The 57,671-nt window shown below is 61.6% G+C and carries 47 protein-coding genes and 4 pseudogenes (1 of these 51 running past the window's edge); 21 read left to right on the plus strand and 30 right to left on the minus strand.

Going from position 1 to position 57,671, the window contains the following annotated elements:
- Positions 1 to 122 precede the first annotated feature (122 nt).
- The 5 genes and pseudogenes from GNZ13_RS21005 to GNZ13_RS21025 all read right to left on the minus strand — a co-directional run bounded on the left by GNZ13_RS21005 (position 123) and on the right by GNZ13_RS21025 (position 6,915).
- Complete coding sequence (locus tag GNZ13_RS21005) at positions 123 to 539, minus strand: hypothetical protein (protein WP_172167748.1); 417 nt, start codon at positions 537 to 539, stop codon at positions 123 to 125.
- 298 nt (positions 540 to 837) lie between these two features.
- On the minus strand, positions 838 to 2,139 hold the full coding sequence (locus GNZ13_RS21010) for a cytochrome c (protein ID WP_172167750.1): 1,302 nt from the start codon (positions 2,137 to 2,139) through the stop codon (positions 838 to 840).
- Positions 2,140 to 2,150: 11 nt separating this feature from the next.
- Positions 2,151 to 2,954 carry a (2Fe-2S)-binding protein gene (locus GNZ13_RS21015; RefSeq protein WP_172167752.1) on the minus strand — a complete coding sequence of 268 codons (804 nt, stop codon included), beginning with the start codon at positions 2,952 to 2,954 and terminating at the stop codon, positions 2,151 to 2,153.
- Positions 2,951 to 5,778: pseudogene (locus GNZ13_RS21020) on the minus strand (xanthine dehydrogenase family protein molybdopterin-binding subunit). The gene GNZ13_RS21015 and the pseudogene GNZ13_RS21020 overlap by 4 nt, the downstream one beginning before the upstream one ends.
- 381 nt (positions 5,779 to 6,159) lie before the next feature.
- Positions 6,160 to 6,915 carry a DeoR/GlpR family DNA-binding transcription regulator gene (locus GNZ13_RS21025; RefSeq protein ID WP_172167754.1) on the minus strand — a complete coding sequence of 252 codons (756 nt, stop codon included), beginning with the start codon at positions 6,913 to 6,915 and terminating at the stop codon, positions 6,160 to 6,162.
- Positions 6,916 to 7,039: 124 nt separating this feature from the next.
- Here GNZ13_RS21025 and GNZ13_RS21030 point away from each other — a divergent pair, with 124 nt between their 5' ends.
- Together GNZ13_RS21030 and GNZ13_RS21035 are read left to right on the plus strand one after the other, a co-directional pair.
- The gene (locus tag GNZ13_RS21030; protein ID WP_172167756.1) at positions 7,040 to 7,627 is read left to right on the plus strand and encodes an NUDIX domain-containing protein; all 588 of its coding nucleotides are present in this window, start codon (positions 7,040 to 7,042) and stop codon (positions 7,625 to 7,627) included.
- A 215-nt stretch (positions 7,628 to 7,842) separates the two neighbouring features.
- Positions 7,843 to 8,172: a hypothetical protein gene (locus GNZ13_RS21035; RefSeq protein WP_172167758.1), complete on the plus strand. Its 330-nt coding sequence runs from the start codon at positions 7,843 to 7,845 to the stop codon at positions 8,170 to 8,172.
- A gap of 84 nt (positions 8,173 to 8,256) precedes the next feature.
- Here GNZ13_RS21035 and GNZ13_RS21040 read toward each other — a convergent pair whose 3' ends face one another.
- Complete coding sequence (locus GNZ13_RS21040) at positions 8,257 to 9,429, minus strand: porin (protein WP_172167760.1); 1,173 nt, start codon at positions 9,427 to 9,429, stop codon at positions 8,257 to 8,259.
- A 555-nt stretch (positions 9,430 to 9,984) separates the two neighbouring features.
- On the opposite strand from GNZ13_RS21040, the gene GNZ13_RS21045 reads away from it, so the two are divergent.
- The gene (locus GNZ13_RS21045; RefSeq protein WP_172167762.1) at positions 9,985 to 11,094 is read left to right on the plus strand and encodes an OpgC domain-containing protein; all 1,110 of its coding nucleotides are present in this window, start codon (positions 9,985 to 9,987) and stop codon (positions 11,092 to 11,094) included.
- A gap of 39 nt (positions 11,095 to 11,133) precedes the next feature.
- A pseudogene (locus tag GNZ13_RS21050) lies at positions 11,134 to 11,994 on the plus strand (alpha/beta hydrolase).
- 55 nt (positions 11,995 to 12,049) lie between these two features.
- Here the strand turns inward: GNZ13_RS21050 and GNZ13_RS21055 are convergent.
- Entirely contained in the window at positions 12,050 to 13,132 is a 1,083-nt protein-coding gene (locus GNZ13_RS21055; protein WP_172167763.1) for an AI-2E family transporter, read from the minus strand.
- A 345-nt stretch (positions 13,133 to 13,477) separates the two neighbouring features.
- Between GNZ13_RS21055 and GNZ13_RS21060 the strand changes: the two genes are divergently transcribed.
- Complete coding sequence (locus GNZ13_RS21060; RefSeq protein ID WP_028197253.1) at positions 13,478 to 13,762, plus strand: DUF3331 domain-containing protein; 285 nt, start codon at positions 13,478 to 13,480, stop codon at positions 13,760 to 13,762.
- Positions 13,763 to 13,930: 168 nt separating this feature from the next.
- On the plus strand, positions 13,931 to 16,492 hold the full coding sequence (locus GNZ13_RS21065) for an adenosylcobalamin-dependent ribonucleoside-diphosphate reductase (RefSeq protein ID WP_172167765.1): 2,562 nt from the start codon (positions 13,931 to 13,933) through the stop codon (positions 16,490 to 16,492).
- A gap of 106 nt (positions 16,493 to 16,598) precedes the next feature.
- On the opposite strand, the gene GNZ13_RS21070 is transcribed toward GNZ13_RS21065, so the two are convergent.
- A complete protein-coding gene (locus GNZ13_RS21070; protein WP_172167767.1) occupies positions 16,599 to 17,453 on the minus strand; it encodes an alpha/beta fold hydrolase in 855 nt (284 codons plus the stop codon).
- Between the two features lie 89 nt (positions 17,454 to 17,542).
- Here GNZ13_RS21070 and GNZ13_RS21075 point away from each other — a divergent pair, with 89 nt between their 5' ends.
- The gene (locus GNZ13_RS21075) at positions 17,543 to 18,394 is read left to right on the plus strand and encodes a LysR substrate-binding domain-containing protein (protein WP_172167769.1); all 852 of its coding nucleotides are present in this window, start codon (positions 17,543 to 17,545) and stop codon (positions 18,392 to 18,394) included.
- A gap of 42 nt (positions 18,395 to 18,436) precedes the next feature.
- Here GNZ13_RS21075 and GNZ13_RS21080 read toward each other — a convergent pair whose 3' ends face one another.
- The 6 genes and pseudogenes from GNZ13_RS21080 to GNZ13_RS21105 form a co-directional block, all read right to left on the minus strand.
- The gene (locus tag GNZ13_RS21080; RefSeq protein ID WP_172167771.1) at positions 18,437 to 18,700 is read right to left on the minus strand and encodes a hypothetical protein; all 264 of its coding nucleotides are present in this window, start codon (positions 18,698 to 18,700) and stop codon (positions 18,437 to 18,439) included.
- Between the two features lie 180 nt (positions 18,701 to 18,880).
- On the minus strand, positions 18,881 to 20,215 hold the full coding sequence (locus tag GNZ13_RS21085) for an MFS transporter (RefSeq protein ID WP_172167773.1): 1,335 nt from the start codon (positions 20,213 to 20,215) through the stop codon (positions 18,881 to 18,883).
- 338 nt (positions 20,216 to 20,553) lie between these two features.
- Complete coding sequence (locus GNZ13_RS21090; protein ID WP_172167775.1) at positions 20,554 to 21,504, minus strand: dimethyl sulfoxide reductase anchor subunit family protein; 951 nt, start codon at positions 21,502 to 21,504, stop codon at positions 20,554 to 20,556.
- A gap of 11 nt (positions 21,505 to 21,515) precedes the next feature.
- Entirely contained in the window at positions 21,516 to 22,262 is a 747-nt protein-coding gene (locus GNZ13_RS21095) for a 4Fe-4S dicluster domain-containing protein (protein WP_172167776.1), read from the minus strand.
- 69 nt (positions 22,263 to 22,331) lie between these two features.
- Positions 22,332 to 25,253, minus strand: coding sequence for a molybdopterin-dependent oxidoreductase (locus GNZ13_RS21100; RefSeq protein ID WP_172167777.1), 2,922 nt, complete (start codon positions 25,251 to 25,253; stop codon positions 22,332 to 22,334).
- A gap of 148 nt (positions 25,254 to 25,401) precedes the next feature.
- Positions 25,402 to 25,611: pseudogene (locus GNZ13_RS21105) on the minus strand (NAD(P)-dependent oxidoreductase); the annotation flags it as partial.
- Between the two features lie 208 nt (positions 25,612 to 25,819).
- On the opposite strand from GNZ13_RS21105, the gene GNZ13_RS21110 reads away from it, so the two are divergent.
- The gene (locus tag GNZ13_RS21110; protein WP_172167778.1) at positions 25,820 to 27,352 is read left to right on the plus strand and encodes a sensor domain-containing diguanylate cyclase; all 1,533 of its coding nucleotides are present in this window, start codon (positions 25,820 to 25,822) and stop codon (positions 27,350 to 27,352) included.
- Positions 27,353 to 27,437: 85 nt separating this feature from the next.
- Here the strand turns inward: GNZ13_RS21110 and GNZ13_RS21115 are convergent, their stop codons facing one another.
- Both GNZ13_RS21115 and GNZ13_RS21120 read right to left on the minus strand, forming a co-directional pair.
- Positions 27,438 to 27,740 (minus strand): putative quinol monooxygenase, encoded by a 303-nt coding sequence (locus tag GNZ13_RS21115; RefSeq protein ID WP_172167779.1) that lies wholly within the window; start codon positions 27,738 to 27,740, stop codon positions 27,438 to 27,440.
- A 204-nt stretch (positions 27,741 to 27,944) separates the two neighbouring features.
- Complete coding sequence (locus GNZ13_RS21120; protein ID WP_172167780.1) at positions 27,945 to 28,268, minus strand: VOC family protein; 324 nt, start codon at positions 28,266 to 28,268, stop codon at positions 27,945 to 27,947.
- Between the two features lie 208 nt (positions 28,269 to 28,476).
- On the opposite strand from GNZ13_RS21120, the gene GNZ13_RS21125 reads away from it, so the two are divergent.
- Complete coding sequence (locus GNZ13_RS21125) at positions 28,477 to 28,818, plus strand: zinc ribbon domain-containing protein YjdM (protein WP_074287721.1); 342 nt, start codon at positions 28,477 to 28,479, stop codon at positions 28,816 to 28,818.
- Positions 28,819 to 28,868: 50 nt separating this feature from the next.
- Here GNZ13_RS21125 and GNZ13_RS21130 read toward each other — a convergent pair whose 3' ends face one another.
- Together GNZ13_RS21130 and GNZ13_RS21135 are read right to left on the minus strand one after the other, a co-directional pair.
- Positions 28,869 to 30,269: a heavy metal sensor histidine kinase gene (locus GNZ13_RS21130; protein WP_172167781.1), complete on the minus strand. Its 1,401-nt coding sequence runs from the start codon at positions 30,267 to 30,269 to the stop codon at positions 28,869 to 28,871.
- A complete protein-coding gene (locus tag GNZ13_RS21135) occupies positions 30,266 to 30,937 on the minus strand; it encodes a heavy metal response regulator transcription factor (protein ID WP_172167782.1) in 672 nt (223 codons plus the stop codon). Before GNZ13_RS21135 ends, GNZ13_RS21130 begins: the two co-directional genes overlap by 4 nt.
- A 184-nt stretch (positions 30,938 to 31,121) precedes the next feature.
- On the opposite strand from GNZ13_RS21135, the gene GNZ13_RS21140 reads away from it, so the two are divergent.
- From GNZ13_RS21140 to GNZ13_RS21150, 3 genes are all read left to right on the plus strand, one after another.
- Positions 31,122 to 31,754 carry a hypothetical protein gene (locus tag GNZ13_RS21140; RefSeq protein WP_172167783.1) on the plus strand — a complete coding sequence of 211 codons (633 nt, stop codon included), beginning with the start codon at positions 31,122 to 31,124 and terminating at the stop codon, positions 31,752 to 31,754.
- 99 nt (positions 31,755 to 31,853) lie between these two features.
- Positions 31,854 to 32,486 (plus strand): cytochrome b/b6 domain-containing protein, encoded by a 633-nt coding sequence (locus tag GNZ13_RS21145; protein WP_172167785.1) that lies wholly within the window; start codon positions 31,854 to 31,856, stop codon positions 32,484 to 32,486.
- Positions 32,483 to 33,256, plus strand: coding sequence for a molybdopterin-dependent oxidoreductase (locus GNZ13_RS21150; RefSeq protein ID WP_172167787.1), 774 nt, complete (start codon positions 32,483 to 32,485; stop codon positions 33,254 to 33,256). The genes GNZ13_RS21145 and GNZ13_RS21150 overlap by 4 nt, the downstream gene beginning before the upstream one ends.
- A gap of 20 nt (positions 33,257 to 33,276) precedes the next feature.
- On the opposite strand, the gene GNZ13_RS21155 is transcribed toward GNZ13_RS21150, so the two are convergent.
- A complete protein-coding gene (locus GNZ13_RS21155) occupies positions 33,277 to 34,275 on the minus strand; it encodes an AraC family transcriptional regulator (RefSeq protein ID WP_236002111.1) in 999 nt (332 codons plus the stop codon).
- Positions 34,276 to 34,595: 320 nt separating this feature from the next.
- On the opposite strand from GNZ13_RS21155, the gene GNZ13_RS21160 reads away from it, so the two are divergent.
- From GNZ13_RS21160 to GNZ13_RS21165, 3 genes are all read left to right on the plus strand, one after another.
- Positions 34,596 to 35,648: an NAD(P)-dependent alcohol dehydrogenase gene (locus GNZ13_RS21160; RefSeq protein WP_172167789.1), complete on the plus strand. Its 1,053-nt coding sequence runs from the start codon at positions 34,596 to 34,598 to the stop codon at positions 35,646 to 35,648.
- A 788-nt stretch (positions 35,649 to 36,436) separates the two neighbouring features.
- Complete coding sequence (locus GNZ13_RS53520) at positions 36,437 to 36,565, plus strand: hypothetical protein (protein WP_268959173.1); 129 nt, start codon at positions 36,437 to 36,439, stop codon at positions 36,563 to 36,565.
- A gap of 3 nt (positions 36,566 to 36,568) precedes the next feature.
- Positions 36,569 to 37,525: a LysR family transcriptional regulator gene (locus tag GNZ13_RS21165; RefSeq protein ID WP_172167790.1), complete on the plus strand. Its 957-nt coding sequence runs from the start codon at positions 36,569 to 36,571 to the stop codon at positions 37,523 to 37,525.
- A 37-nt stretch (positions 37,526 to 37,562) separates the two neighbouring features.
- Here the strand turns inward: GNZ13_RS21165 and GNZ13_RS21170 are convergent.
- Positions 37,563 to 37,919: pseudogene (locus GNZ13_RS21170) on the minus strand (nucleoside hydrolase); the annotation flags it as partial.
- 62 nt (positions 37,920 to 37,981) lie between these two features.
- On the minus strand, positions 37,982 to 38,926 hold the full coding sequence (locus GNZ13_RS21175; protein WP_172167792.1) for a hypothetical protein: 945 nt from the start codon (positions 38,924 to 38,926) through the stop codon (positions 37,982 to 37,984).
- Positions 38,927 to 39,051: 125 nt separating this feature from the next.
- Between GNZ13_RS21175 and GNZ13_RS21180 the strand changes: the two genes are divergently transcribed.
- The 5 genes from GNZ13_RS21180 to GNZ13_RS21195 all read left to right on the plus strand — a co-directional run bounded on the left by GNZ13_RS21180 (position 39,052) and on the right by GNZ13_RS21195 (position 46,015).
- On the plus strand, positions 39,052 to 39,897 hold the full coding sequence (locus tag GNZ13_RS21180) for a M15 family metallopeptidase (RefSeq protein WP_172167794.1): 846 nt from the start codon (positions 39,052 to 39,054) through the stop codon (positions 39,895 to 39,897).
- A gap of 27 nt (positions 39,898 to 39,924) precedes the next feature.
- Positions 39,925 to 40,053 (plus strand): hypothetical protein, encoded by a 129-nt coding sequence (locus GNZ13_RS53525; protein WP_268959174.1) that lies wholly within the window; start codon positions 39,925 to 39,927, stop codon positions 40,051 to 40,053.
- Between the two features lie 112 nt (positions 40,054 to 40,165).
- A complete protein-coding gene (gene tssM / locus GNZ13_RS21185) occupies positions 40,166 to 44,065 on the plus strand; it encodes a type VI secretion system membrane subunit TssM (RefSeq protein WP_172167795.1) in 3,900 nt (1,299 codons plus the stop codon).
- The gene (tagF, locus tag GNZ13_RS21190; protein WP_172167797.1) at positions 44,062 to 45,054 is read left to right on the plus strand and encodes a type VI secretion system-associated protein TagF; all 993 of its coding nucleotides are present in this window, start codon (positions 44,062 to 44,064) and stop codon (positions 45,052 to 45,054) included. Before tssM ends, tagF begins: the two co-directional genes overlap by 4 nt.
- A 4-nt stretch (positions 45,055 to 45,058) precedes the next feature.
- Positions 45,059 to 46,015, plus strand: a complete 957-nt coding sequence (locus GNZ13_RS21195) for an OmpA family protein (RefSeq protein WP_172167799.1) — start codon at positions 45,059 to 45,061, stop codon at positions 46,013 to 46,015.
- A gap of 86 nt (positions 46,016 to 46,101) precedes the next feature.
- Here the strand turns inward: GNZ13_RS21195 and tssA are convergent, their stop codons facing one another.
- The 9 genes from tssA to GNZ13_RS21240 form a co-directional block, all read right to left on the minus strand.
- The gene (gene tssA / locus GNZ13_RS21200) at positions 46,102 to 47,211 is read right to left on the minus strand and encodes a type VI secretion system protein TssA (RefSeq protein WP_172167801.1); all 1,110 of its coding nucleotides are present in this window, start codon (positions 47,209 to 47,211) and stop codon (positions 46,102 to 46,104) included.
- A gap of 66 nt (positions 47,212 to 47,277) precedes the next feature.
- Positions 47,278 to 49,953 carry a type VI secretion system ATPase TssH gene (tssH, locus tag GNZ13_RS21205; protein WP_172167802.1) on the minus strand — a complete coding sequence of 892 codons (2,676 nt, stop codon included), beginning with the start codon at positions 49,951 to 49,953 and terminating at the stop codon, positions 47,278 to 47,280.
- Between the two features lie 35 nt (positions 49,954 to 49,988).
- Complete coding sequence (gene tssG / locus GNZ13_RS21210; RefSeq protein WP_172167804.1) at positions 49,989 to 51,083, minus strand: type VI secretion system baseplate subunit TssG; 1,095 nt, start codon at positions 51,081 to 51,083, stop codon at positions 49,989 to 49,991.
- Positions 51,047 to 52,885: a type VI secretion system baseplate subunit TssF gene (gene tssF / locus GNZ13_RS21215; RefSeq protein WP_172167805.1), complete on the minus strand. Its 1,839-nt coding sequence runs from the start codon at positions 52,883 to 52,885 to the stop codon at positions 51,047 to 51,049. The genes tssG and tssF overlap by 37 nt, the downstream gene beginning before the upstream one ends.
- Positions 52,886 to 53,024: 139 nt before the next feature.
- Entirely contained in the window at positions 53,025 to 53,504 is a 480-nt protein-coding gene (gene tssE / locus GNZ13_RS21220; RefSeq protein ID WP_054036473.1) for a type VI secretion system baseplate subunit TssE, read from the minus strand.
- Between the two features lie 83 nt (positions 53,505 to 53,587).
- Positions 53,588 to 54,091 (minus strand): Hcp family type VI secretion system effector, encoded by a 504-nt coding sequence (locus tag GNZ13_RS21225; RefSeq protein ID WP_074287739.1) that lies wholly within the window; start codon positions 54,089 to 54,091, stop codon positions 53,588 to 53,590.
- A gap of 72 nt (positions 54,092 to 54,163) precedes the next feature.
- Entirely contained in the window at positions 54,164 to 55,654 is a 1,491-nt protein-coding gene (gene tssC / locus GNZ13_RS21230) for a type VI secretion system contractile sheath large subunit (RefSeq protein ID WP_172167806.1), read from the minus strand.
- Positions 55,655 to 55,672: 18 nt separating this feature from the next.
- A complete protein-coding gene (gene tssB / locus GNZ13_RS21235) occupies positions 55,673 to 56,221 on the minus strand; it encodes a type VI secretion system contractile sheath small subunit (RefSeq protein WP_172167807.1) in 549 nt (182 codons plus the stop codon).
- A 35-nt stretch (positions 56,222 to 56,256) separates the two neighbouring features.
- Entirely contained in the window at positions 56,257 to 56,946 is a 690-nt protein-coding gene (locus GNZ13_RS21240) for a tetratricopeptide repeat protein (protein ID WP_172167808.1), read from the minus strand.
- A 363-nt stretch (positions 56,947 to 57,309) separates the two neighbouring features.
- Between GNZ13_RS21240 and tssJ the strand changes: the two genes are divergently transcribed.
- Positions 57,310 to 57,671: the 5' portion of a type VI secretion system lipoprotein TssJ gene (gene tssJ / locus GNZ13_RS21245; protein ID WP_172167809.1), read on the plus strand. The gene runs 265 nt beyond the window's last position; 362 of the gene's 627 nt are visible here — the first part of the coding sequence; the start codon lies at positions 57,310 to 57,312; its stop codon lies off the right edge, out of view.

Below are 57,671 nucleotides of genomic sequence, written 5' to 3' on the forward strand. Positions count from 1 at the left end.
CCAATCAGCCTTCAAATTGCTTTCATTGCGTGTCGACGACGAAGTGAGTCCGCAAACCGGCGCGAACTCAGTCGGACCTTGAAGTGTTTTGAATTACGCTTCACCTCAACTCCGACGGTCTCCTAGCTGTAGGACTGGCCCTGATACTTCACGTAGCCGACCGGATGATGCGTGAAGTGCAGTACCGGCAGAACGGGGTTGGAATTGTCCTCGGTCGGATAGGCGCTGGCATCAGAGATGTATTCGCCCTGAACCTCGATCGGCTGGCCCACCTGCAATCCGGGGATTTCCTGCGCCAGCCCCTCGCTATCACCGAAACGCACAGCGACGAATACTTCGGTGCCGGTCAGGTTCTGCGTACCGCCTTCGAATTTCAACACCTTGTCGATCTTGATGACGAAGTGCTGGTGATTGGCGTTGTTGTGGAACTCGGGGCTTAAGAACACCTTGCTGATCGTGCCTTGCACGCAAGCCAGCGGCGCGCCCAGCGACTGGGCGGAAGGATTTTGAGGAAGAATTTGCGTCGCACGATTACTCATGAAGTCTCCGGGAAGGGAATCCGATTGGTCTACGGCGAAACGTAGGGCGCGCCGCCGGGCGACAACGGCGCGATACCATTTGAGCAGGTCATTGCGTGTGAGTTCATTGCACGCCACTCACAGGAGACACGATGACCGGGCCTTCGCAAGCGCAAACCCTCAGCGTCCATATCGCGCGCGTATGACAGACGAAAAATTCGTCGCGCACGCATAAAAAAGCCGGCACCTTTGACGGCACCGGCTGTTCCTTACATAACGCCTCGCGCCTGACTTGCAATGCCCCGACGCATGGCATGTTTCATCGCAACGCTTTCACCGCATCGGCCGTCACGTCGGCAGCTTGGCCGCCATACGTGGCACGCAGATAATTCGCGAGCTGCGCGAGTTCCGTGTCGCTGAGTTGCGTGGCGAAGCCCGGCATCTCCTGCATCCGCTCGAGGCCCGGGAAATCCTGCGCGCCGATGCCGTCGAGCATCGCCACGAGCAGGTTATGTGCATCGCTTTGACGCACTGTCGAGTTGCCGTGCATCGGCACCGCGACATGTGGCTTGCCCTCGCCGCCAAGGCCGTGACAGCCGGCACACACTGCGAGATACACATTGCGCCCCGCCTCGAGTTGCGCGGCATCGGCGGAGACCGATTGCAACGGTTGCGGCGCCGGCGCCTGGTCGCCGAGCAGATAGGTCGACATCGCGCGCAGATCGTCATGCGTCATGTACTGGCTGCTCAGATGCACAACCGGATACATCTCGCCGAAAGCTGAGCCCTGCGGCGCGATGCCGGTGGCGAAGAACGTCTGCAGGTCCGCAGCCGTCCAGCCACGCGCCGCCAAACCATGCGGCGTGATATCCGGTGCGGCGATCCGGCCAAGCGCCGCACCCGTCAACGGCTTCGCACCGTCGAGCTGCCCGAACGTGCCACGCGGCGTATGGCATTCAGCGCAATGGCCGAGCGCGCTCGCCAGATAGCGTCCACGATTCCAGTCAGCAGACGCCCCGAAGGAAGTCCCACGCCCCGAAGGAAGTCCCCTTGGGGGATTGGGGGACTGCCCTTTCGATGCGTCCGGCAACGCGTCCTTCAGGAACACCCAGTTCCAGAAGCGCACGCCAAAACGCATGTTGAACGGGAACGACAGCTCGGGCTCGTGGTTCGCCACGGCTGCCGGTTTCTGCGCCATCAGATACGCGTAGATCGCATCGCTATCCGCGCGCGACAACTGGCGGTAGGACGTGTACGGCATGGCCGGATACAACTGCTTGGTCGGCGTGACGCCGTCGTGCAGCGCCTTATAGAGATCGTCCGCGCTCCAGCTGCCGATACCGTGGTCCTTGTCCGGCGTGATGTTGGTGCCGTAGAAGGTGCCGAACGGCGAAGCCAGCTTCACGCCGCCGGCGAACGGCGCGCCATCCGACGTGGTGTGGCAGGCGGCGCAGTCGGCGGCTTTGACGAGGTAACGGCCGCGCGCGAGCGGATCGGCGGCGGTGGATTGCGGGCCCAATGCGGCGGCTGCCTGCATCGCAGCAGCGGAGTCGTCGTGTTTGCCGCAAGCACTGAGCAAAGCAGCCGTGCCGAGCAACAGCAGCGCGCGACGCAAATTCATCGAGGAGCTCATCATGCGGCGTCCCCCGAGGGGACTTTCTTCGCGGCGTCCTTTACGAGGCCAGGCGTGGTCATCACGACTTCCTTCACGGCCTCGTAGTAGCGCACGTAGCCTGTGCAGCGGCAGATATGGTCGTTCAGCGCTTCGGTGATGGTTTGCTCGACCTGATCTTTGGCAATCGGCTGACGCTTCAGACGTTCGATCAGCACGGTGGCCGCATTGACGAAGCCGGGCGTGCAGTAGCCGCACTGAAAACTGAAGTGCTCAAGAAACTTCTGCTGGATCGGCGACAGTTCGACGACCTCGCCTGCTTCGTTGCGCTTGGCGTGCCCTTCGATCGTGCGGATGGTTTTGCCATGGAAGAAATTCGCGCCCGTGATGCAGGTGCGCACTTCTTCGCTGGTGCCGTCCGGATTGTCGACGATCACGACGCACGCGTGACAGATGCCCTGCCCGCAACCGAGGCGCGAGCCGGTCAGATGCAGGTACTCGTGCAGGAAATCGATCATCATCAGACCGGCGGGCACGTCGGTCGGGCCAACGATCTCGCCGTTCACCTTGACCGAGACCGGCAGCGTGCGGAAATGTGTCAACGGACGCTCGACCACAGTCGCGGCCGGCGCGCTGGCCGCAACGCTAGCGGACGCCGTCGCACCGTAAGCAGCTGAAGCCGGGGTAGCGACGGCAGCGCCCGAGGCGCCTGCAGTAGCGGATGCCGCGGCAGCAGCGGAGGCGCCAGAGACTTTGCCTGAGGCAACGGCGGCGCTCGCCGCACTGCTCGCAGCGCTAGCGGAAGTTTGAGTGGAGGCCGTCATGCGAGCACCTTCTGAATACGTTGCGGGGTGACCGGCAGGTCGGTAAAGCGATGGCCGATCGCGTGCGCGATACCGTTCACGATCGCGCCGACCACCGGAATCATCACCACTTCGGCGATGCCCTTCGGCGGGTCGGTCTCGGTCAGCGGCGGCAGCACTTCGCCGGTCTGGGTCCAGACGGCGACGTCCGTCGCGCGCGGCAAGTGGTAGCGATTGAAGTTCCACGTGCCGTTGCCCGGGCCGTCCTCGTAGAGCGGCAAATACTCGTGCAGCGCATGGCCGATGCCCATTGCGAGGCCGCCTTGCAACTGGCCCGACACGAGTTGCGGCGAAAGCTGATTGCCGCATTCCATGATCGAGTGATGCGCGAGCACGTCCACTTTGCCGCTCGCTTCATGCACCGACAGCTCGACCAGCGTGCCAACAGCGCTGTAGTACGTGACCGCCGCGTTATTGCGCTGAACCGGCGGAATGAACACGCGCTGACGATCAAGCACGCGGTAATGGTTCGGCGTGGTTTGCAGTTTCTTTTTATCGGCCGAAGCGTTATCGCCGTAGCGCAGCGCGAGGCCGTCGAGCGGCAGACGCTCGACGCTGCCGTCAATCTCGAAGTCCGCTTCGGTCCATTGCCAGCGATTGAACACGTGCACGGTCGCACCGGTTACCAGACCCAACTCGTGCGCCTTCTTCGCGAGCTGTTCGAACGGCAGCGCTTCGAGCCCGCCGCGGACAGCTTGCCGTCGACCCAACGCGCGTCCTCCATGCGCACCACGAGCGGCGCGGCTTGACCGCCGCCACCACCCTGGCTCCAGATCGCCATCGCCGCCGGCCACAAGCCGTGCGCGAAGATGACGCGTGCCGCTTCGCGCGTGCTGTGCGTAAAGTAGAACGCCGAATTGGTCGCACTCGACGGCGACGCATAACCCGGCGACCAGCGCGGATTCGCAGCCAGCTTGTCCTGGTCCGCTTGCGACATCATGTACGGATCGCCGCTCGTGACGACCGGCAGATCCGGCCAATCGGTGATCGCGACATGCACGTCGGTGGCCGGTTTGCCGAGCCACTTCGCGACCGCGATCGCCTGCGAGGTCGACATGCCGGTGCCGATTTTGGCCGCCGTGTGTTGCAGGCCGATCTTGCCGTCGGCGCTGAACTCGACCTTCGCGAACGAGGTTTCCGCGCCCGTGCCGAAGTCCTTCTGCACACACGCAAAGCCAACGCCATAACGCTTGCCCGGATGCGCAGCTTCGAACTCGGCTTTGCGCTTCGCGCGATTCACCCACAGCGGATGAATCTTCGCCTTCTGCAACACATCGTCGACGCGAATCGCGCCGGCGGGCACCGCGCCCTGGGTGTTTTTCATGCCCGAACGCAGCGCGTTTTTCAGGCGGAAGTCGATCGGATCGACATTCAGTTGTGCGGCGATTTCGTCGACCATCGTCTCGGTCGCGGCCATGCTTTGCAGCGTGCCGTAGCCACGCGCCGAACCGGCGTCGATAGCGCGCGAGGCGATCGCCACCGCAGAGAGATCGTTCTTCGGGAAGTAATAGATCGATTGCGCGGCCGTCGCGCCGACCATTGCCACCGACGGCGAAAAGTTGCAGCGGCCGCCGCCGTCCGCTTCCATCGCGGCCTTGAAAGATTGCAACATCCCCGTCTTCTTATCGACGGCGATCCGGTAGTTCATCTTGAACGCATGGCGCTTCAACGACGTCTGGAACTGTTCGTAGCGATCGTTCGCAAGACGCACCGGGCGGCCATCCGCATACATCGCGCAGACGAGGCCGTAGAACGGCACGTTGAAGTGGTCCTTCGAACCGTAGCCGACTGTGTAGCACGGGTGAATAAACAGATTCTTCACGGGGAACGCGCACTTCGCGACCATGCCGGCAGCGCTGTCCGCGACTTCAGACGGCGCCTGGGTCGGCACAACCATGTGCAGCGATTGCGTCGCCGCGTCGTACCAGCAGTTCGCGTTGTCGGGTTCGAGCGCGGCCGTGTCGATCGACTGCGTGTTGTACTCGCGCTCCAGCACGAGCCAGTCCGCCGACGGATGATCCAACTCTTGCTGGATCTGTCCGGCATGGAACATGCCCTGCTCGTCGAGCTTGCCGTGTTCGACGCCGTCCGGCCACACCGGCTGGTGCTTGCGCATCATGCTCGGGAACACCGGCGCGTCTTTCAGACTGGAGAAGATGTCGTCGTCATACGGCGTCTTGCCGCCGACACGCACGAAGCGGAACGTGCCCCACGGATCGCGTTCGAGCGGCCCGGTTTGAGCACCGTAACGGATGATCTGATCCTGGAACTTCAGTTTGTCTTTCGCGAAACGGAAGCGCGCGAAGTCGTGATAGATCAGGATCGCAACCGCCTGACCGAGATACGCGGGCGTCTTGCCCGGCGGCAGCAGCATGTCGTCGCCGTAGAAGGCCGGGAAGATCAGGCCGTCGCGCGTCAGATCGGCCGCCGTGACCACGCGGTCAGGCTTCAATTCGTCGCCGAGCAGCGACAGGTCGAAGCCTTCGTAGCTGCGGTCGGCTTGCGTCGTGCGCAGGATGAAGGCGTGCGATTGCTGCTGCGGCCAGTGCGGCATGTCGGCGGCGCGGATGTCGCGTGCGAACACTTTCGAACCGGTCACTTTGGCGATCCCGTCGATGCGGAATTTCGCCTGGCCGTTGCTGGCGTCCCACTGAACTGGCGTCAGAATTTTTTCTTCGAACAACGCAGCGAATGCGCGGCTGCCCATCGGCGCGATATACACCGACACACCCGCCAACACGCTGGCCTTCAGAAAACTACGACGCGAAAGGTCGAGTTTCCCCATGGACTTCTCCTTTAGTGAACACAGCGGCAACCCGGTAGCAGGACAAACGCGGAACACAGGCCGTGGCGGCGCGGCCGCATGCCAGCGTACACGCGGCGGACCTGCGCTGAACGGCTGTAAACCACGAGGGAGGTGTTCGAACCGCGGGCGCTTGCGTGCGCCCGGGCGTACCGGCGACGTGCAGCAGCCATCACTTCGGCTATGCCGCAGTCGATCTGATTTACCTTGAACTACCGTGAGTTGCCTTTTTCCCTGCCCTACAGAGGGCAAGGGCCGGGATTATCTCGCTGTTTAGACACACGCTGCGTCATTTTTTGTCAGCTATCTCGCAAATAACCAATCGGGTATGAATCGCTATAACAGCGGGTTTATGACGCTTAACTAAGCACGCAAGATCGTGATGCCCAATGCCTCGAACGGCGCGGTGAGCGCCTCTGGCGTGTTCCGCTCGACGACGATCGTGCTGGCCGCCGACACGTCCGCAATCTTGTACGCCGACGCCGCATTGAGTTTTTCCGCCGACGCCAGCACCACCGTTTCCGCCGCGTGCTCCGCGAGGGCGCGTTTAACGTAGGCCTCCTCCATATCGCCGGTGCTCAGACCCGCTTGCGGATGCACGCCGGTCACACCCATGAAATAGAGGTCGGCGCGAATGTGGCTGAGGGCTTCAATCGCGGCCGCGCCCACGTTGACCATCGAATGCCGGAACAGGCGCCCGCCGATCATGATGACCTCGAGATCCATGTGCTCCGCCAGTTCGACGGCGATGCTCGGGCTGTGCGTGACGATCGTCGCCCACAGGTCGCGCGGCAGGTGACGCGCCAGTTGCACGGCGGTCGTGCCGCCGTCGATGAACGCAATCTGGCCGCGCCCGATCAGGCCCGCCGCCGCCCGGCCGATCGCCGCTTTCGACACCGATTCGATGTGCTCGCGCCCGGCAAAATCCACGGCCGCCGGCGACGCCGGCAATGCGCCGCCATGCACGCGCTGAAGCTGCCCCTCGGCGGCAAGTTCGCGCAAATCGCGCCGGATGGTGTCCTCGGAGACATCGAACTCCACGCTCAAGGTCTTGGCGATCACCTGGCCGTCACGCTCGAGCGCTTCGAGGATCAACTGTTTTCTTTGCGATGTGAGCACGGCGGCCGTCCCGGAAGCGTTTTGGCTGATTGCACGAAAATTCTTGTTTTTGCACGATACTGCACGATACCATGAATTGCATGCGGTGCAGACCGCGTTTCCCCAACAAGACAGGATGCGAGCCATGAACGAAATCGCCGAGCGGGTGCGGATTGTCGACGTGAAAGTGCTATCGGACGACTGGTACGTGCTGAAGAAAACCACTTTCGACTACCAACGCGCGGACGGCAGCTGGCAACGCCAGAGCCGCGAAACCTATGATCGCGGCAACGGCGCGACGCTGCTGCTGTACGACGCGTGCCGCCGCACGATGGTGCTGACACGGCAATTCCGCCTGCCGGCGTTCGTCAACGGTCATCACGGCATGCTGATCGAGGCGCCGGCGGGCCTGCTGGAGGCGGCCTCGCCCGAAGAACGGATTCGCGCAGAAGTCGAAGAGGAAACCGGTTACCGCGTGCACGAAGTGCGCAAGGTGTTCGAAGCCTTCATGAGCCCGGGTTCGGTGACAGAAAAGCTGTACTTTTTCGTCGCCGAATATGATGCGGTGGCAAAGGTCGGCGCGGGCGGCGGGATTGCCGACGAAGGCGAAGATATCGAGGTGCTGGAATTGCCGGTGGACGAAGCGCTGGCGATGGTCGAGCGCGGCGAGATCGTCGACGGGAAGACCATCATGTTGTTGCAGTACGCAAAGTTGAATCTGTTCGGCGCCTAGGCGTCGGCTCGCAGGCATTTCGGACTAGTCCCACACGACTTTGGGAAAAGGACGATATGTTGAAGAACATCAAAAAATTATTCTTACGGGTCCTTTTGAAGCCTGCCTGTCTCACAGTTAAAGCGAGGCAGGTCTTTAAACGGGCAAGCCATTTCCGTCAGTATATTTTTTTACTTCGTCAGCTCGATAAAGCCGGCGAATGATTAGAGGTTTAAGTGGATTCTCTCAATTCAGCGAACAGATTCATGGGTGGTTTCTTTTTCGGCACCCTGGTCGCTGCAGTCGTGATGGTGTTGCTGTGCAACGCTGGTGAATTTTCGCCGTTTATAGCGAAGCTGCATGCTTTGGAACAGGTTATCCTGACCGCGCTCATTTCGATCGTTATCGTCGATGCAAAGCCATTGGCCTATAAAACTGTCTGGCGCGAACGCCGCTGCAGTTTCGTACTCGATGAAGATCTAACCGCAACCATTCGCGGTAGAACATTCGGTATTCCCGCCGGCGTGGTAATCGGGATTCTGATTCAAAATTACGTGATGAACTAATTTCCCGCCACACGGGAAAGCGACATCCATCGCACCTGGCCTTGGCGTCATCGATCAATACGCGGCCGTCTCGCCCGGCCGCCCCTAGAACTTATGCCGTATCGCCGCGCGCACCACGACCTGCTTCGACGTGGATGACGGCGACTGGGTGCCCGGCGTGAACGCGTCGTCCAGAATCGAATAGGTGGAGTCGCCCGTCACTTGCTGATATTCGCCCTGAATGTACACATCGGTGCGTTTGGACAGGTTGTAGTCCGCCATCAAGCCGAACGAATGAATCTTCGGCTTCACGCCGCCGCTCGAGGCGTCGTAGGTTTCCATCGAGTACACGTATTGCGCGCCGACAAACAGCACCGGCGAAATCTGATACTTGCCGTTCACCTCGAAGTTCTGATATTTCAACGAGTTCAACAACACGCCCGGCCGCACGAGCGGCGTTACGCCGAGATAGCCGTTGCCGGTGGGGTTCAGGTAGTTCGAATTGGTGTACACGAAGCCGGCAGTGGTCGGGCCGAAGGTATAGGTGATGCCGCCGCCGAACACGCGCATGCGGGCGGCGATAAAGCTGGCGTCGTTCGCGGTGATCGCGCCGTTTGAGCCGTTGCCGGGGTTGTCGGCCTGCAGATACGCCGCGGCCACCAGCAGTCCGCCATAGGTGTATTGGCCGCCGAAACTGTACGCGCGATTGTTGGCGAAGCCGGTGTCGTTGCTGAAGCTGTAGACGCCGCCGAACTGGAAGCCCGAGATCGACGGGCTCGTGTACTTGACGCTGTTGTCGAGACGGAATGAGTTGTCGGTGTTGTCGTTATCGTACGGGTGCGAGAACAGTAAACCGGCCCAGTTCCCGTTGGCCGTAGTCTGCGCCAGATAGTCGACCACCGAGTCGTACTGGCGGCCGAACGTCAATGTCCCGTACGGCGCCGAGCTCAAGCCGACGAATGCTTGGCGGCCGAACATCCGGCCGCCCTGGTTAAGCCGTCCGGAGCTGACGTCGAAGCCGTTTTCCAGCTGGAAGATCGCCTTCAGGCCGCCGCCCAGTTCCTCGGCGCCTTTCAAGCCCCAGCGGCTGCCTTGCGCATAGCCGCTCGCGAGTTCATAGACATGGCCGCGGCCGACATTATTGGTGTAGTTGATGCCTTCATCGAGTACGCCGTACAGCGTCACACTCGTCTGGGCAAAAGCAGGCAGGGAGAAAATAGCTAGCGAGGTGGCAGACAAAGCGGTGGAGACAGCCAGCGCGAACACTTGCTTGTTCATGATGATCTCCCTGAGCTCGAGTGATGGGACCTCGATCCGACCGCTTTCTTTTTGACGCTTCTCGAGGCGTCTATCGACCCGACAGACCCCGACGCGCTTTGAGGAAATCCTCACACGCCGTTACGTCGCCGTCCATCGGGTGTCACGCCCATATCTCAAAACGTTGCGAAATCTCCACTACGTGGGACAGCCTCTTTTTTCGCGACGCTTATTCAGGTAAACGGCGCCCCGCCGCCCGGACTTAAGCGGGCTGTCGCATTGGCCGCCCCACTCTGCGTGTCTCGTAGCGGCTTTGTCATGGAAAGAAATATAATCGAAAGCTTTTGCGGCGCTGCAGCGGAACTCCGCGCCGTCAGACGGGTCATTTTTACTGGCCTCTGCCACTGAGCCTCGCATGGTCGGTTCAAGCGGCGACGCGGATGGCCGCCCCGCGGGGCGGCCATCCGCGGGGCGGCCGTCCGCCGCAACACCCAATCCAATTTCAAAAAGCTTTGTGAGACGCCTGCCGCGCTGGACTAGCGAGCCGTCGCACGGGGCTGCTTTTGGCGCCACACAATGCAAAAGTCGCAATCCCGCTTGCTTGAGCTCGATTTTTTTCGCGGGCTGGTCCTCCTGATCATCGTCGTCGATCACATCGGCGGCAGCATTCTGTCGCGCGTCACGCTGCACGCGTATGCGCTGTGCGACGCGGCTGAGGTCTTCGTGTTCCTCGGCGGCTTCGCCACCGCAACGGCCTACGCGGCGCTCGCCGAACGGCGTAACGAGGCAACCGCGCGCAGCCGCTTCCTGCAGCGCTCGCTCGAAATCTATCGCGCCTTTCTCATCACTGCCGGCTTGATGCTGCTGGTCAGCGCGGTGCTGACCGCGTTCAGTATCGACGGCCCGAACCTCGCCACCACCGATCTCGACGATCTGATGGACGCCCCCGTGGCCGCCCTGCGCGACATCCTGCTATTGCGCCGTCAGCCGTATCTCGCTTCCGTGTTGCCGATGTACGCATTCTTCGCGCTGCTGGTGCCAATGATCCTGCCGCTCGCGCGCAGCAAGCCGTGGCTGTTGCTGGCCGGCAGCGTCGCGCTGTGGGCGGGCGCACCGGCTATCGACGCCTACCTGCCCGCCGCGCCGGACATGCACTGGGATTTCAATCCGTTTGCCTGGCAATTGCTGTTCGTGCTCGGCGTGCTGGCACGTTGCCAGCCGGTTTATCAGCGGATCAGCGCACACCGTCTCGGCTGGCTGGTTAGCTTGCTGGCGGTCGCCGTGGTCGCTACCGCGGCCTACTACAAGCTGTTTGTTGAACGCGAACCGCTCGATGGCAGCTTCAAGCAAAACCTCTCCTACCTGCGCGCAGTCAATTTTCTCGCGATTGCCTGGCTCGTCGCGAACCTGATCGAGCTCGGCTGGGCAAGGAAGCTCGCTCAATGGATGCCGTGGGTCGGCACGATCGGCCGCAAAGGGCTGCTGTGCTTTATCGCGGGCGCTGTGATTTCGCTGGTCGCCGATTCGGTGCTGTATGCCGCGACCGACGGCTATCTGAACTATCCCCTAGGGTTGGTGGCGGATGCATGTGCGGTTGGCGGACTGTTCGCCGTCGCCAAGGCGTCGGAGCCTCTCAAGCGTTTCACGGCGCGCCTCTGGAGCTTGCGCCTCAAACTGATAGCATGACGGCCGCGCGCGATCTGCGCGGCGGCCTCTTACTCTGACATGCGTCTATACCTCCATTCCGCACTCCTCGCGCTGTGCGCTACTGTCGACGCGCCGGCGAGCGCCAGCACCGTCATCAGCCGAAGCTTCCATTCTGAAGCGCTCGGCCGAGACTGGGCCTATACGATCTATCTGCCCACCGGCTATCGCCACGACGCCGCGCGCATTCCCGTGCTCTATCTCCTGCACGGCAACAATGGCGACGCCAATGACTGGCTCACGCAGGGCCACCTGCAGGCGACCGCCGACGCACTGATCGAGCGCAAGGAGATACCGCCGGTCGCGATCGTGATGCCGCAAGGCGGCACAGACTGGTATGTCGATCGCAAGGAGAAGATGGAGACAGCGTTTTTCGGCGATCTGCTGCCCGAAATCGAAACGCACTACGCGGTCGCGACGCAGCGCGGCGGGCGGATGATTGGCGGCGTTTCAATGGGCGGTTTCGGCGCACTGCGCTACGCCATGACGCAACCCGAGCTCTTTTGCGGCGCGCTCCTGTTAAGCCCCGCGATCTATCCGAATGAGCCGCCGCTCGCCTCGGCGGCTCGCCGCGTCGGCGTATTCGGCGACCGGCAGTTCGATCCGCACGTCTAGCATGCGCTCAACTATCCGGCGCAATGGGAGCGGTACATGAGCCGGCCCTATCGCCTGCCGATGTTCATTGCCGCCGGCGACGACGACCTCCCGATCCAGGCCGATGCGGCATCGCTTTATACGCATCTTCGGCTGGCGGGGAATCCGGCGGCGCTGCGCATCATCGACGGCGGCCACACCTGGGATGTCTGGAGCGCGCTGCTGCCCGCCGCGCTGAAATACACGTTGGGCTGCGTCAAACAGTCGGCGCGCGATCAGGAAAAGTAATCCGGCGTAACCGGGCGATTCAGCAGTCCTGATTGCGCCGGCAAATTGCGTGCAACTATTGCACGAGGTCGGTCCACAGCACCACCAGCACGGTCATGAGCGCGGGCCCGATGAAGAGGCCGAGCAAACCGAACGTCTCCGCCCCGCCGAGAATGCCGAATAGCACCAGCAGGAAAGGCAATCGCGTCGAGTTGCCGATCAGCACCGGCCGCACGAAATGTTCAGCGACGAACACCACGACTGAACCGAACACCGCAAGCCCGATGGCCCCGGCCACCGAGCCTTGCGAGAACAGCCACAAGGCCGCGAGGCCGAACATGATCGGTGCGCAGAACGGCAGCATCGCGGCGATCGCCGTGATGGACGCGAGCAGCGCGACGTGCGGTAAGCCGGTCACGAAATAGGCGACACCCAGCAGCACGCCCTCGCCTAGCCCGACCACCACCAGCCCCGACACCGTACCGCGCACTGCCGCGGCCATGCGCTCGAGCAACTGCGCGCCGTCGTCGCCGAAGCCGCGCCGCACGCCTTTTATCAGCGAGCCGGACAGACGCGGCCCCGCCTGAAAGATCACGAACAGCGTGACCAGCATAAAGGCGAACACCATCACGCCGCGCGCCGCGCGCGCGCCGAAGTGACGGCCAAGCGTCATGACCGTGGAGCTGTGCAGCCCCTTCATTGCCGCCGAGTCGCGCAGCGGCTGAGCGAGATTGGCTTGCCACCAGGCTGAAATCTGTTGCACGCCGAAGGGCAAGCGCTCGATGATGTCCGGCATCGGAATACCGTTTTCCTGCGCGGCCTTGAACCAGTCAGTCATCTCATGCGCTTCGCGCAACGCTTGCGCAATGCCGATACCGAACGGCAGCACCACCAGCAACGCGATCGCGAGCGTCAGCACGGCGGCGATCAGCGTCGTGCGGCCAGTGAACCAATGGCTGCCTTCCACTTTTTGCAAAAACGGCCACAGCGCGATCGCAATGACGCCGGCCCAGGCCATCGCCCCAATGAAATCGCGCACGACCCACAGCGCCAACAGCACCAGTACGGTGTACAGCAAGAGAGACGCCGCCTTCTGCTTTTTGATGCAATCGGGGGGTATCGGCGGTTCAGGCGAAGCTACGGGGGGGCGTGAAATCATGTGTGCTCTTATGGTTCTGTGAATATGTGCGCGAGCCGACCGGAAAAATGCAAACCCGCTACACTTGCATCGCACGGTCGCTCATCGATAACCACATCTTAAAGGAAGCACCGGCGTCCTTTGCTGGCGGCATTCTCGTCGCACTGCGTACAACACTGCGTTGCAAAAATCCACGCTATCGCAAATTCACTTCGCATATATCCCGCAAAGCCCCGCCGTTTCGGGTAAGCGCGGATGTCAAGTTTCATTGTTGCTATTTGGAGAACAGTGTTTCAACCGCGACACAATGGCTATCCGGCGCGCACGGGACTACATTCGGCACACCACAATACGGAGCCGACGATGATGACCTTAGAGTCCATCCCCCTTGACGGTACCAATGGCGTACGCATCGAAATTCTCGAGCGCTCCGACACCACGCTAGTGATCCGCTGGGTCGAACCGGGGCGCTGTCATTATGGCGAGCAGCGTTGGCGGCGGCGCTCGGCGCATACGTCGGGAACGTGCGCGGTAACGCGGCGCAAGATTCGCCGCGGCGATGCGGTGTTTAAACCGGCTGAACGGCCGGCACCTTCGAATGCTTCTGCGATGATTTGTGCTGAGGTGTTGGGCGAGCTTGTTGAAGCCTGAAGTTTGAAGCGAGGCAAAAAACCCTCTCCGATTGCGGCCCTTCGCCACGTGCGCTAAGGTGGTCCCCATTGCGTCAAGTCACCCCGTTCGCCCCACACGCGGCGGTATAGTGATCCGCAATTCCACCCACCGCGCCGCGCCTCTTGCGACGCTGCTAGAGGCGACACCATGGCAGAAGACACCCCGGAAACCCGCGCCGCAGCGATTCCCCCTAGCCAATTAGTTGCACCGCAACAATTCTCTCTGGACGTTCTGCTCGAGAAATACGCGAAAGGCGACGAGCAATCGGCCGACGACGTGTTCAAACGCGTCGCCCGCGGCGTCGCTCAGGCGGAACCGGAGGCCCTGCGCGAGTCGGTGGAAGCGCTCTTTGTCGACAATCTGCGGCACGGCGCGCTCGGCGCCGGGCGCATCATGAGCGCGGCAGGCACGGGCATCGCCGCCACGCTCATCAATTGCTTTGTGCAGCCGGTCGGCGACGCGATTCAGGGGGTCGACGAACAAGGCCTGCCCGGCATCTATGTGGCGTTGCTGCAAGCCGCCGAAACGATGCGGCGCGGCGGTGGTGTCGGCTACAACTTCTCCGCGATCCGGCCCAAGGGTGCCCGCGTTCATACCACCAGTTCGTCGGCGTCCGGACCGTGCAGTTATATGGACGTGTTCGACGCCTCGTGCCGGACCGTGGAAAGCGCCGGCTCGCGGCGCGGCGCGCAAATGGCCGTGCTCGACTGTAACCACCCCGATCTGATCGAGTTCATCGAGGCGAAACATTCGAAAGGCCGCTGGAACAACTTCAACGTGTCGGTGGGCGTCACCGACGAATTCATGCGCGCCGTCGAAGAAGATCAGCCCTGGCCGCTCGTGCACCGCGCCGAGCCGTCGCCGGCGCTCCGCGCGGCCGGCGACGTGCGGCAACGCGAAGACGGTTTGTGGGTCTACAGCGAAAGGCCCGCACGCGAGATCTGGGACCGCATCATGCGCTCCACGTACGACGTCGCTGAGCCCGGTATCGTGTTCATCTCACGCATGAACGAAGACAACAATCTACGCGCCGTCGAAACGATCCGCGCCACCAATCCGTGCGGCGAACAACCGTTGCCGGCCTACGGCTGCTGCAACCTCGGACCGTTGAACCTCACGCGTTTCGTGGTCGATCCGTTCGCGCAAATGAAAGGCCGCAAGCCTTCGTTCGACTGGGACGGACTCGCCAAATGCACCCGTATCCAGGTGCGTTTCCTCGACGACGTGCTCGACGTCACGCTATGGCCGCTGCAGCAGCAATATGACGAGTCGCGCGCCAAGCGGCGCATCGGCGTGGGCTTCACCGGCCTCGGCGATACGCTGGTGATGCTCGGCCTGCGCTACAACTCGCAGGAAGGCCGCGACTTCGCGGTGCGCATTGCCCGGCTGATGCGTGACGAAGCCTATCGGGCGTCGGTGGAACTGGCGCGCGAGCGCGGCGCATTTGAGTTGTTCGACGCCGCACGTTATCTGGAAGCAGGCACCTTCGCCTCGCGCCTGCCGGACGACATCAAAGATGCGATACGCCAGGACGGCATCCGCAACAGTCATTTACTGTCGATCGCGCCGACGGGCACCGTCAGCCTCGCGTTCGCCGACAACGCGTCGAACGGCATCGAACCGGCCTTCTCGTGGACCTACACGCGCATGAAGGTGATGGCCGACGGCGGCCGCGAATCGTTCGATGTCGAAGACTACGCGTATCGTCTTTATCGCGAACTCGGCGGCGATGTGAACAGCCTGCCGGACTACTTCGTCAGCGCACTCGAAATGTCGGCACGCGACCACCTCGACATGATGGCCGCCGTGCAGCCCTACGTGGACACGTCGATCTCGAAGACGGTGAACGTGCCGGCGGACTATCCATTCGAAGCGTTCGAAAGCCTTTACTTCGACGCATGGAAAAACGGTCTCAAGGGCCTCGCCACATACCGCCCGAATGAAACGCTCGGCGCGGTGCTGAGCGTAAGCCCGCCGCCAGTGGATGACACGCTGGCCGAGACCGATCAGGATCCGCTGCGGATTGCGATCGATCATCGACCCAAGGGCGAGTTGCCTGCGATCATCGAAAAAGTCGAGTACCTGACGCAAGCGGGCAAGAAATCGCTTTACGTGGCGGTGTCGTTCATCGAAGTGACGGGACGACTTGGCGGTGAAGACGTCACGATCGAGCGCCCCATCGAGTTCTTCATTCCGACCGGTCAGCGCGACGAATCGCAGCAATGGATCACGGCGACAATGCGTTCGCTGTCGCTCGCGGCACGCGGTGGTTTTGTCGCACGCAACTTGCAGGATATGCGCAAGGTGTCGTGGGATCGCGGGCAGGTGCGGCTCGGCGAGGTGCAACGCCTCGACGGTCATCGCACGCCACGCTGGCACGATTCCGAAGTCGCGGCGCTCGCTTTTGCGATCCAGCAGATTCTGCACCGGCGCGGTTTTCTCGACGCCGAAGGCAACCAGGTGCCGTCGCGCTTGCTTGCGCGGTTGCCGCGCGGGCAGATGAGAGCCGAGACGGCGTTGCCGGCGGATTTCGGTATCCGTCCGCATCCTGGCGACGCCGACGAAACGACGTTGACGCAACCCGGCGGTGCGCAAGGGCTGCACACCATGCTTGGACGCAAATGCGGCTCTTGCGGTGCGAACGCGGTGATCCGTAAGGATGGGTGCGACTTCTGTACGGCGTGTGGTGAAGTCGGCGCGTGCGGGTGAGTGACAACCGGGGGCAGCGATAAGCTGTGTGAGCCTCACGGCTCTGGTGCAAATAACTGATCATGACACGACCGCCGATGAAGGCGGTCGACCGCGACGATCAGCACTACCAAGAGCTCACGAAGGCGTGGACAAGCCGGTTGAATACCCCCGGCTTCGCGACGTTCATCCCATGCGATGCGCCTGCAATGGTTTGTTTGTCCGCGTAATCGATCCAATCCGCCAGTTTGTCAACGTTGTTGCGAAACATGCGAGGGCTCTTTTCGCCCTCGATCAGCAACGTCCTGCATTGCACGTCACGCGCTGCATCACGTGAGTACGCGGGCAACGGATCGCGAAACTGCTTCGGCAGCGTGGCGGCGTTGTCGATCGCCATTGTGCGGAAACTGGGGGGACTCTTGCGCCAGAAACCAGGCATGCTCACCGAGTCGACGAAAAGCTCCAGTCCGGCGTCAACCGCACCGCTTTCAATCAGATCAGCAACTTTGGCGCGAAGGACATTGGTCGCAGGTGGCAACGAGGCTTCCGACATTCCATCGATCTGCAACGGGCCACCCGGATCAGCGAGCGTCAAAGTCTTCACCAAGCGCGGATACTCGCGCGCCACGTGGAATGCGACGCACCCTCCCCGCGAATGCCCCACCAGATGAACCGGCCCGAGGTCCATTGCCGCAATGAACTCGGCGAGTTCCGCGACATGCGTCTTCCAGCCAAATTCGCCTTGAATGCAGGCATCGTCAGCCGGCCAGTAGTGGCTGAGACTGACCGAAATGCAGAGGAAATGCTTCGAAAGAAATTCGGTTTGACTGCTCCAATAGCGGTAATCGCAAAGCGATCCGTGCACGAAAACCAGCGGCTCTCCCGAACCACTGATCACATAGGGCACGCAGATGCCGGAGGGCACGGTTGCAAAGCACAACTCCGGGACTGAAAGTATTGAAGGGTCGGTTCGCGCGTTCATGCATGGGCTCCTTTCCAGCACTATGCACGACACGGCAATCTAAGAAAATCGCGTAATATTGATGGTATCTATCTATTTTTCTGATACCAATGAAAGCGCTTGATCTGGACGTTCTGACAATGATCGTGGCCGTGGCCGACACGGGAAACATTAGCCGTGCGGCGGAAATCGTCCATCGCTCGCAATCGGCGGTGAGCATGCAGATCAAGACGCTCGAAACCGCGCTCGGCAAGCCGCTTTTCGTGCGCAAGCCGAGAAGCGTGATTCCGACGCAAGACGGCGAGGTCCTGCTGACGTTCGCGCGGCGTATGCTCGCCCTGCGCGATGAAGCGTGGGCGGCGGTGGTCCGTCCCGACGTAACCGGCCGGGTCGTCATCGGTGTGCCCGACGACTACGCGTCGTCACTGCTGCCGTCGATCCTCAAGAAATTTTCCGCGACCTATCCGAAGGTCGAGATTCAGGTGGTCGGACTGCCGAGCGTAGCGCTCGCACCCATGGTGAAGGACGGATCGGTCGATCTGGTCTGCGGAACACGCGTCAAGGGCCTCTCGGGCGAGTTTATCCGGCTCGAACCGATGGTCTGGGCCGCGGCGCCCAGCGCGCATGACATCTGGCGCGAGCGGCCGCTGCCGATTGCCGTGTTCCTGCCGGGTAGCGTCGCCCGGGAAAACGCGATCCGCAGTCTTGAACAGGCGAAGATCACCTATCGAACCTCTTACGAGAGCCCGAGCCTGCTGGGCCTTCTCAGCATGGTCGAAGCGGGACTCGCAGTGGCGCCGCTCGCGCGTTGCGCGGTTCCCGCTCACCTTACCTTGCTCGGCCATGCGCAGGGCTTGCCTGAGATCGCCGCGCTGGAACTGATACTGGCGCGGAGCGCTAAATCGAAGCGGCCGCCATGCGACTTTCTCGCCGAAAAGATCATGTCTGAACTGCAGCGTTAGTCACGCAGTGCAGCGTGCCGATACGGGCCCCTTCAACACCCTTCAACGCAATCGATTGCGATGCGAAAGTGGCGTACCGAGGTGCGCCTGCCCCACGGCCACACCCGGGTTGCGAGTGCGGCGCCGTGCACGTTCATGTCGCCCTCGCTCGCTCAGATGTGAGGCGCGAAGGTTCGCCGTATGTCGCAGGTGTCCCTCCCCGACGTCCTCCGAACCTGACGTAATGACCTTGCCGTCGTCATGGCGCGCGAGGAAAGTATCGCCGGGTTTGATCACGGCCAGCATGGTTTTAAGTCTCTTCATCATGAAACTTCAGTCTCCTTCATGCGATGCTCAACCGTTCCAGCTCGGTGTCGACCAACAGCTTTTGCATGCTCGCAACATCCACGCCCATCAGCTTGAGCTTAGTGCTCACGTCCACGCCGTAGCACCTTCTCCGTGCAGCGCCTGGTAGAAGACGACAGCCCTTATGCGAAAGCGATTCCGTCAATTTGCAAGGCCGTTGGTACCCGCGGCAGCCAACGCGTGCTCGCGTAGCGCCGCTTCGCGCGCCTTGTGTTCGCTGCTGAAGCGCACTGCCAGCGCGCATAACGCGGACAGCGTGACGAGCATGCCGAGCATCGCCAGCGTCTGTTGGACGCTGCCGACGCCTTTCATCAGGAACCCGGCCGCCACTGCACCGACATTGCCACCGGCGCCAATCACGCCCGCGACGCCGCCGAGCGCCTTGCGGTCAATGAACGGCACCAGCGCGTAAGTCGCGCCGCAAGCCATGTGCGTGAACAGACCGAAAACCAGCATGGCGATCACGGCCAGTGCGATGCTGTCCGCGTGTGCGAAACCTACGAGGCCCAGGCCTTCGCCAACGATCAGCAAGAACAGCAAGGTCGCGCGGACGTCGAGGCCTCGACGCGCGGCAGCCTTGTCCGACAGCCAGCCACCCAACGCGCGGGCAAACAGTGCGAGCAGGCCGAAGCTGCCGGCGGCGATGCCTGCCGCCTTCAGCGACAGGTGGAAATGATCGACGTAATAAATCGCGGCGACGTTGTGAATGAAAACCTCAACGCCGAAACACGCTGCGTAGGTGGTGAACAGCATCCAGACGCGATAGTTCGCGCAGGCCGCCCGGAAGCTCGCCCAACCGCCCTTCTTGCCGCCGTCGATCGCGATTCCGCGCGCCCGCAGTTCCGCAAAGTTTCCTTGCGGGCAATCCTGCGTGAAGCGCCAATAAAATATCGCCATGACGGGCATCGCAAGGCCCGGCACCACCAGCGCAAGGCGCCAAGCCGACGACTGTGCTGCGCCGAGCGCCATGACCGCCGCCAGCAGCAGCGGCACGAGTGCCTGCGCAGCGCCTGCCCCGGCATTGCCCCACCCGGCCGTCGTCGCGTTGGCCGTACCGACCACGTTCGGCGCGAACATCATGGAGGTGTGGTACTGGGTAATGACGAAGCTGGCCCCAACTGCGCCGATGCACAGGCGGCACAGCAGGAAGCTCTCGTAGCCACTGGAGAGCGCGGCGCCGAGCACGGGAAATACGCCCGCGAGCATCAGGCCGCAATAGACCTTGCGCGGGCCGTAGCGGTCGCATAGCGGGCCAATCACCAGACGCACGAGGATCGTGACCGCGACCGCGGCGATGTTGATATTGGCGACCTGGTCGACGGAAAGCCCGAATTCGCTCTTGATCAGCGGCATCAATGGCGCGCAGGCGAACCACGCAAAGAAGCAGACGAAGAACGCCATCCACGTCAGATGGAACGCGCGCATCGGTGCCGTGCGCAGGCTGAAGAGTTCGATGCGAGTTGCTTTGTCCGTCATCGTCGTTCCAGAAAAAAGAAAAAGCGTCCCGCGAACCCAGTCAGATGACTGGATTCGGGGGACGCCGTTGTCCAAAAGCCCGTTGTGAGGGTGCTGCTATTGATTCAAATGAAGATAGGTCGACATTGATCCTATGCGGGCTCTATATGCATATGCCGTGCCACACCGCGGATTTCGGTGTTCGGCGTGCGAGGAAGCCGGAAACAGCGATGCCGCGCGACGCATCGCGTCGGCGGCACAAGCTGTTTTTTAACGTGGTCAGGCACGGTGGTGCAGTACAGCACTGTTCCCGTGCGGCGGGAGGTTCTGGTGCGAACGCCAACGCGAACGCGCAAGCCTCAGCCGACTCTCGCGTAATAAAGATTCTGCGGATGCTTCGCTTCGGCGAAAAAGAACCAGCGTTCCGCCACGAGGCCCGCGTATTGCACGAGACACGCTGCGGCCAGCAAGCCGAGCGAGACGTCGATCGAATGCATGCCTGCGCCCAGCGCCATCAGTAACACGGGCACGGCAAACGCGGCCACGAGGAAACCCCATTTGACGCCCCGCAGCGTCCCCGCCGATTTGCCGTGAAAGAATTCACGCAAATTGAAAGCGCCGGCGGTAAAGCCGCGTGAGATCTGTACGAGCTTCGGGTTTTTGATGCCGGTCGCGCTCTGCACGGTGGACTTCGGCCGCAACCGCGCATTGCGCATGAGCGACGCCGAGCGGCTGGCGCAGCCCGCGAGTGTCACCACGCAGGCACAGACCGCCAGCCCCGCTGTCAGCCCCGGCGCGAACCACGCGGTCAGCGCCGTCGCCAGCGTGAACCCGGAAGCGCAGCCTAGCAGCACGAAGTTGACCAGCGTGAGTGGCGTGGCCCACTCCTGTAGAAAACGCAGGCATGCATAGATCATCGCCGAGCAGACGAACAGCGCGGCGCTCGTTAGTACGCCGAGCACGCCTATCGCGAGCGACCACGGCGAGCCGAACCAGTGCGCGACGCCATAGAAAAACGAGCAGGCGAGAAACGCCGGCAGGCAGAGACATTCGCGCGACAGCCATGAGGTTCGCCACATCGCAACCGCACGCCATGCACGCTCCGGATGCCCGAGATGGAAGAACGAGGCGATCAGTCCGAGGCCGCCCAACACCACCGACAGCGCCGCGCTGGTGACGTAGAACGCATCCGCGGGCGCCGTGACGAGTCCGAGATGCGCAGCCGTCTCCACGCCGACCAGCGCGATCAGCAAGCCCTGCGCCGCGCCGCTCAACGTCGTGAGAAAAACCACCGAAAAAGCCGGATTCATCGCGAGATCCTTTAGATGCGCGTCGCCATCGACGCAAGATGCAGTTCGCCGCGCTCAAGCCGCGCATCGAGCGATTCGGGCACCTCCATGGCCGTACCCGTGCTTTTGCACGAGCAGCCGTCGCTGCCGCAACCCGAGGCCGACGTGGTGACGCGCGGCAAATAGTGGTTCGCCGGCCGTGTGTTCCACTCGGGCATCAGCTGATAACCGCCGCGCTCCTCGATCGCCTTCGACACCACCGACTCCGGATCGTGGATGTCGCCAAACAGTCGCGCGGAGGTCGGGCACGCGAGCACGCATGCCGGTTGGCGATCGCGCTCGGAGAGGTTTTCATCATGAATGCGATCGACGCACAACGTGCATTTCGTCATCTCCTTACGCGCTTCGTCGAGTTCGCGCGCACCGTAAGGGCACGCCCACGCGCAATATTTGCAGCCGATGCACTTGTCGAAATCGACCAGCACGAGGCCGTCTTCCTTGCGCTTGTAGCTCGCGCCGGTCGGACACACCGGCACGCACGGCGGGTCCTCGCAGTGCAGGCATGACTTCGGAAAGTGGATCGTCTCGGTGTTCGGGTAGCTGCCAGCCTCGAAGCTCTGCACGCGGTTGAAGAATGTGCCGGACGGGTCCGCGTCGTAGGGATTCAGGTCGGCGAGACTGCCCGATTCGCCCGACGTGTTCCACTCCTTGCAACTCGTCACACAAGCCTGGCACCCCACGCACACGTTCAGGTCGATTACCAATGCCATCTGAGTCATCAAAGGCTCCTTACTCCTTTATTGCGTTGTTCGCGCGCTTCGTTGCCATGCTGAAGTGTGAATCGCGCGTCACTTGCGCCCTGTCGCGCCGCGCAACCGCGCCGCGAACTCGCCGCGCCCCGCGAAGTAGGTCTGCACGATCCGCGAGATCACCCCGTTCGATCCCGGCAACGCGGGCATCGCGTCGAACTGCGGCAGCGTGTGCCGCGCGTCCGCTTCCGCCGGATAGATGCGCACGCGCACGTCGTACCACGCGGCCTGACCTGTTACCGGGTCCGAGTTCGAGAGGCGTCCAGCCGCGTCATCAGCGGCGGGAAGTTCGTCGGTGATGAGGTGGTTGAGCAGAAAGCCGCGCTGCGATTCGTTCGCGCCGGCGCCGAGATTCCATGCACCCGCGGCCTTGCCGATCGCGTTCCATGTCCATACCGTCCCCGGCTCAACCGTCTCGCTGAAACGCGCCATGCAACGCACGCGGCCCCATTGCGATTCGGCATAGATCCAGCTGCCGTCGGCGATGCCGTTCTCGGCCGCCATCAGTGGGTTCATGTAGAGATAGTTCTCGCCGTGAATCTGCCGCAGCCACGCGTTCTGCGAGTCCCATGAGTGATACATGGCCATCGGCCGTTGCGTCACGGCGGCGAGCGGAAAACGCGCGAGATCGGTGGAATCGCTTTCGAGCGGCGCATACCAGAACGGCAACGGATCGAAATACTTTTCGACGCGCGCGCGCAAGTGCTCCGGCGGTTGCCTGCCGCTCGTACGGCCCTGCGCGGCGAGCCTGAACTTCTGCATGACGTCGGAGTAAAGCTGGATCAGGATCGGCTCGTTGAATTTACGGAAACCGTTTTTCACTGCCCAGTCGAGATACGGCCCGTTGCAGTTGCGCATGTATTGGAGCGTCTCGGGCAAGCGGTAATGGAACACGCAATTGTTCTTCGCGTACTGCTCCCATTGCTGCGGATTCGGCTCGCCCACCAGCGCCTTGTCGCCGTCCTTGCCGCGCCAGCCGATCAGAAAGCCCACGCCGGAATTGGGCGTCGTCGTGTGGTTGACGATGAAGTCGGGATAGTCGCGAAAGCGCCGCGCGCCTTCGGCGGTCGTGAACGCGGGAAACTTCAGCCGCGAAGCGAGTTCGATCAGCACTTCCTGGAACGGCTTGCACTCGCCGGTCGGCGGCACGACCGGCACGCGCACGGAATCCACCGGACCGTCGAATTCGGAGATCGGCCGGTCGAGCATCGACATCGCGTCGTGCCGCTCGAGATACGTCGTGTCCGGCAGGATCAGATCGGCGAACGCCGTCATCTCCGACTGGAACGCATCGCACACCACGAGAAACGGAATCTTGTACTCGCCGTTCGCATGCTTGTCGGCGAGCATCTCGCGCACCTTCATCGTATTCATCGACGAATTCCACGCCATGTTGGCCATGAAAATCAGCAGCGTGTCGATGGGATAGGGATCGCCGCGCCATGCGTTGGTGATGACGCTATGCATCACGCCATGCACGGCAAGCGGATATTCCCAGGAGAACGCTTTGTCGATGCGAACCGGGCCGCCGTGTTCGTCGATGAACAGATCTTCGGGCGCGGCGGGCCAGCCGAGCGGCCCGGTCGCGAGCGGCGTGTTCGGCTTGACGGCGTCGGGGCTGTTCGGCGGTTTGGCCGATGGCGGCACCGCGCGGGGAAACGGCGACTTGTGACGAAAGCCGCCTGGCCGGTCGATCGTGCCCATCAGCGACATCAACACCGCAAGCGCGCGGATTGACTGGAAACCGTTGGAGTGCGCGGCCAGTCCGCGCATCGCATGAAAGGCGACCGGGTTGCCGGTCACCGTTTCGTGCGTCTCGCCCCACGCGTCGGTCCATGGGATCGGGAGCGTGATCCGGTGATCGCGGCTCGTCTGGATCATTTCGCCCGCGAGGCGGCGAATCGTGTCCGCTGCAATGCCGGTGATCTCAGCGGCCCATTCGGGTGTGCAATCGGCCACGCGTTCGCGCAGTAACGCGAATGACGGCGTGACCGGCGTGCCGTCCGCGAGCGTATAGCGACCATCGAGCGCGGGCGTCACGCCGGGGGCATGGTGCGGCACGGCGCGCGCGGCTTCGGCGTCCCACCAGAGATGATTCTGCGGAAACAGCGGATTGCCGACCGGCCGGTCCGGATCGCGCACGAAGAGGCCGAAATTCTCGCTGGATTCGTCCAGATCGACGAGCTCGGCCGCGTTCGTATAGCGCTGCACGAACTCGTGGTCCCAGGCGTCGGCAGCAATCAGTTCGTGCAGAAACGCCATGAACAGCGCGCCGTCGGTGCCCGGTTTGATCGGCACCCACTCGTCGGCAATCGCAGCATAGCCAGTGCGAATCGGATTGATCGCGATGAAGCGTCCACCCGCGCGCTTGAACTTCGAAATAGCGATCTTGAGCGGATTCGAATGATGATCTTCCGCCGTGCCGATCATAAAGAAGAGTTTGGCGCTGTCGAGATCGGGGCCGCCGAACTCCCAGAACGAGCCGCCGATCGTATAGATCATGCCGGCCGCCATGTTCGCCGAACAGAAGCCGCCATGGGCCGCGTAATTAGGCGTGCCGAACTGTTTGGCGAAGAGGCCGGTGAGCGCCTGCATCTGGTCGCGGCCGGTGAACAGGGCGAATTTCTTTGGATCCGTGGCGCGAATCGTGGCAAGACGCTTTTCGAGCACGTCGAACGCGACCTCCCACGACACCGGCTCGAACTGCGCACTGCCCCGCTCCGCGCCCGCCTTACGCATCAAAGGCTGGGTCAGGCGCGCGGGCGAGTACTGCTTCATGATGCCCGAGGCACCCTTGGCGCAGATCACCCCCTGGTTCAGCGGATGCTCGGGGTTGCCGTCGATATAGCGCACCTCGCCTTCACGCAGATGCACGCGAATACCGCAGCGGCAGGCGCACATGTAGCAGGTGGTCGTCTTGATCTCGAGCCGTTCGTCCTGCGTGCGGGCGTGGTGTTCCATGCGGGATCTCCGTCGCTGCTCCGGCTGTGTCGAAGCGGTATGGGTTCGATACCGACCATCCTATTCGCCGCGGGCCCACAAGGGAAATCGCCATTTACGAGAGAAACTATCCGCTGCGCTGATAGTTTCAGTTTGCCTTCAGATCTGGTCAGATCGGCGTCAATACCGCCTCGCCAGCAAAATGCCGCGTCGCATTGGCCAGAAAGTTGTCGACCGAAGCCGTGATCGCCTCCGGCGAGCGGCCGCCCACATGCGGCGTCAGGACGACGTTGCGCAGCGCCAGCAAGGCTTCGGGCGGATGCGGCTCGCCCTCGTAGACATCGAGCGCCGCACCGGCGATCGCGCCGGTAGCGAGCGCAGGCGGTCAAACGCGGCCACAGCCAGTCACAAGCAGCCGCGAGCGAGAAGCCCTGTTGCGAACCTGCTGCCGCGCAGCCTAAAGTCCATCCGAACCACGCCGTTATCTTCGTAAATGGGCCGGCGCGAATACCATGTGTCATGCGTCTTTCTTTTGAGCCGAACCCAAGCCGCTTTAAAATAGCCGGAACTCCGACCACGGGAATCTCATGCTGGACACCCTCCCGCGCGGCTCAGCGCCCGCCAACGACGCTCTGCAGGAAGTCCTCCGCCCCGAAGGAAGTCCCCTTGGGGGATCGGGGGACGATTCCGAAATGTTCGAACTCGCGCCTGTCTCGCTCTGGCTCGAAGACTTCAGCGGCGTGCGCACGTTATTCGACAGATGGCGGGCAGAAGGCGTGACCGACCTGCGCGCCCATTTCGCCGAATATCCGGCTCTTGTCGCCGAATGCGCGCACAGCATCCGCGTTATCAAGGTCAACCAGAAAACGCTGACGCAATTCGAGGCCGCCGATTTCGAAGCGCTCACCGGCAATCTCGCCTCCGTGTTCCGCGACGACATGCTCAAGACGCACCTGGAGGAGCTATGCCAGCTATGGGCGGGCCAAGCGCAGTTCACGAGCCAGACGGTCAATTACACGCTCGGCGGGCGGCGCCTCGACGTGCTGCTCAAGGGCGCCGTGCTGCCCGGCCATGAAGACCGCTGGGACCGCGTGCTCGTATCGGTCGAAGACATTACCGAACTCGAAGGCGCGCGGCATCGCGTGACGCTTGCCGAACAGTATGTGCGCGGCCTGTTCGAACATTCGCCGGTGTCGCTGTGGGTGGAAGATTTCAGCGCGGTCAAACGTCTGCTCGACGGGGCGCGCTCGGCCGGCATCAGCGATTTTCGCGTGTTCACCGACGTGCATCCCGAGTTTGTCGACCGCTGCATGCAGGAAATTCACGTGCTCGACGTGAACCAGCACACGCTCGACATGTTCGTGGCGAAAGACAAAAAAACGCTGCTGGCGCGCCTGCCGGACGTTTTCCGCGACGACATGCGGCCGCATTTCCGCGAGCAGCTGATCGATCTGTGGGAAGGGAAGCTGTTTCAGCAGCGCGAAGTGCTCAACTATTCGCTCGACGGCAACGAGGTGCACGTGCACCTGCAGTTTTCCGTCCTGCCGGGCCATGAACGCGATTGGGACCTGGTGCTGGTGGCCCTCACCGACATCACGGCGCGCAAGAAGGCCGAAGCGTACCTGGAGTTCCTCGGCAAGCATGACGTGCTGACCAAGCTGCGCAACCGCTCGTTCTATGTAGATGAATTGAACCGGCTGGAGCGCAAGGGTCCGTGGCCGGTGACGATCATCATGGCCGATCTGAACGGCCTCAAACGCGTGAACGACCAGCTCGGCCACGCGGCCGGCGACGCATTGTTACGGCGCGCCGGCGAAGTCCTTGCCAAGGCGACGGACGCGCCGTTTCATGCGGCGCGCATCGGCGGCGACGAGTTCGCGATCCTGTTGCCGGACACCGACGAGCGCGGCGGCGCCGCGATGGTCGATGCGATCCGCCAACTGATCGATCTGAACAACCAGTTTTATCCGGGCTCGCCGCTGAGTTTTTCGATGGGTGCGGCGACGTGCCAGCGCGGCGACCGGCTCGAAGCCGGCGTGCAACGCGCCGATCTGCTGATGTATGAGGAAAAACGCGCGCACTACGCGAACCGTCCGGTCGCGGACGCGCCGGGCGACTGACGCCGGGGCCGGGACGTTCTGCACGTTGGCGCGGCGTTTTCGATTGTTGAAAAGGCCGTGCCGCGTCAGCGGATTGGAAGCTCAGTCAGCCCGGCAGTTTAGACGCCAGCACGTCGACCTTCTGAATGCTGGGAGGCGTGGCGAATAGCTCGCCGGCCTTCGCCATCAGCGCGGCTGCCACCTTGCCGTTCAGATGCGCCTCACGGCCCGCTTCGTCCGGGAAGGCGTCGAAAATGCCGTACGTGGACGGTCCCAGCTTCAGACCGAACCATGCCGCAGTGGCAGGCTCCTCCTCGACGAGCGGCAAGCCGCTCAGCAGAAAGGCCTCGACATCCTTTTCCTTGCCGGGTTTGGCTTCAAGGCGAACGTACAGAGCGAGTTTGACCATGACGCGACTCCTTGGGTGAAGTGGGGACAATGGACCCGCTTTGCCGGGCCGGCAAAGCGCTGTGAAGGGCATCTGCTCGTCAGGCACTCAGCAAGTATAGGGCGGTGTTCGTGAAGCTGCGCCAGCGCGCATCTGGGTCGCACGGGGCAACACCGGGCAACATCAAGCACAGGCATTCAGGTTGCATCCGGGCAGAAAGGCACGTCAGCCTTTGTCGGTCCGCACCGCCTCACCGTAAGTGCTGACGATCCGCCGATCCTGCTCCTCTGCCGAAAACAGCTCCCATTCGAGCCCGTTGACATCCTTGCTGCTCGCGTACCCTTCTACCGAATCGTCCTCAAAGCCGACGTGCCGAGGCTGTCCAGCTTTGTCCGGCATCTCGTTGATCGAGAAATTGAGCAGATCGGTGCGCCACATCGAGTAACGACCCGGCACGACGGCTGTGGGCGGCTGGCCGAGCCTGACGCTGTAATCGTCGATGGAAGCCTCGAGGCTCGTAACAGCCAAAGCGATATGGAAGCGTTTCATAGCGGTTGTCCTGACGGTTAGGATGAGGTGTTTTCATCGTATCGGCGAAGCGCCGCCACAACCAGTTGCGCAATCATCCCGGTATCGCCATTACCGGTTTGCGTTAAAACAGCTTCCGGTGCGCAGGATGAATGCGGCTCCGTCAACGTCCGCTATACTCGCAAACCCCGAAGTTATCCGCGGTGCGCCGCGGTCTTGAAAGAAAATCATGTCGACGATTCCCGCCTGCCCGCAATGCGCGATGGAAAACACTTACCCGGACGGCGAAAACTACGTCTGCCCCGATTGCGCGCACGAGTGGCCGATGACCGCCGCCGCGAGCGCTGACGAGGCCGACGAGCGCGTCGTCAAGGACGCCAACGGCAACCCGCTGGCCGACGGCGACGCGGTGGTGCTGATCAAGGACCTGAAAGTGAAAGGCTCGTCGATCACACTGAAAATGGGCACCAAGGTGAAGAGCATTCGCCTGGTCGGCGGCGATCACGAAGTGGACTGCAAGATGGACGCAGGCAACTTCATGCTGAAGGCTGAATATCTGAAGAAGGTTTGAAGCAGCCGGGATTGAATCCGCGCGTTGAACCCGCGCGGACACGCGAGCATTTAAGCGCCCGGAAAGCGCAATTCGAAGCGCACCAAACCCGGCACCGGACACACCACGCGCGCCGTGCCGCCGTGCAGATGCATGATCGCCTTGACGATCGCGAGCCCTAGCCCGCTAGATTCGGTGAACGCGCTGCGCGCCGCATCCGCGCGATAGAAGCGATCGAACAGGCGGTCCAGTTGCTCGTCGGGAATCGGCGCACCGTCGTTTTCCACCACCACCGTCGCGCCCTGTTCGTCCTGCGTGCCGCTCAAACGCACCACCGTATCGCCTGCGCCGTATCGCACTGCATTGACGACGAGATTGTTGATCGCCCGCCGGCACAGCATCGGATTGACCGATGCCACGCCCTGAGCCTCGACGGTAAAGCGCATACCGCGTTCGTCGGCGGGGCCTTCGAAATAGTCTGCGATCCTGACGAGTTCGTCGTGCAGATCGACCGGCTCACGGTCGATGGACAGCGCAGCATGGTCCGCGTGCGCGAGAAACAGAATGTTCTCCGCGATGTGGCTCAATCGGCTCAGTTCTTCGAGATTCGATTCGAGCAATTGCTGATATTCATCGGCGTCGCGCGGTTTGGCGAGCGTCACCTGGGTCTGGCCGATCAAGGCACCCACCGGCGTGCGAATTTCATGCGCCAGATCGGCGGAGAACTGCGAGAGGCGCTGATAGCCATCGGCAAGACGGTCGAGCATGGCGTTGAAGGCGTGCGTGAGCTGGCGTAATTCGACCGGCGCGGCCTCGCTGTCGAGCCGCACCGACAAACTCGTCGGACTGATCTGCGCCGCCCGCGTGGCGATCTCGCGCACCGGCCGCAACGCGCGGCGCAGCACATAGTAGGCGAGCAGCGTCGCGGCCAGCATGCCGATCAGCGTGGCCAGCACGATGCGATTGCGGTACGCGGCCAGCATCCGCATTTCCTGAGTCATCGGATGCGCGGCGATCACTTCAAGCTCGCTGCCGTTCTCGCGTGCTTTGACAGTGGCCATCGCCCAATGAACCGGCACGCCGTCCGGCAACAGGGTCTGGCGGATGTCCGGGAGCGTCGGCAACCGGTTCTCTACGCCGGCCTGCAGAGCAGGAACCGCTATGTTGCCAGGGTTCACGTCGATGAACGGCGCTTCGCCCGGACGGCGAAACAGCAGCACATCCTGCTCCGCGCCGAGCATGGTCTCGAACAGCAAAGGGCGGTTCTTCAATTCGCTGACCGAATAGAGATCGCGCACGATGCGGCTGAAATGCTCGACACGGCCGGTAAGCACCACGTCCGCGCGGCGCTGCAACGACAGCTGCGCGGAGTGATAGAAATACGCGCCCAGCGTGCCGATCACCACACACGCGATCGCGGCGAACAACACCGTGGTGCGCGCCGTCAACGAACGTTCGGTCCACAGTTTCATGAGCCGTCGCCGAAGGTATAGCCGATGCTGCGCACCGTATGAATCAGCTTCTTTTCAAACGGATGATCGACCTTGGCGCGCAGCCGTTTGACGGCGACGTCGACCACATTGGTGTCGCTGTCGAAGTTCATATCCCACACTTCCGAGGCGATCTGCGTGCGCGATAGCGCTTCGCCCTGCCGGCGCACCAGCAGATGCAGCAGCATGAACTCTTTGTTGGTCAGCGCAATCTCGACGCCTTCGCGCGTTACCTTGCGACGCAGAACGTCGAGCTTGAGGTCGGCGATCTCGAACACATCGCTCTCGCGGATCACGCCACGACGCAGCAGCGTGCGGATGCGCAGCACCAGCTCGGTGAACGAGAACGGTTTGACGAGGTAATCGTCGGCGCCCAGTTCGAGACCACGGATGCGGTCGCTGACGTGATCGCGCGCGGTCAGGAAAATGACAGGCAGATCGCGCCGCGCCCGCAGCGCACGCATGATTTCCCAGCCGTCGATGCCCGGCAGCATCACGTCCAGCACCACGAGGTCGTACGCGTGTTCGAGCGCCATGTGCAGACCGTCCGTGCCGGTGCGCGCGAGGTCGACCGCGTAGCCGCTTTCGCGCAACCCCTTCTTCAGGTAGTCGCCGGTTTTCGGATCGTCTTCAATGACGAGGATGCTCATAGTGCATGGCTTCCGACCCCGAGAGCCGCCGTGGGCGTGGGTCATGAATGTGGACGTGGATATGACGGCCATTCTACGTGGCCGCGCCGCGCCGTTCATGACGTTTTTGTCATCCGTCTGTCACTCGCCGGAGCCAATCGCGCGCCTAATCTGCCCCTATCCTTCACCCACCCAGAGCTGACTCATGAAGATTGTCTCCGCTAATGCGATGCGCGTCATCGTCGCGCCCGCGCTCGTCGCTGCCTCGTTGTTTGCTGCAGGATCCGCCGCGCAAGCCCAAACCGCCATGCCCACGGGCGTACGCGGCACGGTGACCGCACTTTCGGGCGATGACCTCAAAGTGCACACGCGCGACGGCAAAGACGTCGACGTGAAGCTCACCAAGGACACGCCGATTCGCGGCGTCGCGATCGCCAATGTGAACGACATCAAGCCGGACAGCTATGTCGGCACCGCCGCGATCCCGCAGCCTGACGGCACGCTAAAAGCGCTCGAAGTACACGTCTTCCCGCCCAGCATGCGTGGCTCCGGCGAAGGTCATCGCCCGTGGGACCTCGGCTCGAACAGCACGATGACCAACGGCACGGTGGGTTCTCTCGTGGTCAGCAACGGCCGCACGATCACGGTCAAGTACAAGGACGGCGAGAAGAAAATCGTGATTCCGCAAGACGTGCCTATCGTCGCGCTCGAACCCGGTGACCGCTCGCTGTTGATGCCGGGCGCGAAGGTCGTGCTGTTCGCGCATAAGGAAGCCGATGGCTCGATGGCGGCGAATTTCATCTCCGCAGGCGAGCACGGTGTAACGCCGCCAATGTAATACGGCGCTTTTCAAGCGTTCGCTTTTTCAGCAGTTCGGACAGCCGCGTGCCGGAATGACGCAGCTTCTAAATTTTTCTTTGTTTCATCACCGCTCACCATGCCCGAACCGCACGCACGCTCTATCGTCCACCCATTCGTCGTCCGAATCACGCACTGGATCAACGCATTTGCGATGGTCTGCATGGTGATGAGCGGCTGGGCGATCTATAACGCGTCGCCCTTCTTTCCGTTCAGATTTCCGGTATGGGCGACCGTTGGCGGCTGGCTGGGCGGCTCGATTGCATGGCATTTCGCAGCGATGTGGCTACTGTGCACAAACGGATTGCTGTATCTGGCGTATGGGATCGGACGTGGGCATTTTCGGCGCAAGCTGCTGCCGGTCTATCCGCGCGATGTCATACACGACGCCGCATTAGCGATGCAGTTCAAGCTGCCGCACGATACCGGCAAATACAACGCGGTGCAGCGCGCGCTCTATCTCGTCGTATTGTTTCTTGGCGTGCTGCTGGTCTCGTCGGGGCTCTCGATCTGGAAGCCGGTGCAATTCTCGTGGCTTACCGCGCTATTCGGCGGCTTCGATTTCGCGCGTCGCGTGCATTTTGTCGCGATGGCGGGTGTGGTTGGTTTTGTCGTCGTGCATCTGGCGCTGGTGCTGCTGGTGCCGCGCACGTTGCTGCCGATGTTGACGGGCCGCGCAAAACATTCGGCGCACGAAGGAACTCAGGCATGAGCGAATCAAAACGTAAGGACTCGCGTAACACGCGCATTGTCCTCGCCGACCACAAACCGCAAATCGAACGATTGCAGCGGCGGTTGTTCCTGCGTTCATCGCTTTCGATCGGCGCGCTGGCGATGCTCTCGGGCTGCAACATGCAGGACGGCGATTCGGTCGACAAAGTGTTGTGGGCCATGTCGCGCTGGAACGATCGCGTGCAAGGATGGCTGTTCGATCGCAACAAGCTCGCGCCAACTTATTCGGCGAGCGAGATCACCGACCCGTTCCCGTTCAACGCGTTCTATCCGGAGTTCGACGCGCCGGATATCGACGGTTCGACGTATCAACTGGAAGTGTCCGGTTTGGTGTCGGACAAGCGCACGTGGACGCTCGATCAACTGCGCGCCTTGCCACAGGCTTCACAGATTACACGGCACATCTGCATTGAAGGATGGAGCGCGATCGGGCAATGGCGAGGCGTGCCGTTTCGCATGTTCCTCGAACGCATCGGCGCCGATCTGAGCGCTGGCTATGTCGGCTTCAAATGCGCCGACCGCTATTACTCGAGCCTCGACATGGCGACGGCCTTGCATCCGCAAACCCAACTGACGCTTGATTTCCGCGACGCGCCGCTGCCCGCCAAATACGGCTATCCGCTAAAGCTGCGCGTACCGACCAAACTGGGCTTCAAGAATCCGAAGCACATCGCAGCAATTTTCGTGACCAACACGAACCCCGGTGGCTATTGGGAAGACCAGGGGTACAACTGGTTCAGCGGTTTATAGGGCTTCCGGCGAACGCGTGCCTATACCGCAGTCACATAACGTGCGACCGGCTTGACCACGCGCGGCGGCGGCGCATCGTACACGGTGCGCATGCGCTTGACTTCATCGACCGGGCTCAGGCCGAACAGACGCTTGAACTCGCGGCTGAATTGCGACGCGCTTTCGTAACCGACGCGCGCCGCGGCCGCGCCTGCATTCAAACCATCCTGCACCATCAGCAAACGCGCGTGATGCAACCGCGTGGTCTTCACGTATTGCATCGGCGAGGTCGCGGTCACGGCCTTGAATTGCGCATGAAAAACGGCGAGGCTCATGCCCGCTTCAGAAGCGAGCGTATCGACGTCGAGTTGCCCGTGATAGTCGGCATGGATTCGCCGTAGCGCCTTGGCGATGCGGCCGAAATGATTCTGATGCGTGAGCGCCGCGCGAATCGCGTCGCCCTGCTCGCCCGTCAACACGCGATAACAGATTTCGCGCACTACGCCAGGCGCGAGAATGCGCGCGTCGAGCGGCGAGGCTAACGCTTCCATCAAACGCTGCACGGCATTGCTCAGCGCCGGATCGAGCGGCGTCGAATAGATGCCGAGCGGCTCGTTCTGCGTGGCGCCCTGCGTTTCGTTCAGCGCCATCAGCAACTCGGCCACCATGGTCAAATCGACTCGTACTGAGATGGCGAGGAACGGCTCTTCCGGGCTCGCCTCGGTTTCACATTCGAACGGCAGCGGCACCGACAGCACCAGGTATTGCTGCGCGTCGTACTGGAACACCTGATCCCCGAGAAAACCGCGCTTGCGCCCCTGGCAGACGATCACGATGCACGGCTCGTACATCACGGGCATACGTGGCATCGGCACATTCGCGCGCATCAGATTGACCCCTTCCAGGCTCGAGCGCGTAACGCCCGGATTGGGTGCAAGCGTGTCGAACAACTCGACCAGACGCTGCTGGGCAGGATCGACGGGGTCGCCACCGGCCGGGTCGCGTTCGACCGATGCGGGTTCAACAGAACGGGTTGACATGACGGTATAGTGACGCGCAAGAGAATAATGCTTGAAATTTAGCATCAAACGACCTACTGCGGTCGTCGCCAGGAGTTTTAGGCAAACCTTCAAGATATTCAGGTATTCCCCGAATCGCTCCCGGCTCCTAGTATGGGAACTCTGCCGGATCAGCTTTTTCCACGCTGCGCGGGCCTCGGTCGCCAATTCACTGTTTCGGTGAAAACGTCGGCCAAGGCTTGCGCCATGATCCCGGTTCACAACAAGGTTTGGCCGCATCGGCGACGCGGGTCGCCCATCGTCGGCGCCTTGCGACATCACCCTCTTTGCTGGAGCTACCCATGAGCACGACTTATGCCTATGCAGCGACCGACGCTACCGCGCCGCTCGCCCCGTTCGAAATCCAGCGCCGCGAACTGCGCGCCCATGACGTGCAGATGGAAGTTCTGTTTTGCGGCGTGTGCCATTCCGACTTGCATCAGGCACGCAACGAATGGAAAAACACGGTTTTTCCGGTGGTGCCGGGCCATGAAATTGTCGGCCGCGTAACGGCAGTGGGTCCGGACGTGACGAAGTACAAGGCAGGCGATCTGGTGGGCGTGGGATGCCTGGTCGATTCGTGCCGTACGTGTGCGAGTTGCGAGGAAGGTCTCGAGCAGTATTGCGAAAACGGTTTTGTCGGCACGTACAACGGTGTGGACCGGGTTGACGGTCAGATCACTTACGGCGGTTATTCGACGCAACTGGTGGTGGATGAGGAATTCACGCTGCGGGTGCCGGAGAATCTCGACCCGGCGGGTGTGGCGCCGTTGCTGTGCGCGGGTATCACGACGTATTCGCCGCTGCGCACGTGGGGTGCCGGTCCTGGCAAGAAGGTCGGGATTGTCGGTCTTGGCGGCCTGGGTCACATGGGCGTGAAATTGGCCCGTGCGATGGGCGCGCATGTCGTGTTGTTTACGACGTCGCCGTCGAAGATTGACGATGCCAAGCGGCTTGGCGCGCATGAGGTTGTCATCTCGAAGAATGCTGAAGAGATGGGAGCACATGCCAACAGCTTCGATTTCATTCTGAATACCGTTGCTGCGCAGCATGATTTGAATCCGTTTTTGAATCTGCTGAAGCGTGATGGGACGATGACGTTGGTCGGTGCTCCGGAGCACGATCATCCGTCGCCGCAGGTGTTCAATCTGATCTTCAAGCGTCGCCGTCTGGCTGGTTCGCTGATTGGCGGGATTGCCGAGACGCAGGAGATGCTCGATTTCTGTGGCGAACATGGGATTACTTCGGATATTGAGGTGATTCCTATGCAGGGGATTAATGAGGCTTATGAACGGATGCTTAAGAGCGACGTTAAGTATCGGTTTGTGGTTGATCTGGATTCCATGCGGAAGTGATGGTTTTTTTGCCTGCGCGGCGCCAGGTGGGGTTTGGGGCCTTGCAGGCAGGGGCTTTTCTTGGTTTGGTTGTCTTCGCGGCGTTTTTTGTCTGTTTGCCTGCGGCGTTGGCCTTTCCTTGATCTGACTTTTTAACCTTTCCTTGATCTGACTTTTTGGCCTTTCCTTGATTTGATATTGGTCTATTAGCGTTCGCCCCTGTGCGGGGCAGGCACTTACTTTCTTTGCCGCCGCAAAGAAAGTAAGCAAAGAAAGCGGCTCCAACCGCTAATTCTTAAGCGGGTCCCCTGGCTTGGAGGGGGTAGTGGTGCATCTGGAATCCGTGCTCTCGCACATTCGACGTTAGTGACAAAGAACTCATCAGCTCCCACTCCGCACTGCGTGCGTCGCGGATGGGTCTGCCAGGGAAACCTGGGGCTTCGTTTTTTGCGCAGCGGGGGTTATCGGTTTCGCCGCTGCAAGCTCTAACAATAAATCACACTCGCAATCAACTTCACGTCGTCGGTGCCTGGTAGACCGCCGGTTCACAAGAACAGCGCACGGTTTATGAAGCACTCTTCGGCGCGCGCAGCGACGCTGGAAATATGACTGCCTTGTCACCGGCGCGGAGTGTGCGAGAACACAGATTCCAGATGCACCACTACCCCCTCCAAGCCAGGGGACCCGCTTAAGAATTAGCGGTTGGAGCCGCTTTCTTTGCTTACTTTCTTTGCGGCGGCAAAGAAAGTAAGTGCCAGCCCCGCACAGGGGCGACGCTAATAGACCAATAAGAATTCAAGGAAAGGCCAATGCCGCAGGCAAACAGACAAAAAGCGCCGCGCAGGCAGAAAAACCCAAATAAAGACCACCGCCGCAGGCAAACAAACAATGCCGCCGCCAAAGGCAAAAAAGCCCCCTTAACACTAACTGGAGTTTGAATCGTGATTGACAGAATAACTGCAATGCGGACATTCATCCGAATCGTGGACACAAACAGCTTCACCCGCGCAGCGGAGTCACTAAACATCCCGCGCGCGACAGCGACAACCATCGTCCAGAACCTGGAAGCCCTGCTAGGCACCGCCCTCTTAACCCGCACGACGCGGCGCCTGAGCATCACGCCGGAAGGCACGGCCTACTACGAGCGCTGCGCGCAAATCCTCGCCGACATCGACGAAATGGAAGCCAGCCTCCGTCACTCAACGGATAACCTGACCGGCCGCCTGCGCATTGAAATGCCCGGCGCGGTAGCGAGCGCCATCGTCCTGCCGGCACTGGACGAGTTCCACACCCGCTACCCGAACCTCGATCTGGCTATCGGCGTCAGCAATCGGACAGTCGACCTGATCTCGGAAGCCATCGACTGCAGTATCCAGCTAGGCGAATTGCCGGACTCAAATCTGATCGCGCGGCAATTAGGCACCCTCGAGCACGTGACATGCGCAAGCCCGGCCTACCTGGCACGCCACGGCACGCCCGGCGACCTCGACGATCTGCGCGGACACGCCGCTGTAAATTGCATGTCGCCGCATAACGGCCGCGAAGTCGACTTCGACTTTGAAGTGGACGGCGAAGCGCAAAACGTCAAGGTCAAAGGCTTCGTTAAAGTCAGCGACGAGCAGGCTTATCTCACCTGCGGATTGCAAGGCCTGGGGCTGATCCAACCGGCGCGGATCGCCGCGCAGCCCTACCTCGATTCGGGACTGTTGCGCGAAGTGCTGCCGCAATGGAAACCCGTGCCGATGCCGGTCTCGGTCGCGTATGTGAAGAACCGCCGGGTGTCGCCACGCGTGCGGGCCTTCGTCGACTGGCTCGCGGAATTGTTCGAGCAAGCCGAACACGTCGATCAGGACCTGTCGCGCGTCCGTCAACTGCTGCGTGGCCTGCATCCCGCCTAAGGCGGGTTTCATGCAGGCCCGCAACACCCCAGAGGCGTTAGTTCGGTAGTGTCACCGGACGCGTCCGCAGATCAACGTAAAAATTGAAAAAAACCGGATTGTCGAAGCGTTTGACGATCGTCATCTTCCGCAAACCCGCTGGCGGCGAACTGGTGTAACCGGTCGACTTGCCATCATTGGCGCCGAAGCTCATATCCACGTCCACCCATCCATCCACAGTCTGCGTCGCAAACGACGGATGCATCAAATATGCGAGCGTCAGCGTGTCCCAGATGTTCGTGGTGTAGTTCTGATTGGGTTCAAAACCGTTCTTGCCGTCGAAACCATAGCCGTTCAACGTCTTGAACAGTTGCGTGATGATGGTCTGTTTCGTCGGATCATGCGCGACACGGTCAGCCGCACGGACCACACGCCTGATTGCCGCGCGTCACGAGGACACGCGGTACATGCCTGAACTTAGGGCTGGCGCGCCTGGGGCGCCGCCCCCGGACAAGCGGGGTCTTTACCCCAATGTCCGTCGCACACGCGCCAGCGGCACAACTGGTCTTCGAAGAAGCCGCGTTGTCCACACTCTTTCACGCGTTCGGCCAGCTTGGCGTTCCCAGTGGTAGCCGAAGCACTGACCTTCGTAGCCGTGTTGCCGTCGGCCGCTTTCGCATCGGCCGGTTTGGTCCGTGCCACGAGCGCAGCTAATAGATCGGCATCCGAATCATCTTTCGAAGCATTACCGGCCGCGCGCGGTTTCTTCGTTTGAGCGACCGCGGTCGGCGCGCTCGCGTGATGACTGCTTGCGGTCGTGCTTTCCTTCTTGCCGTGGGCCGCCGTCTCGTGTTTCGCATTGCTGGCGACAGCCTTTGAGCTCTTATCGTGCTTTGCCGCCGGCACTGTGACTGCCGACGCGGCCGTTGCGGACGCAACCGGTGTAGACGCGTTGCTCGGCTCAGCGCCAGCGGCGAGCGCGCGCGATAAGCGGCTCTCATCGCCGCTTGCGGACGCACCCGCGGATGCCGCTGGCGCCTTGCTGTCGCTATCGTCCGCAACGATCGTGGCCGCTTGCGACGACGCTGCCGCCGGGGCCTCCGCTTTCGCGGTGACCTGCGGCGCACCGCTGGCGGCGGACGCCGGCACGGCAGCTTTCTCGGCGTTGGCGGGCGCGGCTGAAGCCAACGACCCCGTCTGCGCACGCTGCTGCATATGCCACGCGCCCCAACCGCCGGCCGCGATCACCAGCAAGGCGACCAGCACGAGCGGCGCTTTAGACCGGCGTGGTTTATCGGTAGGCGGCGCGACGCGGCCTTCCAGGTTCGCAAGAATTCGCGAACCATTGGCGTCAGCGCCTTTAGCCTTATCGGATAACAGGCTAGGTGGGGCTTTGGAATTCGAACTTTCCGGCGCACTCATTCACTGTCTCATTGAATCCTAGATTATTTCGCCGTGATAATACCGTTCCGGCTCCTCTCCGAGCAGGCCTGATTCTAAGAGCAAGCATTGCAAAATACAATTGTTTCCAATTTCCGGGGTCGACTTTGATTGCCGTAGTACTTCTCGCCTATTTCGCCATCGCCGTTGTGATCGCCGCAATGCTGCTATTGCCGGCGGTACGCGCCTCTTTATTAGGCGCCGCACTCGCCATTCATGGCCGCGTTATGCGTGGAGCATCGCAAGGTGCATCACGTGCTCGTGGTCAATTATTGCGCTCGGCAAAAATTTCGCAATCGACCGCAGTCGATATGCAAAAGTTACTGGCAAAGCGGCGCTTGCTGATTTTTACCACCACAGGTATTCTTGCGACGCCGCCATTGGTGGCATTGGCTTTACGCGGCCGGCAATTATTCCAATTCGATGACACTGCACGGGTACCGGACGAGAAAATTGCCGCGTTATTGAATGGCGAACAGCTCGTGCCCCCGCCGCCGCTGCCGCCCGAGGTATTTGCAACGCAGGAAGTGGAGCAGATTCGGCCCGCATTGAAAGACGCGAGCCGCGACTGGAATTTGCTCGACGCTGATTTCAGAACACGTCTATTGCTCGTGTACAAAATCATGCACGAGCAATACGGGTATGAAATGGCATTGCTGGAAGGTTATCGCAGTCCGGAGCGGCAAAACCGCCTGGCGCAAATGGGGGGCAACGTCACCAATGCTGCAGCGTTTCAGAGTTATCACCAATACGGTCTTGCCGCAGACAATGCGTTTTTGCGCGACGGCAAGCTCGTCATTTCAGAAAAAGATCCCTGGGCCATGCGAGGCTATCAGTTATACGGACAGACGGCCGAACAGGTCGGCCTGACGTGGGGTGGCCGCTGGAAAATGATGGATCTCGGGCACGTTGAATATCACAAACCCGGCTTCGTCCTGGGGCGCGGTCATTAAGGCAAAGCGGGCAATAAAGAGGTTGCAATGGGGCGTTCAATCAATTTTTCTGGCAAAAGTCGGCAATGCCGCATGCATAACGGCATTCGTCCAATCGCCATCGGCGGGACACTTTATGGCGGATTTAACAATCCGGCCGCATTCATCTTCGCCTGAATATGCTTTCGTTTTGTTTTAAACGCGAGCGCCGGCAGACTTTGCCCGCGCTCGCGCCATGCTGTTTGCCACACACGCACCACAACACACATCACCAAGACCTGAACGGCTTATGCGACGCATTCTTAACGTGTTGACCCACACACGCACGCTCTCGATCATCGGCTTGCTCGCGCTCGCTGCTGTTTTATTCATCGGCGCCGATACCTTGCAGATCGACCTGATGTGGCCGGCCGTCGTTCTCGGCGCGGTGATCGCGCTATGGCTGCTGGTCTGGGTGGTGCGCCGCCTGCGCGCGCGGCGCGCGAACGACAAGCTCGGCGAAATGCTCGAGCAACAGGCCGAAAAGCAGACCGAAACCGGCCCCGCGCCGACGCCCGCACGCCAGGCAGAACTCGACGTGCTGCGTACGCGCCTCGTCGATGCGGTGAAGACGATCAAGACCTCGAAGATCGGTCAGATGTCCGGCGGCTCGGCGCTGTATGAATTGCCCTGGTACATCGTGATCGGCAACCCGGCCGCAGGCAAGAGCAGCGCCGTGTTGAATTCCGGCCTGCAATTTCCTTTCGCCGACAAGAACAATGCGGTGATTCACGGCATCGGCGGCACGCGGAATTGCGACTGGTTCTTCACAACTGAAGGCATTCTGCTCGACACCGCTGGCCGCTACTCCGTGCACGAAGAGGACCGCACCGAATGGCTCGGCTTCCTCGGCCTGCTCAAGCACTTCCGGCCGAAGGCGCCGATCAACGGCATCATCGTGACGGCGAGTATTGCCGAGTTGACCTGCAGCAAGCCCGAGTTCGCGATCAATCTCGCGAAGAATCTGCGCCAGCGCGTGCAGGAGTTGACCGAGAAGCTCGAAGTGTTCGCGCCGGTGTACGTGATGTTCACCAAGGCCGACCTGATCACGGGTTTCACCGAATTTTTCAGCGGCAGCGACCGTCACGAATATGACCGCGTGTGGGGCGCCACCCTGCCCTACGAGCCGGACGAGAAGCGCGACGTAGTGGGTCTGTTCGACGAGCATTTTGAAGAGCTCTATGACGGCCTGAAAGAAATCAGCGTCGCGCAGATGTCGATCAGCCGCGGCAACAAGCTCTCGCCGGGTCAGTTGAGTTTCCCGCTCGAATTCTCGGCGATCAAGCCCGCGTTGCGCGCCTTCCTCGCCACGCTGTTCGAAACCAATCCGTTCCAGCACAAGCCGATTTTCCGCGGCTTCTACTTCACGAGCGCGTTGCAGGAAGGCGAAACCAACAGCGCCGCCGCCACGCGCATCGCCAACCGCTTCGGCCTCTCCGCGGACAGCCTGCCCAAGCCGCATAGCGCGTTCTCGAAGAACGGCTTCTTCCTGCGCGATTTGTTCTCCAAAGTGATCTTCGCCGACCGGCAGACCGTCAAGCAGTTCGCCAGCCCCGCCAAGACGCGCATGCGTTATGCCACGTTCTTCGGCTTTGTCGCGGTGCTCGCGTTGGCGCTCGGCGGCTGGACGTGGTCGACGATCGGCAATCAGCAGCTCGCCGACAATGTCAAGGCCGACCTCGACAACGTGGTACGCCTGCAGCAGAACCGCAACGACCTGCAATCGCGTTTGCAGGCCATGGACATTCTGGAAGACCGCATCGACCAGCTCGAACAATTCCGCCGCGACAAGCCGCTGGCGGTGTCGCTCGGGCTGTATCAGGGCGACCGCCTCGAACAGCACTTGCTCACCGAGTATTACAACGGCGTGCGCCAGATCCTGCTTGACCCGGTCTCGCAGAATCTCGCGTCGTTCCTGAAGGACGTCAACGCGCACCCCGATCAGCTCGCACCGTTGAACCGCACGCCGGACGCCGCTGCGATTCCGGTGTCCGCGCACACGGCGATGGCGGCGAACAGCCAGGGCGGCCTGTATAGCGACGCGTCGCCGACCAACGTCGAAGACGCGTACAACGCGCTCAAGACCTACCTGATGCTTAGCGACAAGCGTCACGTGGAAACCGCTCACCTGACCGATCAGGTCGCCCGCTTCTGGCGCGGCTGGCTCGAAACGAATCGCGGCAACATGCCCCGCGACGAGTTGATCCGCAGCGCCGAGCGCATGATCACCTTCTATCTGTCGCGCGTGTCCGACAACGACTGGCCGATGATCGACCAGAACCTCGGTCTCGTCGACCAGACCCGTGAAAACCTGCGCCGCGTGGTGCGCGGCATGCCGGCCCGCCAGCGCGTCTATGAGGAAATCAAGGCGCGTGCGTCGACCCGTTTCGCGCCGATGACGATCGCGCGCATCGTCGGCGAAAACAATACGGCGCTGGTGGCCGGCAGCTACGCGATCCCCGGCACCTTCACGCGTGAAGCGTGGTTCCAGTATGTGCAGCCGGCGATTCGCGATGCCGCCACGAAGGAATTGCAAGCAAAAGACTGGGTGCTCAACACCTCCGCGCATGACGACCTGACGCTGGAAGGCAGCCCCGAGCAGATCCAGAAAGCGCTCGTCGCGATGTACAAAACGGAGTACGCGATGCACTGGCAGAAGTTCATGCAAGGCATTGCCGTGCAAAGCTTCGGCAGCTTCGGTCAGGCCGTGGATGCGATGAACCGTCTTGGCGATCCGCAGGATTCGCCGATCCGCAAGGTCCTCGAAACCGCGTACGACCAGACCTCGTGGGACAACCCGTCGCTCTTCAACGCGAACCTGAAGCGCGCGCAAACCGGCGTGACCAGCTGGTTTAAGAACTGGTTCTCGCGTGCGCCGACCGGCCAGTTGAACGCCAACATCGACATCAACGGCAATCCGGTTGAAGTACCGATGGGGCCGATCGGCCAGGAGTTCTCGGCGCTGGGCCGCATCGTCGTCTCGGGCGACAACGGCTCGATGTTGAAGGGTTACATGGACACGCTCTCGAAGGTCCGTACGCGCTTTAACGTGATCAAGAACCAGGGCGATCCGGGACCGGGCGCGCGTCAGCTGATGCAGCAGACGCTCGACGGCAGCGGCTCCGAGTTGGCCGATTCGCTGAAGTACGTTGACGAACAGATGCTGACGGGCCTCACCGATTCGCAACGCAAGGCACTGCGCCCGCTGCTGGTGCGTCCGCTGATGGCGGCGTATGCGGTGGTGATCCAGCCGGCCAGCGTCGAAGTCAACAAGGTGTGGAACGCGCAGGTCTATCAGACCTTCCAGGGCTCGCTCGCGAACAAGTATCCGTTTGCAAGCGATGCGAAGGTCGAAGCCGGCGCCGGTGAAATCGCCCAGGTGTTCGGGCCGGACGGCGCGATCGCCAAGTTCGTCGGCACCACGCTCGGGCCGCTCGCGGTACGCCGCGGCGACACGCTGACCTCGCGCACATGGGGCGATATGGGTCTCGCGCTGACGCCCGACTTCACCAGCGGTTTCGCACGCTGGGTGGCGCCGCTTGCCGGCGGCGCAGCGAGCTCGTCGGGCCAAAGCTCGGCCGAACCGCAGACCGTGTTCCAGATCCTGCCGCAGCCGAGCAGCGGCACCACGGAATACACGCTCGCGATCGACGGCCAGCAAATGCGTTACCGCAATACACCACCGCAGTGGACCAACTTCGTATGGCCGAATCCGTCGGGCTCGCCTGGCGCGACGCTGAATGCCACGACCTTCGACGGCCGCACGCTGCAGCTGGTCAACGAGCCGGGCCGCTACGGCCTGGAGAAGCTGATCAACTCGGCACAGCGCAAGCGCCGTCCGGACGGCACCTTCGATCTGTCGTGGACGCAAGGCAACGTGACGGTGGCGGTCAGCATGCGCATCATCAGCACGTCGCAGGCCTCGGGCGGCAGCAGCGACGCGCCGCAACAGCAAAGCCTGCGCGGCTTGCGCCTGCCTTCCTCGGTGGCGGATGTGAGCGCAGCGGCGAATTCGGTCAATGCGACGGCCGCCGGTGGGACAGGACCAATAGGAACAGCGGGCTCCCCGCCTGCTGCCGCGCCGGCTTCGCCGGCGGCACGGCCGGCGACGGCCGCCGCCGCGGTTTCGAACACAGGGGGTGCGCAATGACGCAAACCGTGCAGGCGCAAATCGCCTACTTCGGCAAGATTCCGTCGCGCGGCGACTTTGTCAAAAGCGCGCATAACCCGCAACTGCTGGCCACGCTCGACCGCTGGATCGCCGAGGCCATGGAGTTGCTCACCGAGGATCCGCGCTGGAAGATCGTCTACGAAAACGCCAAGCCGATGCACTTCGCGTTCCTCGGTTCGCGCAGCAAGCTGGCGATTGCCGGGCATATGGTGGCAAGCCAGGATCAATCGTCTCGACGCTTTCCGTTTCTTGCCGCCACCGCGTTGGAAGTTGAAAAACCGCTGACGTTCCTGGCGCATAGTCCGCTAGCCTTTGCGCGCCTGTGGTCGCGCATCGCCTCGCAGATGAAGCCGCTGCTCGGCGTGAGCGAGCAGGCTGGTGCGCTACAAGCGCTCGGCGAAACCCAAGTGCCGATCGAAATCGGCGGTGGCCCGGGCAATCCGCACGACGGCACCTTCAACGACTTCGTCGAGCACCAGACACTCTCCGGCCTCGAACAGATGCTGCTTGCGAGCGGCCATCCGGTGCGCTTGCGCGGGGCCATGCTGGCGCTCGGTTCGCTGCTGCGTCCGGTGATGCAAAGCGGTTCATCGCATCTCGAACGCGGGCTGACATTGCCGCTGCCGAACGACCCGTTCTATCGCTCGCTAGTCGCCGCCTTCTGGCTCGAACTGATCGCACCGTTCGTCTCGCAGGCCGATTTCGAACTGGCGATTTTTATCGGCACGATTGCCGAGCGCGAACGGCTCATCATCGGCTTTAACGGCGCCTCGGCCAAAACGCTGCATAGCGTGGTCGATCCGCAGGCGTACGCGGCACATAACATCGATATCGACGATCCCGAGTGGATCGACGAACACGCACAAAACGACCATGGCATCAGCAAGCTCGTCAGCTACCTCGACCAACCGCAACTGTCGTTGCGTGTCAGCATCGACACGTTCCGCGAAGCATTCACGGGAGCGTGACACGATGTTGAGCAAACACACGCGCATTGCCTCGCTTCTCGCGGGTCTTCTCATCAGCGCGCTCGCCCATGCCGACAACGACGGCCCGGCACGCGTCACGCCGATCGACAACAGCGGCATTGCAATTCGCACAACGATTTTGCCCGCGCCTTCGTCGGCACAGCCGGGCAATGCCGGCCCTGCGGTCAGCACGGCCGGCCTCGCGAGCGGCACCACGGGCGCCGGCACCGGCGCGATCAGCGCGTCACCGCCGCCCGCCAATGCAACGCCGGGTCAGGTCGTGGTAGGCGGCAAAGTGCCGGATGAAGCGACCAAGGCGGCGGTGCTCGCGCGTCTGCGCGACACCTACGGCGCGGCCAACGTGGTCGATCAGATCGAAGTCGCCGACGTAGCGACGCCGCCGAACTGGTCCGCCAACGTGCAAAAGCTGATCGGCCCGCAGTTGAAGCAGATCAGCAAAGGCCAGTTGAAGATCGACGGCACGCAGATCGACGTGAAAGGCGAAGTGCATAACGAATCGCAGCGCCAGCAACTCGCGAGCGATATGGCAAATGCACTGAATCCGACCTACACGATCAGAAACGGCCTGCGCGTGAGCGCATCGGAACAGGGCCTGCTCGATCAGACTTTGGCGAATCGCACGATCGAGTTCGAGACGGGCAGCGCGACGCTCACGCCGCAAGGCCGCGCGATTCTCGATCAGATGGCGGCAGTGTTGTCGAAGATGCAGACGAAGACGGTGGCGATCATCGGCCATACCGACAACTCGGGCAATCGCACTTCGAATATCGCACTGAGCCAGGCGCGGGCGGACGCGGTGAAGGGTTATCTGGTCGCCAAGGGCATCCCGCCCGAACAGATGACGACCACAGGGGTCGGTCCGGATCAGCCGATTGCATCCAACGACACGACCGACGGGCGCGCACGCAACCGGCGCATTGAGTTTCGCGCGGGGTCTTGAGTTGTCGTTTGCTTGACCGCGTGGTTAAAAAAAAGCCTGGCACCGATATTCGATGCCAGGCTTTTTTGTTTGTACGACGGAAGTTTTTAGCTGTTTTCCTCGGGCTTCACGCCCAGCAGCTCGCGAATATGCGCGAGCGACCCATCGTCCTTCACGACCGAGGAAAGCCACTGATGCAAAGGCATATCCGCGCATTCCGCCGCCTTGTCGGCGAGGTAGGCAGCCGGATTGTGCGGCTCTGTACTGCGAAAGAATTTGGCCACGGCACGCAACTGCGCGACGGCCTGCGCACGGCTCTGGATTCCTGCAATCGGGCTGATCGTGGTCGGCATGGTCGTCAACACGGGTTCCTCGCGTTGCGGTGAAGTCTTGAAGGTAGGCTCGGCGCGTTCGTGTTCTTCCGGCTTCGGCGCTTTCGGCGGCGGCGCTTCAGCGCTGACGCCCAGTTCACGTGCGAAGCGTTCCGCCAACCGGTAGACGCTCTCGTACGCATCCTTCGCTTGACGGAAGCTCGGTGCCGAATCGGCCGCACGCTGGTCCAGTGTCTGTTCGAGTGCGAGCATCGCCGCTTCGAACGCTTTCAGATCGGCCAGCAGCGTCGAATAGAACGCCGGCGGCGTGGCGCGTTTCGACGCCTCGATCTGTTCGATGGAGGGCTTGCCGCGCGCGATATCGTCGGCGTGATCCGGATCGCGCTTGACCGCCTGCGCGACATGCGTAGCCACATCCCAATCGATCGTGCTGTACGAGCTGCCTTGCGACGACGTGAGCGGCATCGCCCGCAGCAGATCGCCGGTGCGGCCGACCAGCCACGCGACATTACCGAGGCGATACTCGGTGTCGTCGCCTTCCGGCAGCGGATGTACGTGATCCCAGTACTGTTCGCACAGCCCCGTCAGCAGTGCATAACCCTGCGTGAGACCGGTCACACCCTCTTCGATGGCAAGCGCTTCGGTGAGCCAGACCGCGAGGCGCAAGTCCTTCGTCTGCGTCTGCAGCAGGTTGCTGGAGCGTTCGACCACGAATGGCCAATCGGCCTCTTTGATATCCGTGACCCATTCGCCCTGATCCAGCGACGGGTCTTCAAAACGACGCGCGTGCTGAATCGCGTCGAAATCCGCTGAAAACAGCAGGTCTTCGCCACAAGGCGAGGCTTCGCTGATCGGAGCCAGCAGCGTGTTCAGATTAGTCGGCATGACAGAAAGCAATAAGTATCCGGTACGGCATTAAAACAGATTGGCAGGCAGACGGGGCATGCCTGCTCACACAACCGTGTATTCGAACTCGCCCGCTTCGTTCGCACGTACCGCGATGCGTTCGATCGAGGCGCCATTGGCAATGCGCTCGAGCACCTGCTGCGCGACTTCTGGCAATAGCGTGCCGTTCAGAATGTGATCGACATTGCGTGCGCCGGAATCCACTTCGGTGCAGCGCGCGAGCACAGCGTCGACGAGCGATTCGTCCCACTCGAACACCGCCTTGTGATTCGACTCGATGCGGCGGCGAATCCGCTCCAGCTTCAAGTCGATGATTTCGGCGAGCACGTCGTCGGAGATCGGGTAGTACGGCACCACTTTCATCCGGCCGAGGAACGCCGGCTTGAACACCTTGTACAGTTGTGGGCGCAACGTCTCCGCGAGTTCGTCGGCATCCGGCAGTTCTTCGGCGCTCTTGTTCAGGCATGCCTGCATCACCGCCTGCGAACCGACGTTAGAAGTCAGAATGATCAGCGTGTTGCGGAAATCGATCTCGCGCCCTTCGGCGTCGTCCATCGTGCCCTTGTCGAACACCTGGAAGAACATTTCCAGCACGTCAGGGTGCGCCTTTTCCACTTCGTCGAGCAGCACCACCGAATACGGATTGCGACGTACCGCTTCGGTCAGCACACCGCCCTCGCCGTAACCGACGTAGCCCGGCGGCGAGCCCTTCAGGCCCGACACGCTGTGCGCCTCCTGATACTCGCTCATGTTGATCGTGACCATCTTTCGTTCGCCGCCGTACAGCACGTCGGCGAGCGCCAGCGCGGTTTCAGTCTTGCCCACACCCGACGGTCCGACGAACATGAACACGCCACGCGGTTTGTTCGGATCTTCGAGACTCGCGCTGGCGGTGCGCACGCGTTGCGCGATCGCATCGAGCGCATGGTCCTGCCCGATCACGCGCGCGGCCAGCAGCGGCTGCAGGTTCAGCACGGTCCGGATTTCGTCCTTGATCATGCGGCCGAGCGGAATACCGGTCCATGAAGCGACGATTTCGGCGACCACGTGGCCATCCACCTGCAAGGGGACCATCGGCTGGCCGCCCTGCAAGGTGTGCAACTCCGCAACACGCGTCGCCAGCATTTCGCGCGCCTGCTGTGCCTTGTCGGCCTGCCCGGCGTCCGCGCTGCTCACACGCGCGGCGTCGATCTCGGCACGCAAGCCGACGATCTCCGTCACCAATGCGCGCTCCTTGTCGTAGCGCGCCTCGTCTTCGGCCAGATCCTTCACGTCTTCTTCGCGCAGGCTGCGCAGTTCCGCGAGCCGTTCGTCGTGCAGCGCGCCGCTCGCCACTTCGCGTTCCAGCGCGGCAATTTCGGCGTCGATGCGTTCGAGCCGTTTCTTCGTGTCGTCGATCGCGGCAGGTGTCGAGCTATGCGCGAGCGCGACTTTCGCGCAGGCGGTGTCGAGCACGCTGATCGCCTTGTCCGGCAGTTGACGGCCGCTGATGTAGCGATGCGACAGACGTACCGCTTCGGTAATCGCATCGTCCAGCACGCGCACGTTGAAGTGCTTTTCCATCAACGCAGCCATGCCGCGCAACATTGCCGCCGCGAGCGTCTCGTTCGGCTCTTCGATCTTCACGACCTGGAAGCGCCGCGCCAGCGCCGCATCCTTCTCGAAGTACTTCTTGTATTCACTCCACGTGGTCGCCGCGATGGTGCGCAACTCGCCACGCGCCAAGGCCGGCTTCAGCAGATTCGCCGCATCGTTCTGCCCGGCCTGGCCACCGGCGCCGATGATCGTATGCGCTTCGTCGATAAACAGAATGATCGGATGCGGACTTTTCTTCACCTCGTCGATCACATTTTTCAAGCGGTTCTCAAACTCGCCTTTGACGCTCGCGCCTGCTTGCAGCAGCCCCATATCGAGCACGTGCAGCGCGACGCCTTTCAGCGGCGCGGGCACGTCGTCAGCCGCAATGCGCAGCGCGAGGCCTTCTATCACCGCCGTTTTACCGACGCCCGCCTCGCCCGTCATGATCGGATTGTTCTGCCGGCGACGCATCAGAATGTCGATGGTCTGGCGAATCTCGGCTTCGCGGCCGATCACCGGATCGATCTTGCCTTCACGCGCACGCTGCGTGAGATTGCTCGTGTAGGTATCGAGCGCGGGGGTTTTGGAAGGCGCACCGAGTGCAGAGTCGGCCGCAGTTGCCTCGCTCACTCCTTCCGCAGCATTCTCTGCGCCATTGCTACGTTCGACTTCACGCGACCCCGCGGTCATTTCATCGAACTTGTGCTTCAGATCCGTCACCCGCACGTCGCGCAGCAGCGGTGACATGCGTTCAGCGAACTGCGCAAGGTCTGGTGCCGTCAACAATGCGAGCAGCAAATGCCCCGAGCGAATCCGTCCGATCTGCGAATCGAGCGACGCGATCAACCACGCCTGTTCGAGCAAGTCGATCAGATGCTTCGAGAACACCGGCGTACGGGTATTGCCGGTCTTCAAGCGCTGCAATTCGCGCTCGATATCCGCGCGCAAAGCATGCGCGTCGACCCTGCTCGCGCGCAGCGCCAGCGTGACATCGCTCGCCGGTTCATCCAGCAGCGCCAGCAACAGATGCTCGAGGTCGACCTCATAGTGACCGCGCGCGAGACAGTTGTTCGCCGCGAGCAAAGCCGCCTGCCGGCAGGTCGGATTCAGTTTGGCGATCAGGGTATTGAGGGACGTGCTCATGTCGTGCGATCCGGGTCCTGGTTCTATCGTTATGGTCAGTGAATCACGTGCAATTCGTAGCGGGCATCCGCGCGGTCATGGTCGGCTTCTCTCGTGCACAGAAATGCGTCCCAGCCGAGGCGCGCCCCGCCGCTCAGCGTGCTTGGCCCCACTTCCGCGCGGCGCAGCACCAGCGAGACCTCGTATTCGAGCGTCACGCCGGCAAGCAGCGTCAGCATGCGTTCGAGTGCCACAGCGCGGTCGGCGCCGGGTAAAAACGCTTCGTAGTCAGCCTTGTCGAGCGCGCCGATCACGAGCCGCGCGCGCATGTCGCGCTGCCAGACCAGCTCGCCCGCCAGCGCCGTGGCGCCGAGGGTCGCGTTGACACCGCCGAGCACGGTCAATTGATCGCGCGGCACGTCGTACCATTTGCCGACGAACTGCTCGACGCGCACCCGCACCTTGAAGTACTCAGAGAGTGTGCGTTGCAAATAGGCCGCTGAAACGGGCCGGTGCCGTGCGGCCAATGCATAACCAGCGATCGCTTCGTCGAATAGCGCGCCGTCACCGCTTTGCAGACTGTTGCGCGTGTCGTCGTCGGCGACGCCTGCCAGCGCGAGCAACAGCGGCAGATAACGTTCGTCGCGATCCAGCTCGTAATGGAACGGCAGCCGGTACTTCTTCCACGCCGCATAGAACAGTGCAGTCGCGCGATTCGAAAACACGTCGAAGAATTCGCGCGCGGCCCGGTCGCGCTTGATCTGCTCGCGCGCGATGATCTGCTCGGTGTAATGCAGCGGCAAAGCGCCCTGCCCGCCGAGCAAACCGAAAAACGCCGGCGTGATATCCACCTTGTGGAGCGAGCCCGCTTCAAGCGCGGCGGTGCGTTGCGGCTTCTCTTTCAGCGCCGCTCCTTCATCGTCGTAAGACTGCGCGCTGTGAATTTCGCTAGGCGGAAACGACATCGACAGCGAATTGCGAAAAGCAATCCGCTGCGCGACGATTTCGCCGGGGCGTCCGTTACTTGATGGCGCTTGTTGCGCGAACCACTTCTCGAGAATCCGCACCGCCTGAAAAAATTCGAAGCGATGCGGTTCGTCGAGAAGTTGCTCGACTACGCCAGGATCGATTCGCCGCTGCGCGGTTTGCATCGCAGAATCTCCTCGCCGGTGCGCTTCGACACGACGACCAGTTGCACAAAGCTGTTCAGATGCACGTACAGCCCGAAAAACGTATCGATCACCCGTACGAACGACGCGAGACTCGTGCCGACGAAATGCTCTTCGTCGATCGTCAAACGAATCTCGATGCCGCGCACGAAGGTCGCAAACGGCTTGCCCGGCAGCCATTGCACCGCTGCGCGCTGCTCGATGCCGACCAGGCCGTCGATATGCCGCGCCGACACCGCCGTGCGCCGTAAATCGTAAAGCACCAGCATTTCCTTGAGCGCCGACAGGCCGCTATTGGCGAGCGACACATGATTCAGCGCCAGATGCGAAATCAGCCGCCAGTGCGAGGCGCGCCCGCGCTCGAAACGCACGCTAGGCGTCGGTCTGCGTAGCATCGTGATGCTGCCGGTCAACGAGCCGCCTTCCAGAAACAGATCACCCCCTTCGAGACCCACGGCGAGGCCGGCCGGCAGGTCGCGATTGGTACACGTCAGATCGAGACTCAGGGTATCGGTTTGCGGCGCGGCCGGTTCGAAGTCGATATCGACGATCGAGATTTCGGTTTCGTAACCCGGGCTTTTCTGCGCGACCCAATCGTTACGCCGCGCAAACCAGTAGTGCCCCGCACGCGCCGCTTCGCCGTGATGCAGCGAATAGAACGGACGGAATTCGATCACCGATTCTTCATGCGCCTGCTGCCGGACGAGTTTCACCGAATCGATCGAATAGACCTCGTATGCGAACGCGCGACGCGCTTCGGCGATCACCGGGTACGAAATCGCCTGATGGCTGATGCGGATCGGCTCGCCGTGCTGTTCGAACAGGTTTACGACTGGCGTACAGAACAGGCGAAAATGATGCGCGGACAACGAATCCAGCAGACGGGCAATGTGCGAATCGCTGCGCACTTCCTTGAGCACGACGTGCAGCGTCAGGCGCTGGCAGCGGCCGCTCGCGCGCGTCATCGCCGCCAGATCGAAATCGGCGAAATTGAATTTTTCGGGGAACGCGAAATATTCGGTGAGCAACCTGTACGCCGGATGCGATTTGGCCGGATAGTCGATCAGCGCATCGTCTTCGTCGAAACCGGCTTGTACGACCGGCGATTCACGTAGTTGCTTCCATACGCCGCGGCGGTCGGCTTCGACATAAGTGGCCATTGCGTTGACGAACAGGCAATCCGCCAGCGCCGCGATAAACGATTGCTCGCCGTGCAGGTGTGTGCGCAATGTGCCGATTTTCAGTGCGGAAAGATCGAGGTGCGCGGCCGTCGATTCGAACGTGATCGACACGATCGCCGTGGCGTTGCCCGGCAGGACGGTCGCGCTCGGCGCCATTGCCACCGACGTGTACTTCGCCTCCGAGATCCGGATCGGCGCCAGCGTCACATCGTAGGCGGTACGGAAACGGCATTGCACGCCGCGAATCGGGCGCGACTTGAGTTCCGTGCCGCGCCCGACCAGGACCGGTTCGGTCAGATGACTGAGCGCGGCCGAGGTGCCCAGCTGCGCGATCGAGCACGACGGAAATGGCCGCAGATAGTGCGGATACAGCACTTCCAGCAGCGCTTCGGTGAATTCGGGGTAGTCGTCGTCGAGCTTCTTGTTGATGCGCGCGCCCAATAGCGCGAACGATTCGATCATCCGCTCGACGTGCGGATCTTCGCAGTGCTCGCCGGACATCGCCAGGCGCGCCGCGATCTTCGGATAGCGCTCGGCGAAATCGCGCGAATAGCGCCGCAGATATGACAATTCGCGCTCGTAATACGGCAGCAATTCTTCCATCGATCTATCCCCGAACCTGAACCCTCTCCGCCCAATCTATTGCCACCGTTGCGCGAGAGCGGCGGCAAAGCGGTACTAACGATACTAAAACGCAGATACTAAAACGCAGGTACTAAAACTCAGCCGCTAAAATCAGGTACTAAAGCTTCGCGCGTGCGCGCGTCACCGAGTATTGCAGTGTAGAAGGCTGCAGCATCGCATCGAAACTCACCGGTTCTTCCGCCGGGTGCACGACCAGCAGCGCCTGAATTGCAAAGTTCAGCGCGTTGGTGGATTGTTCGTTCAATTCGAGCGTAACCGCCACTTGCTGCAAGCGCGGCTCATGCCGTGCGATTGCCTGTTGAATCGATTTGCAGATAAACGTCCGGTCGTAGTGACTCGCGAGGCTCAAGCCCGCGAAATCGTTCAGGCCGTACGTGAGCACCGAGCGCTGGCATTCCGGCAGCGCCGCCAGCTCGTGCTCGGTCAGGGCGATCCGCGTGTTCAGGATCGCCTCGACGTCGCGCGCGACGGTGGCCTTCAACTCGTCCAACGACAATTGCCGCATCGCCGGGGAAGCCGGCAGATGCGGTTCGTCGTCGAACAGCTTGTCGAGAAAGCTGGGTTCGAAGCGTTTCATCAGCGTCCGAAGAACCGGTTCGACGCGAGGCGCGCGCGGCGGACGTCAGCCTTTTCAGGCCGCGCGCCGCGTGCGCCCCGGCGTCAGACCGCGTACGTCTTGTCGTTCTTCGTCAGGCTCCACGCGCCTTGCGCGTTGCCGCCCTGGTTGCCGCCGATCTTCTGCTGCGTGTACTTCCACTGCACGGCAGCGTACTTCAGCGAGAACTGTTCGCTCGGCAGGCCTTCGCCCACCACGCTCGGCGTGGCGCTCGAGATGATCACGTACTTGAGCTTCACTTCCAGGTACTTGATGCGGTTGCCTTCGCCATCCGAACGCATGAAGTCGATCGTCACTTCGTCGAACGTCGTGCCGCCCGATGCGTGTTGATAGATCAGCGGGCTGACCACGTCGATGTCTTTCGTGAACTGCATGTCAGCGTGCTCGCAACGCTCGGACGTGTGACCGCCCGCCGTCGAAGCCGTTGCCGAACGCGGTTGCGTAATCGAGTGGCTCCACGAATCGATTTCGATCCAGCCAGCATGATCTTTATCGGCGGACTCGCCTTTAATCGCCGGATTGCCGAATTTTAAATAGATGTCCTTCATAACTCATCGACTCCCCAAAGAGGTGGTTTTAACAGCCAACCCGTGCGGCCCGCACGGGTTTTCTGACTTCGTTTATGAATTTGCCGGTTTCGGCAGGTCAGCGACAAGCCGCAAAGAGATCGAAAGCTCGTCCAGTTGAAAGTGCGGACGCAGGAAAGCGACCGAACGATACGCACCAGGCTTGCCCGGAATCTCCGAGACCTGTATCGATGCCTCGCGCAGCGGGAACTGCGCTTTCTGCTCCTGGGTCGCGTTGTCGTCCAGCAGCACGTACTGCGAGATCCAACGGTTCAGGAATACTTCGACGTTCTGTGCCGATGCGAAGCTGCCGATCTTGTCGCGCATCATCGCCTTCAGGTAGTGCGCCACGCGCGATACCGAGAAGATGTACTGCAGCTGCGCGGACAGCACGGCGTTCGCATTCGCGCTATCAGTACTGTATTTCTTGGGCTTCTGCACCGATTGCGCGGCGAAGAACGCGGCGTAGTCCGAGTTCTTGCAGTGCACGAGCGGAATGAAGCCGAGGTCGCTCAGTTCCTTTTCGCGGCGATCGGTAATCGCGATTTCGGTCGGGCATTTCAGCGCGACTTCGCCGTCGTCGGTCTTGAACGTGTGGGTCGGCAGATCTTCCACCAGACCGCCGCCTTCCACGCCGCGAATTGCCGCGCACCAGCCGAAGTCGTCGAATGCAGCCGTCAGGCGTGCGGCAAATGCCCACGCTGCGTTACACCACAGGTATTTGCTGTGATCGGTGCCGTCCACTTCTTCAACGAAGTTGAAGCCTTCCGCCGTGGCGGCGTCTTTCGGATTGAAAGGCAGGCGGCCGAGAAAACGCGGCAAGGTCAGGCCGACATAACGCGAGTCTTCGGAGTCGCGGAACGACTTCCACTTCGCGTATTCGACGGTATCGAACACCTTGCCGAGATCGCGCGGCTTGCCGAGATCGGCAAACGTTTCGAGCCCCATCAGTTCAGGCGACGCCGATGCGATGAACGGTGCGTGTGCCGCGGCCGCGACGTGCGCCATCTGTTCGATGAAGTACACGTCTTCAGGCTGACGCGTCACTTCGAAGTCGCCAATGATCGTGCCGAACGGCGCGCCACCGAACGTGCCGAACTCTTCTTCATAAACCTTCTTGAAGAGTGCGCTTTGATCGAATTCGATGGCGTTCTTGAAGTCGCGCACGAGGTCGCGCTTCGGCGCATGCAGCGCCTTGATCTTGACCGTCGAGCCGGTATTGCTTTCCTTGCACAGATAGTCCAGACCGCGCCACGTGCTTTCCATACGCTGGAATTCCGGCGCATGCATCACCGCGCTCAGTTGCGCGGAGATCAGGCGGTCGAGTTCCGCAACGCGCGCGTCGATGGTGGCCGACAGGTTGTCGGATACCACCACCGTGCCGTCGAGCACCTGGTGGACGAGTTCGCCGATCAGGTCTTTCGCGCGCGCGTGTTCGGACTCGGACTTGGCCACGCGGCTTTTCTCGACGATTTCGTCGAGCAGCGTGGATTCCGTGCCGCTCTGCGCGGTGGCGAGTTGGGCTGCTGCCGTTTGCTGGTTCATCTCACACCCCGTGCGTACTTATTCGCCCTGCTTGTCGTGATCCGACGCGCCGGCGTGCTGGTCTGCTGCGTTGCCCTGGTCTTTCGCCAGCGTCTGCAACTGCTGCGTGTTGTTGAGCACTTCGCTCAGCAGGTCTTCGAGTTTGTCGTTGCCGGCCAGCTTGTTGCGCAGGTCGGCCAGCTTCGAACGCGCTTCGAGCAGGCGGCGCAGCGGCTCGACCTGCGCGACCACCTCATCCGGATTGAAATCGGCCATCGACTTGAAACGCAGGTCGACGGCGAATTTGCCACCGGCTTCGCTCAGGCGGTTTTCCACCTGGAACGCGGCGCGCGGCTCGATCGCTTTCATCACGTCATCGAAATTGTCGCGATCGATGTTCACGAACTTGCGATCGCGCAGCTTCGGCTGCTCGACTTCGGACTGTCCCGCCAGATCGGCAACCACGCCGACGACGAACGGCAGCTCCTTCACCTCGATCGCATCGCCGCGCTCGACCTCATACGTCAGTTGAACGCGGGGCGGCCGCACTTTTTGCAAGCGTTTTTGAATACTTTCTTTCTTCGCCATCGTCGGCTCCCGGATGCAGATAGATCAGGCGTTGATCAGCGCAGCGCGCTGAACGGATCGGACGCGCCGCCGCTTTGTGCGGCTTTGGCGGGAGGCGCTGCAGGCGCCGGGGCAGCGGGTGCCGGGGCAGCCGCCGGCGTAGCGGCCGGAGCCGTAGCGCTGGTCGTTGTTTCTGGCGTATCAGCAGCCTTACTCTTGGCGACGTGGCGAATGATGCGTTTCTTCTTCACGGCAGACTTGTCGTTCGGGTCGGGCGGGAACAACGTAGCTTCGCCGAGCGTGTCGCGCAACTGCTTGGCGAGCGCTTGCGCGTCCGACTTCGCATCACCCGCGAGCGACGCATCCTGACGCAGTTCGCCGAGCGATTGCGTGGCCACGCGCAGGCCGGCTACAGCCAGCACGCTCTTGGCCTGACGATCCGTCTGGTCGCGCTGCAGCGCTTCTTGCGCGGCGACGATGGCCTGACCGTAATGACCCTGCGTGAACTGGATCTGCGCAATGCGCGACCACGGCTCTTCACGCGTTGGATCGGATTTGGACAGTTGCTGGTAAAGCGCGATGGCGCGATCCTGATCGCCACCCTTGGCGACGGTGTCCGCGTCCGCGAGTTGCTTATTAAAAGCCTCCGGTGTGGTCGCTGTGTTGTTGCCCTGTGTCGCGCAACCGGCAATCACGCCGCATGCCAACACTACCCCAGATAGTTTTACTAACAGACGGTCATTCATCGTTTTTCACCGACGTGCGATTTTTTTAATTCAAGGAGAAACCGGAGTTTTGCTTTGCTTCAACTGCGCGGGTATAGTACAGGCCAATTTTCGATAATTCAACTTTCGCGTGAAGAAGCATTGCACAAAAAAAATGCATGAAGATGATTTAAACGAAACATGCAGAAATTGTTTCCTGGCGCAATAGCCGTAATGCGGAGTGCGGAAAAAATTTCCGCACTTGAGGCAGCAAACACGCGAGTGCCGGAGAACAATGCGCTTTGCATAAAGCGGCATTACGCGGCGTAGCGTTGCTGCAAATTTGCCGGTTTGATTTCGTTATTGATGTTTTGACGGGGGACGGCGCCGAGCCGGTCGATGTATATGAATTCGCGTCTTGTTCGCTATGCATCGCTATTGATTGCAAACACCGCGGTGTGCGCGCTTCTGGGTGGCTGCGCGGCCGGCGTGACAGTGCTGGGAGCCGCTGCCAACGCGGCTTTGCAGGCAAGCGGCCTCGGCAAGCCCGACGTGCCGGATGCGCAAAAGCCGCCACGTAATGTCGGCCTCACCTTATACGCCGCGCCGAATCTGAATGCCGCCAATGACAACCGCCCATTGGCGCTGGTCGTGCGGCTTTACGTGCTGAAAGACCCCACCTCATTCCAGCAGGCGCCATTTGACGCCTTTACCGATCCGGCCAAGGAAAAGACCACACTCGGCGGCGATCTGCTCGGCGTGCGTGA

The organism is Paraburkholderia elongata, from assembly GCF_013177735.1.
GTDB lineage: Bacteria > Pseudomonadota > Gammaproteobacteria > Burkholderiales > Burkholderiaceae > Paraburkholderia > Paraburkholderia elongata.

Bases quoted from the DNA above. Each gene is read 5' to 3' on its own strand.
- GNZ13_RS21030 (WP_172167756.1), top strand. From the start codon at position 7,040: ATGAACGAAATCGCCGAGCGGGTGCGGATTGTCGACGTGAAAGTGCTA.
- GNZ13_RS21010 (WP_172167750.1), bottom strand. From the start codon at position 2,139: ATGAATTTGCGTCGCGCGCTGCTGTTGCTCGGCACGGCTGCTTTGCTC.
- GNZ13_RS21070 (WP_172167767.1), bottom strand. From the start codon at position 17,453: ATGAACGCGCGAACCGACCCTTCAATACTTTCAGTCCCGGAGTTGTGC.
- tagF (WP_172167797.1), top strand. From the start codon at position 44,062: ATGACGCAAACCGTGCAGGCGCAAATCGCCTACTTCGGCAAGATTCCG.
- GNZ13_RS21080 (WP_172167771.1), bottom strand. From the start codon at position 18,700: ATGATGAAGAGACTTAAAACCATGCTGGCCGTGATCAAACCCGGCGAT.
- GNZ13_RS21075 (WP_172167769.1), top strand. From the start codon at position 17,543: ATGAAAGCGCTTGATCTGGACGTTCTGACAATGATCGTGGCCGTGGCC.
- GNZ13_RS53525 (WP_268959174.1), top strand. From the start codon at position 39,925: ATGGGGCGTTCAATCAATTTTTCTGGCAAAAGTCGGCAATGCCGCATG.
- GNZ13_RS21060 (WP_028197253.1), top strand. From the start codon at position 13,478: ATGACCTTAGAGTCCATCCCCCTTGACGGTACCAATGGCGTACGCATC.
- GNZ13_RS21225 (WP_074287739.1), bottom strand. From the start codon at position 54,091: ATGAAGGACATCTATTTAAAATTCGGCAATCCGGCGATTAAAGGCGAG.
- GNZ13_RS21125 (WP_074287721.1), top strand. From the start codon at position 28,477: ATGTCGACGATTCCCGCCTGCCCGCAATGCGCGATGGAAAACACTTAC.
- GNZ13_RS21240 (WP_172167808.1), bottom strand. From the start codon at position 56,946: ATGAATGACCGTCTGTTAGTAAAACTATCTGGGGTAGTGTTGGCATGC.
- tssB (WP_172167807.1), bottom strand. From the start codon at position 56,221: ATGGCGAAGAAAGAAAGTATTCAAAAACGCTTGCAAAAAGTGCGGCCG.
- GNZ13_RS21065 (WP_172167765.1), top strand. From the start codon at position 13,931: ATGGCAGAAGACACCCCGGAAACCCGCGCCGCAGCGATTCCCCCTAGC.
- GNZ13_RS21015 (WP_172167752.1), bottom strand. From the start codon at position 2,954: ATGACGGCCTCCACTCAAACTTCCGCTAGCGCTGCGAGCAGTGCGGCG.
- GNZ13_RS21095 (WP_172167776.1), bottom strand. From the start codon at position 22,262: ATGACTCAGATGGCATTGGTAATCGACCTGAACGTGTGCGTGGGGTGC.
- tssM (WP_172167795.1), top strand. From the start codon at position 40,166: ATGCGACGCATTCTTAACGTGTTGACCCACACACGCACGCTCTCGATC.
- GNZ13_RS53520 (WP_268959173.1), top strand. From the start codon at position 36,437: ATGCCGCAGGCAAACAGACAAAAAGCGCCGCGCAGGCAGAAAAACCCA.
- GNZ13_RS21100 (WP_172167777.1), bottom strand. From the start codon at position 25,253: ATGGAACACCACGCCCGCACGCAGGACGAACGGCTCGAGATCAAGACG.
- GNZ13_RS21090 (WP_172167775.1), bottom strand. From the start codon at position 21,504: ATGAATCCGGCTTTTTCGGTGGTTTTTCTCACGACGTTGAGCGGCGCG.
- tssC (WP_172167806.1), bottom strand. From the start codon at position 55,654: ATGAACCAGCAAACGGCAGCAGCCCAACTCGCCACCGCGCAGAGCGGC.
- GNZ13_RS21145 (WP_172167785.1), top strand. From the start codon at position 31,854: ATGCCCGAACCGCACGCACGCTCTATCGTCCACCCATTCGTCGTCCGA.
- GNZ13_RS21115 (WP_172167779.1), bottom strand. From the start codon at position 27,740: ATGGTCAAACTCGCTCTGTACGTTCGCCTTGAAGCCAAACCCGGCAAG.
- GNZ13_RS21120 (WP_172167780.1), bottom strand. From the start codon at position 28,268: ATGAAACGCTTCCATATCGCTTTGGCTGTTACGAGCCTCGAGGCTTCC.
- GNZ13_RS21110 (WP_172167778.1), top strand. From the start codon at position 25,820: ATGCTGGACACCCTCCCGCGCGGCTCAGCGCCCGCCAACGACGCTCTG.
- GNZ13_RS21045 (WP_172167762.1), top strand. From the start codon at position 9,985: ATGCAAAAGTCGCAATCCCGCTTGCTTGAGCTCGATTTTTTTCGCGGG.
- tssA (WP_172167801.1), bottom strand. From the start codon at position 47,211: ATGCCGACTAATCTGAACACGCTGCTGGCTCCGATCAGCGAAGCCTCG.
- tssF (WP_172167805.1), bottom strand. From the start codon at position 52,885: ATGGAAGAATTGCTGCCGTATTACGAGCGCGAATTGTCATATCTGCGG.
- GNZ13_RS21040 (WP_172167760.1), bottom strand. From the start codon at position 9,429: ATGAACAAGCAAGTGTTCGCGCTGGCTGTCTCCACCGCTTTGTCTGCC.
- GNZ13_RS21140 (WP_172167783.1), top strand. From the start codon at position 31,122: ATGAAGATTGTCTCCGCTAATGCGATGCGCGTCATCGTCGCGCCCGCG.
- GNZ13_RS21195 (WP_172167799.1), top strand. From the start codon at position 45,059: ATGTTGAGCAAACACACGCGCATTGCCTCGCTTCTCGCGGGTCTTCTC.
- GNZ13_RS21130 (WP_172167781.1), bottom strand. From the start codon at position 30,269: ATGAAACTGTGGACCGAACGTTCGTTGACGGCGCGCACCACGGTGTTG.
- GNZ13_RS21055 (WP_172167763.1), bottom strand. From the start codon at position 13,132: ATGATTTCACGCCCCCCCGTAGCTTCGCCTGAACCGCCGATACCCCCC.
- GNZ13_RS21135 (WP_172167782.1), bottom strand. From the start codon at position 30,937: ATGAGCATCCTCGTCATTGAAGACGATCCGAAAACCGGCGACTACCTG.
- tssH (WP_172167802.1), bottom strand. From the start codon at position 49,953: ATGAGCACGTCCCTCAATACCCTGATCGCCAAACTGAATCCGACCTGC.
- tssG (WP_172167804.1), bottom strand. From the start codon at position 51,083: ATGCAAACCGCGCAGCGGCGAATCGATCCTGGCGTAGTCGAGCAACTT.
- GNZ13_RS21155 (WP_236002111.1), bottom strand. From the start codon at position 34,275: ATGTCAACCCGTTCTGTTGAACCCGCATCGGTCGAACGCGACCCGGCC.
- GNZ13_RS21005 (WP_172167748.1), bottom strand. From the start codon at position 539: ATGAGTAATCGTGCGACGCAAATTCTTCCTCAAAATCCTTCCGCCCAG.
- GNZ13_RS21175 (WP_172167792.1), bottom strand. From the start codon at position 38,926: ATGAGTGCGCCGGAAAGTTCGAATTCCAAAGCCCCACCTAGCCTGTTA.
- GNZ13_RS21150 (WP_172167787.1), top strand. From the start codon at position 32,483: ATGAGCGAATCAAAACGTAAGGACTCGCGTAACACGCGCATTGTCCTC.
- GNZ13_RS21160 (WP_172167789.1), top strand. From the start codon at position 34,596: ATGAGCACGACTTATGCCTATGCAGCGACCGACGCTACCGCGCCGCTC.
- GNZ13_RS21085 (WP_172167773.1), bottom strand. From the start codon at position 20,215: ATGACGGACAAAGCAACTCGCATCGAACTCTTCAGCCTGCGCACGGCA.
- tssE (WP_054036473.1), bottom strand. From the start codon at position 53,504: ATGAAACGCTTCGAACCCAGCTTTCTCGACAAGCTGTTCGACGACGAA.